The following is a 55,114-nucleotide window of genomic DNA, read 5'->3' as shown; positions in this document are numbered from 1 at the left end:
CAGAATTTTGAAGCCGAGCTGATTCAGGGTTCGATGCAGCAACCCGTTTTGCTGGACATCTGGGCGCCCTGGTGCGGCCCCTGCAAGAGCCTTGGGCCCGTGCTGGAGAAGCTGGAAGTGGCTTATGCCGGCCGCTTCACCCTGGCCAAGCTCAATGCCGACGAGGTGCCCGAGATCGCCTCGCAGCTGAGCAAGATGTTCGGCGTCAAGAGCATTCCGTTCTGCGTGATGTTTATCGGCGGCCAGCCGGTGGACGGCTTTCTAGGTGCCGTGCCCGAAGCCGATATCCGAGAGTTCCTCGACAGACACGTGCCCAGCGGCGAAGCCCTGGAAGCGCAGGAAGACTTGGCGGCTGCTGAAGAACTGCTGGCCGAGGGCGATGTGAGCTCGGCCCTGCAAAAGCTGCAAGCCGCGGTGGAAACCGACCCCAGCAATGAAGTGGCCCGCTTCGACTTGATCAAGGCCCTGCTGGAACAAGGCGAACTGCCCGCCGCCCAACAAGCCTTCGCCCCGGTGGCCGCGCAGGCGGCAGACACCATCATCCGCCACGCCCGCTTTGCCGCCCTGGGCCATTGGCTGGCGGCATGCGAGCGCGCCGCCGCAGGCCTCAACGCGACCGAGTTGCAGGCGGCGATCGCCAGCAATAAGCGCGATTTCGAAGCCCGCTTCGCCCTGGCCCAAGGCCTGCTGGCCGGCCATGACTTCACCGGCGCGATGGACGAGTTGCTGGAAATCATCATGCGCGACAAAGCCTGGAACAACGGCCTGGCCCGCATCACCTATGTGGCGATTCTGGAGTTAATGACCAAGCCCGCCGCCAAGGCTGCGGCAAGCAAACCCGGCGCAGATGCCAAGGGCACGCTGGAGTTGGCCGGCCACACCGTGTTGCCGCCCAGCGACCCAGTGCTGGACCAGTACCGCCGCAAGCTGAGCATGGCCTTGAATTGAGGCTGAAAGCGCCGGCCTGATGTCTGTGCGGCTGGCGCTGCCAGTTACCACCGGACGGCGCGGCAAGCAGCCCTCAGGCCACCTTCACGCCGCATCCGGCCCGACCTCAGCGCGGCTGCATCCCTGCCGCTGCCAGCGCTTGGCCCCAAGCGGCTTGCTGGCTCGCAAACTCCGCCCACTCGGCCGCAGCCGATTTGGCATGGCGTTCGGCATTGGCGGTGTCCCCCAAGGCAGCGTAGATCTGCGCCAGCCGGCTGTAAGTGATGGCGCGATCGTCCACATCGCAATGCGGGTCCAACTCCAGTTCGGCCTCCTGGGCTTGGCGCAAGCCTTGCTCGGCCTGCCCGGTGTTGACCCGGCACCAGGCCAAATCGGCCAGCAAGCTGCTGCCCAAACGCGAGAGGCCAGCGGCCATGGCTTGCGGCAAATGCGCCTCGAAGAGCGAACGCGCCTGCGCAAAATCGCCCTCAACGGTGAGGATCTGTGCGCGCAGCACGGGCGTCAGATCCGGCATCACCGAGCCACCCACAACGGCGTCGAAATGGCTGACCGAATCCGCCCCCAGCAAGAGGCCTGAATTCGCGACAGCGCTGGCGGAGAACTGGCTCAGCAATGAGTCGCGACGGGCCTGCGCGGTACGCATTTCGGCCATGTTGTACATCAGGGCGGAGATCGCGGCATCGTCACCATCGGCCTGCGCATGCACGCGCGCTTTGGCAAACCAGCCGCGTGCGCCGGGCTCTTGACCGGCGTACAAATGCGCCAAACCCATCACCGTGCACAGGCGGTAGCGGGCCGCATGGTCATCCGGCGCGGCTGCCGCATCACAGGCCTGCGCAAACGCCACCATCTCGACTTGCTGATGCTGCACATAGGCGATTTGCGCCAGCCAGGCAGCGCTCAAGGCCTGCAGCTGCGCCAGGTTTGCCGACTTGGCGATGGCATAGGCATGCGCAATCTTTTCATGCGCGGCGACGCTGAAGTCGGTGTAGTAACTCATCAGCCCTTCCGCGAAGTGCAGCCAGGCGCCGACCTCGGGATGGGGGTGCTGAAAGGCCAGCTGATGCAATTCGGTGAGTTGCTCGCGCGCCTCGGCCATATGACCGTGCCGCGCCAGCACCAGCGCCCGCTGGGCCTTCAGGCAAGAGCTGGCTGCAAAATTCTTGGACGCGGCAATTTGCCCCTCCAGACGGAGCAGCAGCCGACTCTTGAGGCGTTTCATGCCTGAGTCAGGCGCTGCAGCGCTTCGCCGTACTTGGCGGCCGTGTTCTCAATCACTTCGGCCGGCAGGGCCGGTGCGGGCGCAACCTTGCCCCAGGGCTTGCCGTCCACCTGAGCTTGTTCCAACCAGTCACGCAAGAACTGCTTGTCGTAGCTGGGCGGGTTGCTGCCCACGGCATAGCTTTCGGCCGGCCAGTAGCGCGAGGAGTCGGGCGTCAGCACCTCGTCCATCAGCGTCAGCGTGCCCTCGGCATCCAGGCCGAATTCGAACTTGGTGTCGGCAATGATGATGCCCTTGCTCAGCGCGAAATCAGCGGCACGCTGGTAGAGCTGGATGGAGATGTCGCGCACGCGCTCGGCCAGGTCCTTGCCGATGATCTCGACGCAGCGCTCGAAATTGATGTTCTCGTCGTGATCACCCATCTCGGCCTTGGTGGCGGGGGTGAAGATGGGCGCGGGCAGCTTGCTGGCGTTTTGCAGGCCGGCCGGCAGCTTGACGCCGCAGACTTCGCCGTTGACCTTGTACTCGGCCCAGCCGCTGCCGGCCAGATAACCGCGCACCACTGCCTCGATGGGCAGGGGCTTGAGGCGCTTGACCAGCATGGAGCGGTCGCGCACTTGGGCCTTGTCGGCCTCGCTCACCACCGACAGTGGGTCATCGCCGGTCAAATGATTGGGCACGATGCCGTCCAGCTTGGCGAACCAGAACAAAGCCATTTGCGTCAGCAGCGCGCCCTTGCCGGGGATGGGCTCGCCCATGATGACGTCGTAGGCCGAGATGCGGTCGCTGGCCACCATCAGGATGCGATCCTCACCGACCGCATAGTTTTCGCGCACCTTGCCGCGGGCGATCAGGGGCAAGGAGGTCAGCGAGGAATTCAACAGTGCAGCGGTCATGGCAAGGAGAGAGGCAGGCAAATGAAGTCACTGATTTTAAGGACAAAAGGCATGAAAAAAGCCCGCCGGCCCCGCGGTCGGCGGGCATCGGCAGGCTTTCAGCGCGAATGAACCGGCTTACTGCACGACTTGGTTCAACTCGCCACGGGCGTAGGCAGCAGCCACATCGATCAGGCTGCGCGCCTTGATCTTGCCGGCCTGGCCTTCGCAGCCGAACTCTTGATAACGCTGCTTGCACACCAGCTTGGCGGCTTCACGAGCGGGCTTGAGCCATTCGCGGGCGTCGAACTTGTCGGGGTTCTCAACCAGGAACTGGCGCACCGCGCCAGTCATGGCCAGGCGGATATCGGTGTCGATATTGATCTTGCGCACGCCGAACTTGATGGCTTCTTGGATCTCTTCCACCGGCACGCCGTAGGTCTCTTTCATCGCGCCGCCGTATTTGCGGATCTGCTCCAGCAACTCTTGCGGCACGCTGGACGAACCGTGCATGACCAAGTGGGTGTTAGGGATGCGAGCGTGGATTTCCTTGACGCGCGAGATCGCCAGGATGTCGCCAGTGGGCTTGCGGGTGAATTTGTAAGCACCGTGGCTGGTGCCGATGGCGATGGCCAGGGCGTCCAGGCCGGTGGCCTTGACGAATTGAGCGGCCTCTTCGGGGTCGGTCAGCATCTGGCTGTGGTCGAGCTTGCCGACGGCGCCGATGCCGTCTTCCTCACCCGCTTCGCCGGTTTCCAGCGAACCCAGGCAGCCCAACTCGCCTTCGACAGTGACGCCAACCTTGTGCGCCAGGGCAACTACTTGGCGGGTCACGTCGATGTTGTAGTCGAAGCTGGCGGGCGTCTTGCCGTCGGCCATCAAGGAGCCGTCCATCATCACCGAGCTGAAGCCCAGATCGATGGCACCCTGGCAGATCGCCGGGGTTTGGCCATGATCTTGGTGCATCACCAGGGGGATGTGCGGGAAGGATTCGACAGCGGCCTGAATCAGGTGCTTGATGAAAGCTTCACCGGCGTACTTGCGCGCGCCAGCCGAGGCTTGCAGGATCACCGGCGCACCGACTTCGTCGGCTGCGGCCATGACGGCCTGCACTTGTTCGAGGTTGTTGACGTTGAAGGCGGGGATGCCGTAGCCATGCTCAGCAGCATGGTCCAGCAGTTGACGCATTGAAACGAGAGCCATGATGAGAAGTTCTCCGGGAGTTTGAAATCTGGTGTTCTTGAATCAAACGCTGCTCAGAACGGACTCGCACATCAACTTCATGCTCCGCCTGTAACCGCGCTGTAACTTCGGGCGATTCTAGCGGTGCGCCATGACGGCTCGGCCGAACTCAGCTCGGCACAGCGTAGTCGCGATCCGTCATCAGGTCGATCCCGCAAGACAGGGTCTCGACCCAGGTGATGAACTCCTGCACCGCCGCGCCGCGCAAAGGCGCGCCATGCTGAGGCACGATCATCTTGATCGGCAGGCCACGCACCATCTGCACCCAGTGGCGCAACACCTTGTTGGAGACCATATAGCGCCGATGGAAGGCCTCCATGCGCGGGATGTGCTCCGCCAGCGAGGTGATGGCTGTTTGCGCCGCACTCGCCCCCACCATCGATGCCCCCAGATCGCCAGAAAACAGGATGCGGCTGACCGGATCAAAAAACTGGAAATTGCCTTCGGAGTGCAGGAAATGCGCCGGCAAGGCAATCAGCTCGCTGCTGCCCAGGGGAATGCGCATGCCCAGGTCGGGAATGCCCACGATGCGTCCGGTGGTCTTGCCGGCCTTGCAAAAGTGCGGGACGAAACGCTCCCAGATCTTCGAGATATAGAGCTTGGCGTCGGTGGTTGCCGTCATCCAGCGGTCCAGCGAGGCGATGATGTCGGGGTCGGCGTGCGAGGCCAAGATGGCCGAGAGCTTGTGCGGCGCGAAATGCCGGGTCATGGACAAGTACAACTCGCCATAGGCCAGATTACCGCCCGGATCGATGATGGCGCCGGTGCCGGCGTCGATGACCAGGAACTGGTTGGACTGCACCGCCTCGCCCCCCTCCACGCAGAGGTCGGTAAACATCAGGCAGATATGCCCGTTCTGATTGAAGAGTTCGATTGGCATGTCGGCGTGACTCGGTGTAACTGGGGGCACAAGAAGGCGCCCAATGTAGCGGCCGCTAGGCCTAGTCGGTTTGACAAAAGGCAAGCCAAAGCCAGGGCGACGATCGCCTAGCGACCCGGCATGCGCCAAGGCTGACGGGCGAATTCAGCGCATCTTTGCCAGCAGGGCTCGGCACATTCATGCACACTGGCGGCGCCAACCACTGGGGCGAACTGCTATGCCGATTCGACTTTCCATCGATCAACTCACGCTGTGGATCACCGCAGCCGCCAACGAGCATTCACTCGACCTGGCCAGTCATATCGAAGACCGTACCGGCGCCAGCCGCCGCGCCAGCTTGGCCGCACTGCGCCGCTTGGTGGATGCCGGCTGGCTCGCCCGCAGCGGCAGTGACCGCCATCCCGTTTATTCGCCAGGCGCCTTGCGCCAAGTGGCGCGCTCCTACACCTTGCACGGCCTGCAGGAAGACCTGCCCTGGCAGCGCGACTTCGCACCGCACTTCGCCCTGCCCCCTAGCGTGGCACGCATGATCCGGCACGGCTTCACCGAACTGGTCAACAACGCCGCCGACCACAGCGGCGGCAGCAGCGTGACGGTGTCGCTGCGCCAAACACCCAGCCATGTGCAACTACTGGTCTCGGATGATGGTTGCGGCGTGTTCGCCAATATCTGCCGCGCCTTCGGCATCGAAGACGCGCAACACGCCATGCTGGAACTGAGCAAAGGCCGCTTGACCAGCCAGCCCGAGCAGCACACCGGCCGCGGCCTGTTCTTCAGCTCACAGCTGGCCGATGTGTTCGACATCCACGCCAACAACACCGCATTTCAGCGCCGCGCCTGGGAGTCAGCCGGTTGGCAGGCCGGCCGCCCCATGCCGCGCCAGGGCAGCTCCATCTATATGGCGATTGCGTTGGACACCCAGCGTACGCTGGATCAGGTGCTGGAAGCCTGGAGCATGGACGGCAGCGGCATTGAGTTCGACCAGACCGTCATCGCCCTGCGCCTGCTGGCCGGGCCGGGTCAGGCCCTGGACTCACGCGCCCAAGCGCGCCGGGTGGCCGCGCGACTGCCGCAATTCAAACGGGCCGAAATCAATTTCGACGGCGTCAGCGATGTGGGCCACGGCTTCACCGACGAGTTGTTCCGCGTCTTCGCACGCGCCCACCCGCAAGTGGAGCTGCTGCCCACCCATATGACGGCGCGCACGGCGGCTTTGATCAAGAGCGCGCAGAGCGCATAAAGCGCCAAAGAGCGCTGAACCCGCCTGAGTCAACTCAGGCAGGCCACCCGCCGGCTCAAGCGACCCGGCAAACCTTGAGCATATTCGTGCCGCCGGGGTAGCCCATGGGCTCGCCGCAGGTGATGGCATAGGTGTCGCCGGGCATCAACACACCCTTGTCGACGAGGATCTTCTCGGCCGCGGCCAGGGCGGTGTCCCGATCCTCAAACTTGGGCATCAGCAGGGGCTGGACATTGCGATACAGCGTCATCTTGCGCTGGCTGATGGCCGTGGTGGTGAGCGCAAAAATCGGCACCTGAATGCGGTGGCGGCTCATCCACAGCGCGGTCGAGCCCGATTCGGTCAAAGCCAGAATGGCCTTGCAACCCAGGTGGTGGGCGGTGAACAGCGCGCCCATGGCGATCGACTGGTCGATGCGGGCAAACTGGCGGCCGGCAAAGTCGGTGTCCAGGGTGACGAATTCGGCGCGCTCGGCTTCCAGGGCGATGGCGGCCATCTGCTCGATGGTCTCGACCGGGAACTTGCCCGCCGCAGTCTCGGCGCTGAGCATCACCGCATCGGTGCCGTCCAGCACCGCATTGGCCACATCGCTGACCTCGGCGCGGGTGGGCACCGGGTTGACGATCATGGACTCCATCATCTGCGTGGCGGTGATGGCCACCTTGTCCAGCTCACGCGCCAGCTTGATCATGCGCTTTTGCAGCGCCGGCACGGCGGCATTGCCCACCTCCACCGCCAAGTCGCCACGAGCCACCATGATGCCGTCGCTGGCGCGCAGGATGGCTTCCAGATGCGGGATGGCTTCGTAGCGCTCGATCTTGGCGATCATGCCCGGCTTGTGGCGATAGGGCTCACCGGCCACATTGGCCAGTTGGCGCGCCATCTCCATATCGGTGGCGTTCTTGGGGAAGCTCACAGCCAGATATTCGCACTGGAAGCTCATCGCGGTCTTGATGTCTTCCATGTCCTTGCCGGTCAGGGCCGGCGCGGTCAGGCCACCGCCCTGCTTGTTGATGCCCTTGTTATTGCTCAGCTCACCGCCTTGTTTGACGATGGTGTGCACGGCCGCGCCGCGCACCGCCTCCACCGTCAGCACCAGCAGGCCGTCGTTGAGCAGCAAGGTGTCGCCGGGCTTCACATCGCGGGGCAGCTCTTTGTAATCGAGGCCCACCACATCGTCATTGCCCAGCTCGGTGCGGTCGGCATCGAGGATGAAGGGGCGGCCGTTGATCAGCTCGATCTTGCCGTTCTCGAATTTGCCGACGCGGATCTTGGGGCCTTGCAGATCGGCCATGATGGCCACCGACTTGCCGGCCGCCGCGGCCACCTCGCGCACCATGCGGGCGCGGTCGATATGGTCTTGCGCCTTGCCGTGCGAGAAGTTCAGCCGCACCACGTCGACGCCGGCGCGGATCATGCGCTCCAAGACCTCGGGCGACGAGGAGGCGGGGCCGAGGGTGGCAACGATCTTGGTGGCACGGGACATGGCAGGCTCTCGCTGAAATAAAGTTACAAGCGAGTGATTATGGAGCGCAAATCGGCGGAAAGTCGATTACAGCGGGTTACCAATGCAGGCCCCGTGCGCGAAGCGCCGCAGGCCCCAAACGACAAAGGCCCGGCAATGCCGGGCCTTTGATTTCATTCCGGATTCAAGCGCTGGCTTCAGCGCTCAATCCCCCTCATTTCGCGCCGCGCAAGGCCAGCACATCGGCCACCGCCAGCGCCGTCATATTGACGATGCGGCGCACCGTGGCCGAAGGCGTCAAGATGTGCACCGGCGCCGCTGCGCCCAGCAGGATGGGTCCCACCGTCACGCCGTGGCTGCTGCTGATCTTCAGCACATTGAACAAGATGTTGGCGGCATCCAGCGAGGGCAGCACCAGCAGATTGGCCGCGCCTTTGAGGCGGCTGTCTGGCAAGAAGGTCGCGCGCACCGAGGCGGACAAGGCCGCGTCGCCATGCATCTCGCCGTCCGCCTCGATCTCGGGGTGGGCGGCGGCGAACAGCTCGTAGGCCTGGCGCATCTTCAGCGCCGAAGGCCGCTTGCTGGAGCCGAACATGGAATGCGAGACAAAAGCCAGCTTGGGCGGCAGGCCGAAGCGCTGCACCTCATCAGCGGCCATGGCGGCGATTTCGGCCAGCTGCTCGGCATCGGGCGCATCGTTGACGAAGGTGTCGGTAATGAACAGGGTGTGCTGCTCCAGCATCAAGGCATTCATGGTGGCGAAGCTCTTGGCACCGGCGCGCAAGCCGATCAGGTCGCGCACATGATCCAGATGCGAGTCATAGCGCCCCACCATGCCGCAAATCATCGCGTCAGCATCGCCCAGCTTGATGGCCAGGGCGCCAATGGTGGTGGCCGAGCGGCGCACCGCCGCCTTTGCCATATCGGGGGTCACGCCTTGCCGGCCCAGGGCCTGGTGATAGGCCTCCCAGTATTGGCGGAAGCGGCTGTCGTTTTCGGGGTCGATGATGGCCACGTCCACGCCCAGCTTGAGGCGCAAGCCCGCACGCGCAATGCGCGCTTGAATCACCTCCGGCCGGCCAATCAGCGTGGGCTTGACGATGCCCTCATCCAGTGCCACCTGCACCGCGCGCAGCACCCGCTCGTCTTCGCCCTCGGCGTAGATCACGCGTGCGGGATTGGCCTTGGCCGCCGTGAACACCGGGCGCATGAACATGCCGGTCTGGTAGACAAAACGCTCCAGCGACTGGCGATAAGCCTCCAGATCCTTGATCGGCCGCGCCGCCACGCCCGACTCTTCCGCCGCCTTGGCCACAGCCGGGGCGATGCGCAGGATCAAGCGCGCATCGAAGGGCTTGGGGATCAGGTAGTCGGGGCCGAAAGCCAGCTCTTCGCCGGCGTAGGCGGCCGCCACTTCATCGCTGGTCTCGGCTTTGGCCAGGGCAGCGATCTCGCGCACGCAGGCCAGCTTCATTTCCTCGGTGATCTTGCTGGCGCCGCAGTCCAGCGCGCCACGGAAGATGTAGGGGAAGCACAGGACGTTGTTGACCTGGTTGGGATAGTCCGAGCGGCCAGTGGCCATGATGCAGTCCGGCCGCACGGCCTTGGCCAGCTCGGGGCGGATCTCGGGCTCGGGATTGGCCAGGGCCAGGATGATGGGCTTGGGCGCCATGGTCACCACCATCTCCTGCGTCAGCACGCCAGCGGCCGAGCAACCCAGGAACACATCGGCGCCATCGACCACATCGGCCAGCGTGCGCTTGGCCGTGACCTGGCAGTAGCGCTGCTTGCTCTCGTCGAGCTTACCGGCCTTGGCGTCCTCACGCTGATCCTGGATCACGCCCTTGGAGTCGCAGACAAAAATGTTCTCGCGCTTGACGCCCAGACCCACCATCAGGTCCAAGCAAGCAGTGGCCGCGGCACCCGCGCCCGACACCGCCAGCTTGACGCTCGCAATGTCCTTGCCCACCAGTTCCAGGCCGTTGAGCAGGGCAGCGCTGGAAATGATGGCCGTGCCGTGTTGGTCGTCGTGGAAGACGGGGATGTTCATGCGCTCTTTGAGCTTCTTCTCGATGTAGAAGCATTCGGGCGCCTTGATGTCTTCCAGATTGATGCCGCCAAGGGTGGGCTCCATGGCGGCAATCATGTCCACCAGCTTGTCGGGGTCGCGCTCGGCCAACTCGATGTCGAACACATCAATGCCAGCAAATTTCTTGAACAAGCAACCCTTGCCTTCCATCACCGGCTTGGACGCCAGCGGGCCGATATCACCCAGGCCCAGCACGGCCGTGCCGTTGGTGATGACGGCCACCAGATTGGCGCGCGAGGTGTAGTCCGCCGCCAGCGAGGGGTCTTCCTCGATGGCCAGGCAGGCATAGGCCACACCGGGCGAATAGGCCAGCGACAGATCGCGCTGATTCGACAAAGCCTTGGTGGGCGTGACCGCGATCTTGCCGCGCGTCGGCGCACGGTGATAGTCCAGCGCGGCCTCGCGCAAGGCCGCTTCGGCCGGGGACAAGGTCTTGGTGTTCTTGCTGGTGATGTCGGTCATCGCGTCTCTTTCGTTGTGTGGCTTGCCGCTCGATGGGCTCAAGCGCCAAAAACAGGTGCCCGAATTTACCTCGGCGCACGGGCCGACTTGATGCGCAGACCACGTAGTCCCATGCAATCAATCTATAACCTTGGCCAGCGCTGAGCTGCCCAGCCAAGCATTCGGTCGCGCGCGCAAGCGATCAATCGGGCGCTGTGCCCCGCTCCGCCGCCTTGAGTTGCACCCGGTTGCGCCCCTGCTGCTTGGACTGATACATGGCCGCGTCAGCCGCTTTCAGCGCGGCCTCCATCGCTTGCGCCCCATCGGCCTGCGCCACGCCGAAGCTGCTGGTCAGCGTCAATCCAGCTGGCCAGCTGGCTTGCTCAATGCATTGGCGCAAGCGCTCAGCCACGGTCATGGCTTCGCCCGCCACGGTCTGCGGCATCAGCAGCAGAAACTCCTCGCCGCCCCAACGCGCCAGCAAGTCCTCGCGCTGCACATTGGCTTGCAAGAGCTGGGCAAACTGCTGGAGCACCGCATCACCCACATCGTGGCCATGCGCATCATTGATTTGCTTGAAATGGTCGATGTCAACAAACACCACGGTCAGAGGGAAGAACAACTCCTCCTGCGCCTGAGTCAGCAGGGCCACATCATGCTGCAGGCCCCGGCGATTGCGCAGGCCGGTCAGGGGGTCGTGATGGGCTTTGGCTTCGAAATCCTGTGAGCGCGCCTTGAGCTTGGCGTTCGCCTGCTGCAACTCATTCTTGCGCCGCAGCAGCTGACCCAGGGTCTTGCGCGAGCGGCGCCAGTCCCACAGCAAATAGGCAGTGATGACCAGCATCCAGGCGCCGATCACGCCCAGGCGGAAGGTGGCAGGTGCCACCCAAACGCCGTGGAACTCGGCCGCCTCTAGCTCAATGGTGTGACTGCCGGGCGGCACCGCGCCGCCGGTGGTCAGGCTCAGCAGCTTGACCTGGTTTAACTCCGGCCCCGAATCCTTCAGCGGCTGCGGATGCGCTTGCACCCACCACGAGGCCACCATGAAGCGGCGCAGTTCCACATCGACCGGCATGCGCTCCTTGCTGGCGTCAAACACCAGCTCATGCGGCTTCAAGTCGGCCAAAGCGCCGCTGCGGGCATAGGCGGCATCGGCATTGCGCAGAAAAACGCGCAACTCATGCCGCTCACCGGGCCCGCTGACGCGCACCCACAAACGCATGCGGTCAAAATCGCTCAGATCAACATTGGATCCGTCGGCGGCCAAGGGCAATTGCAAATCACAAAAGGGCCACTCGTAGCCGGGGCGGATCTCGCAGGCCAGCACCAAGCGGCCCTCGCGTACCTCAAGCCGCGCGCTGCTGCGGCCGCCTACTCCGCGATCGTCCACCGCCTTCGCCAACTGCGCATGGCTGCGCGCATCCACGCGCAGGGTGCGGCTCATCCAATGCTCGTTCGCGTAAAGCGCCAGCAAGGTTAAGGCCAGCAAGAGCAGAAGCAGGCGGCGCAGCAGCAAAAGGCATAACTCCTGAATCAGGTGGGCGGCCGAGCACCCTGCCCGACCACCTAACAGCCTAGCCCACGCGAGCGCGCCGGGCTAGGTAGTCAGATCAAGAACGCGCGCGGGCGCTCAGGATTTCCAGCGCGGGCAAGGTCTTGCCTTCCAGGATTTCCAGGAAAGCGCCGCCGCCGGTGGAGATATAGCCCACGTCCTTTTCGATGCCGTACTTGGCAATCGCCGCCAGGGTGTCGCCACCGCCAGCAATCGAGAACGCGCTGGACGCCGCGATGGCGCGGGCGATCGTTTCGGTGCCGTGGGCAAACGCGTCGAACTCGAACACGCCCACCGGGCCGTTCCAGACGATGGTGCCGGCGGCCTTGAGCTGCTCGGCCAAGATGGCGGCCGTCTTGGGGCCGATGTCGAGAATCAGGTCGTCTTCACCGACGGCATCGGCTGCCTTCACCGTGGCCGGCGCATCGGCCGCGAACTTCTGCGCCACCACCACATCGACCGGAATCGGCACCGCGGCGCCGCGCGCCTTCATGGCTTCGATGACGGCACGGGCCTCTTCCACCAGATCGGGTTCAGCCAGGGACTTGCCGATCTTCAGCCCAGCCGCCAGCATGAAGGTGTTGGCGATGCCGCCGCCGACGATCAGGCCGTCCACCTTCTCGGACAAGGCTTTCAGAATGGTCAGCTTGGTCGAGACCTTGGAGCCGGCCACGATGGCGATCAGCGGGCGCTTGGGCGCGCTCAGTGCCTGGGTGATGGCGTCGATTTCAGCGGCCAGCAGCGGGCCAGCACAGGCGATGGGCGCGAACTGGGCGATGCCATAGGTCGTGCCTTCGGCGCGGTGAGCGGTGCCGAAAGCGTCGTTGACATAGATGTCGCACAGGGCGGCCATTTTCTTGGCCAGGGCTTCGTCGTTCTTCTTCTCGCCCTTGTTGACGCGGCAGTTCTCCAGCAGCACCAGCTGGCCCGGAGCCACGTTCACACCGTCCACCCAATTGGCGATCACCGGCACCCCGTTTTCATAGGGATGGCCCAGCAACTCGCCCAGGCGCTTGGCCACCGGGGCCAGCGAATCGGCGGGCTTGAACTCGCCCTCGGTGGGGCGCCCCAGGTGCGAGGTCACCATCACGGCGGCGCCGGCCTTCAGGGCTTGCTCGATGCAAGGCACCGAGGCGCGGATGCGGGTGTCTTCGGTGATGTTGCCGGCATCGTCTTGCGGCACATTCAGGTCGGCGCGGATGAACACGCGCTTGCCGGCCAGCTGACCGGATGCGAGCAGATCGGAGAAACGAATCACATTCATGGCAAGTCTCTTAGTTTGAGTAAAAAAGGAAAACGAAAACGGGGGGCTACCAGCCCAGGCCAATGCGCAGGGCCAGCATCACCGCGGTGCCGCTGAGGATGGTGCCCAGGATGTCGCGTCGCCAGAAAAAGTAGGCGCTGGCCACGGCGGTGGCATAGAGCCGCGCATCGCGCCAGGTGTCGATCAGCTGGCCCTGGCTCATCACGATCTCGGGCACGATCACGGCCGCCAGCGCGGCCAGCGGCGCGTAGCGCAGGCCTTGCTTGGCCCAGTCGGGCATAGGCAACTCTTCTTTTGGCAGCATGAAAAAGGCGCGGGTCAGCAAGGTGATCACGCCCATGCCGACGATGCCCAAAGCCACTTCCCAGATCGACAGCATCAAGGCACCAGCTTTCTTTGCGGGAAGCTGCGTTCCATCAGCAAGCCCATGGCCACGGCGGCGGCAATCGCCACCAGAATATTGAGACGCAGGGGCAAGCCGTAGGCGGCCACCGCAGCGCAGCTGGCCACGCCCGCCGAGACCCAGGCATTGCGGTCCTTCAACAGCGAATACGCCAGGCCCAGCAAGGCCAAGACCCCGGCAAATCCCAGGCCCCATTGCGTGGGCACCCGGTCGGCCAGCAAGATGCCCAGCACCGAAGGCACTTGCCAGGCGGTCCAGTTCATGCAGACACCGCCCCAGTAATATGGCAGCTGCTCGGGCGCGGGCTTGCCATCGGGCCAGCGCTTCAAAAAAGCCACGTAGTTGAGATCGGCCGCGAAGTAGCCGATGCGCAGCCTTTGCGCCAGCGGCAGATGGCCAAAAAACATGCGCCACTGCGCGCTGAAAATGACGAAGCGCAGATTGACGCAAAACGCCGTGGCCCACAGCACCCAGAGCGGCGCGCCGCTGGCAATCAGCGGCAAGGCGGCCAGCTGCGAGCTGCCGGCAAAGACCACAAAACTCATCAGCAGGGCCAGGCCAACGCCGAGGCCGCTCTTGACCATGGCCACGCCGGTGACCAGGCCCCAGGCTGAAATACCCAGGGTGATCGCAGCCATATCGACTGCGCCGCGCTTGAATTCGGGGTGGCGCCAGAGCGGCGCCGGAGTGTCAACGGAAGAAAAGCCCATAGACGCATTGTCCTATGGGCTTTGGTGGTTTGCGGGCCCGGCGGCCCGCTACAGTTTGGCGCGCTCGAGAAAACTCAGTTCAGCTTCTTGACCTTGCCATTGCCGGCAACCGACAACTTCAGCTCAGGCGCGCCCAGATAGGCCACATCGCCAGAGCCAGCGATCGAGACGTTGAGGGTCTTGCGGGCAAACACCTCGGTGTTGCCGCTGCCGGCGATGCTGACCTTGACCTCTTCGGCCTGCAGGCTGCGGGCCCGAATATCGCCCGAACCGGCCACCGACAAGCGCAGGACCTGCGTCGTGCCGCTGGCCTTGATGTCGCCGCTGCCGGCCACGTTGAAGGCCAGGCTCTCGCTCTCGATGTTCACGAAGCTGATGTCGCCGGAGCCGCCGATGCTGGCGTCCACGCTCGGGGTCTTCATCGCCTCGACCTTGATATTGCCCGAGCCGCCAATCGCGATGGCACGCAGCTGCGCCATGTCGATGATGATTTGCGGCCGCACCGAGCCGTTCAGGCTACTGCCCTTCTTGGGCGCGATCTCCAGCGTGCGGCCCTTGCTGCCATCAACGATGCGGGTTTCCAGCAGCGGCTGCAGGTTTTTGTCGGTACGCACCTCGACCCGCGAATTGGGGTTCTGGCGCACGATAACTTGGAAGCCGCCCGCCAGCGAGATGGCATCAAAGCTCGGCAGCTCGCGCACCTCACTCACGACTTCACCCGAACCATTGACCGTCTCCGAACCCCAACCCCAGCTCCAGGCGTGCGCGCCGGAAGCCATGAGAAAACTGCAAGCAGCGACTGCGAAAAAGCGGCGATTCAGCATGATGGTGGGGCTTTCGAAAGAGATGTCGATCAAGGAATGCCGCCATCTTGCCGGAGCACGGCACCGGCTGGGTAGCGCAAGAAGACAGCCCGTCGGTTTGTGGGCGCCAGATGCAAAAAGGCCGGATTGAAAGGCAAGGTGCTCATTCAATCCGGCGCTTTCAATTCAGCCCGGGTGTGGTGCGATGCGGCTCGACCCCTCAGTGCGCGGCCTTGGGCTTGGCCGCAGCTTTATCGCCGGGTTTCTCAGCCGCCTTGCCGTCTGGTTTGGAGGCGGCTTTGTCTTCGGCTTCCGCCTCATCATCGGCTTTGGGCTTGGGCTTGCCCAACACCGGGCGCGGCACCACGGGAACAATGCCTTCCAGCTTGTTCTCACGCATGTACTCGTCCATCTCGCGCCAGCCCGCAAACATCGAGGCCTTGTGGGCCTTCGGATTGAGGTTGTAGCAGTCCTCGATGGCCCGCATGGCGTGCCGGCAGCCACTGCCCAGCGCCTTGCCCTCGGCCTCTTTGGCCGCCTGAACCTTGGCGGGATCTTCAATCCCAAGCTGCTCGCAGGCCGTCAGGCTCAGCAAAACAGCGGCCGCGGCGGTGAGACGAATAAGAAGCTTCATGCGGCAGATATCGGCAGCAAGACCTGACACTTGAACGGGCTGATTCACACCCAAGCCCCTGGAGGCTGGGCAGCGCTCAGCGGCCGCGGGCCATTTCCAGCAAGCGGGCCACGCGCTCTTCGGTGGGCGGATGGGTGCTGAACATGCCCGCCAAGCCTTTGCCGGAAAGCGGGTTCATGATCATCATCTGCGCCGTTTCCGGGTGGCGCTCGGTGGTCTCCAGCGGCAGACCTTGGGCGATGCGGTGGATTTTGTCCAGCGCCGAGGCCAGCGCGGCTGGGTCGCCGGAGATTTCGGCACCACCACGATCGGCCTCAAATTCGCGCGCACGGCTGATGGACATCTGGATCAAGCTGGCCGCGATCGGCGCCAGGATCGCCACCAGAATGCCGGCGATCGGGTTGCTGCGACCTTCGCTGTCACGCCCGCCAAAGAACATGGCGAAATTGGCCAGCATGGAAATCGCACCGGCCATGGTGGCGCTGATGGTGCTGATCAAAATGTCGCGGTGCTTCACATGGGCCAGCTCATGCGCCATCACGCCGCGCAACTCGCGCTCAGACAGGGTGCGCAAAATGCCCGTGGTGGCGGCCACCGCCGCATGCTCGGGGTTGCGGCCGGTGGCGAAGGCGTTGGGGGCGTCTTCGTCGATCAGATAGACCTTGGGCATGGGCAGCTGGGCCTTTTGCGCCAGCTCGGCCACCATGGCGTAGAACTGCGGTGCCGACGAAGCATCCACCTCGCGCGCCCGATACATCTTCAACACCATGGTGTCAGAGAACCAGTAGCTGAAGAAATTCATGCCCAGCGCGACGAGCAGCGCCAGCATCATGCCGCTGCGCCCGCCCAGCATGGCACCCATGGCCATGAACAGCGCCGTGATGGCAGCCATCAAAATGGCGGTCTTCATCAGATTGAACATATGCATTTCCCTCCGAGGTCGCGGCCAAACAACTAATTAGCTGAAACAAATGAAACCAATTGAATCAGCAAGAAACGCTCGCCTCCTATTTGGAGGCTAAGCCAAGCAATTCAAGTTGCGGCCGCGGCGGGCACTTCAACAGCGGCAAACACGGCGCCCACGGCAATCGGCTTGGCCTGCAAAAACGCTGCGGCGGGCAGGCGTTTACCACCGGCGCGCTGCAACTCGGTCAGGCGCAGAGCCTGCTGGCCGCAAGCGACGGTGATGCCCGTTTCGTCCACCCGCAAGACCTGACCCTGCGGCCCGCTGCCTTCCGCCACCTCGGCGCGCCAGACCTTGATGGCCTCGCCGTCCAGATGCGCCAAGCCGCCCGGGAAGGGGTCGAAGGCGCGCAAGCGGCGCTCCAACTGTGCCGCGTCCTGGCGCCAATCCAGTTGGGCCTCGGCTTTTTCGATCTTGTGCGCGTAAGTCACGCCCTCGGCGGGCTGCGGCACGGGGCGCAAGCCGCCCGCAGCGGCAAGTTCTAGTGCCTCAACAATCATGCGGCCACCCAGCACGGCCAAGCGGTCGTGCAGGCTGGAAGTGGTGTCGGCAGTGGCAATATCCAGGCGCTCGATAGCGAGCATGTCGCCGGTATCCAGGCCGGCGTCCATCTGCATGATGGTGATGCCGGTTTGCGCATCCCCCGCCTCGATGGCTCGGTGGATGGGCGCTGCACCACGCCAGCGGGGCAGCAAGGAGGCATGGATATTGAGGCAGCCGCGGGCGGGCAGATCCAGCACCCATTGCGGCAGGATCAGCCCGTAGGCAGCCACCACCATCACATCAGCCTTGGCCGCCAGCAGCGCCTCGCGAGCTGCGGCGGCTTCCTCAGGAAACTTGCCGTCCAGGCGCAGGCTGCGCGGTTGCGCCACGGCAATGCCATGCTGCAAGGCCACTTGCTTGACGGCTGAGGCCTGCAGCTTCATGCCGCGGCCGGCCGGGCGGTCGGGCTGGGTCAGCACCAGCGGCACCTCGAAGCCGGCCGCCAGCAAGGCCTGCAAGGCGCTGGCGGCAAACTCCGGCGTACCGGCGAAAACAACGCGCATGGCCGGGCTGGAGGCACTCATCAGCGGCGCACCGCCTGCTCTTCGCGCGTCTTCTTGATCATCTTGGTCTTGATGCGCTCGCGCTTGAGCGGGCTGAGGTATTCGACGAAAACCTTGCCCATCAGATGATCCATCTCGTGCTGCACGCACACGGCCAGCAGGCCCTCGGCCTCGAACTCGTAGGTCTCGCCTTCGCGATTGAGTGCCCGCACGGTGACGCGCGAATACCGCGGCACTTTGTCGTAGACCTGAGGCACCGACAGGCAGCCTTCCTCGCCTTCGGTGAACTCGGCGCTGGTCTTGATCAGCTCGGGGTTGATCAGCACGCGCGGCGTGTCGCGCTCATTCGAGGTGTCTATCACCAGCACCCGCTCGTGCACATCCACCTGGGTGGCGGCCAGACCCACGCCTTCGGCGTCGTACATGGTCTCCAGCATGTCGTCGACCAGGGCACGGATGCGCTCGTCGACTTGAGCCACAGGTTTGGCCACCGTGTGCAGACGGGGATCGGGGTAACGCAGAATATTCAGTATTGCCATGAAGCGAGCCAGAGGGTTTGAGCGGTCAAGATAGAGGGGGAAAGCCCTTTGCTTGACTCTTTGCGACGAGCCATATTTGGGGGCAGAATCGCCGCGCAAGACCGAGATTTTCGCTGAAATACGATCAGTACATGATCACGCCCGCGATCAGCCACAATTTGCTCACGCATTTACCCGCGCAGACCGCCCCGGCGAGTTGCGCCAAGATCATCCCAATCAACTCGCCGCGACGGCTGCGAAAGAGAAATTGATGCCCCAGTTCCTGCCCCAGTGCGATATGTTTCCCGGGTCTGCCAGCTCACGCCGCCACCCTCTGGCCCTGGCCTTGCTGGCCCTGTCGCTGACTTGCGCCGGCGCAAATGCACAGGCTCAAGCAGCCAAACTGCCGATCAGCGATGCCCAGCGCGCTACCGCCGAACGCGTGGCGCAAAGCGGCGTGCCGCTGTCGGAGCTGACCCCCGACGCACCCGACACCTACACGGTCAAGACCGGCGACACTTTGTGGGGTATTTCCCAGCTCTTCCTCAAGAGCCCCTGGCGCTGGCCCGAGCTGTGGGGCATGAACCGCGAGCAAATCAATAACCCGCACCTGATCTACCCCGGTCAGACGCTGATGCTGGTCAAGCAAGACGGCATGGCGCGCCTGCAGATGGCGCAAGAGCGCGGCGGCTACGGCAGCGGCGTGGCCGGCGACACCGTCAAGTTCTCACCGCGTATTCGCAGCGCTGCCAACGATGGCTCCGACATTGCCGCCATTCCGCTCAATCTGCTTGAGCCCTTCCTCAACGACGCGGTGGTCTTTGACACCGACGCCTTGGCCGCCGCGCCGCGCATCGTGGCCGCACCCGAAGGGCATGTGAACCTCGCCAAGGGCCATACCGCCTATGCGCGCGGCGATCTGAGCAAGGCCAATGACTACCGGGTGTTCCGCAACACCCGCCCCTTGAAGGACCCCGTGACCGGTGAAATCCTCGGTTACGAAGCTCGCTATCTGGGCACGGCCGACCTGATCCGCGAGGGCTCGGAGCAGACCAATAGCGATGGCAAAACCGAAATCGTGCCGTCCACGCTCTTGATCAAGACCGCCCGTCTGGAGATCGGCGTGGGCGATCGCCTGGCCCCGGTTTTGCAACGCAACTTCCAGCGCTATGTGCCGCATGCCCCGACCCAAGAGATGCACGGCCGCATCGTGTCGATCTACGGTGACGGCGTCAACGCCGGCCAGAACCAGATCGTGGCCCTGAATCGCGGCAGCCAGGACGGCATGGAACGCGGCCATGTGCTGGCCCTGTGGCAAAAGGGCCGCGCGGCGGTCGACACCACACAGGAAAGGCGCCAGGACATTCAACTGCCGGACGAGCGCCACGGCGTGCTGTTCGTGTTCCAGGTCTATTCGCGTGTGTCCTACGCCCTGATCATCTCGGTGAAGGAACCCGTCAAGCCTGGCGACCGCTTCAGCCAGCCTTGAGCGACTAATCCGCGGCCCAGCCACACACTGGCGCACCCAGGCTCAGCATGGACCGCAGCGAACTAAGCGCTTGGCTGCGGCTGCTGGAAACCCCGGGCCTGGGGCTGGAGGCCGCGCGGCGCCTGCTGGCTGCCGCCGGCTCGCCACAAGCCGCGCTTGAACTGCCGGCACCAGCACAGCGGGAGCTATTGACTCCCAAACAGCGCCAGGCCTTGAGCGAGTTGCCACCGCTGTGGCCGGACTTGCTGGACAAGACCTGGGCCTGGCTAGAAGACAACCCCGCTCACAGCCTGCTGACGCTGGGCGACCCCGACTATCCCGCTGCCCTTCTGGCCACGGCCGACCCGCCCTTGCTGCTGTATCTGGCCGGGCGCCGCGAGCTTTTGGCTTGTCCGGGCCTGGCCATCGTCGGCAGCCGCAGCCCCACCCCGCAGGGGCGCGACAACGCCGAGCAATTCGCCCGAGCACTCAGCCAAGCCGGCCTGACCATCATCTCGGGCTTGGCCCTGGGCATTGATGCGGCCGCCCATCGCGGCGGCTTGGGCGGCGCGGCCAGCAGCATCGGCGTGCTGGGTACCGGGCTGGATCAGATTTACCCCAGCCGGCACCGCGAGCTGGCCGCTGAGATGCTGCAGCAAGGCCTCTTGATCAGCGAATACTCACTGGGCACACCCGCCCTGCCGCCCAATTTCCCGCGCCGCAACCGCATCATCGCGGGACTGAGCCAGGGCTGCCTGGTGGTGGAGGCGGCCCTGCGTTCAGGCTCGCTGATCACGGCCCGACTGGCCAGCGAGGCCGGGCGCGAAGTCTTCGCCATTCCCGGCTCCATCCATTCGCCACTCAGCAAGGGTTGCCACGCGCTGATCCGCCAGGGCGCCAAGCTGGTGGAAACGGCGCAGGATGTGCTGGAGGAGTTGCCGCCGCTGGCCACCACGACCGCAGCCTGCTCTCATTTGCCAACGTCAGGCGATGCCGGGGCCCTTCCAGCCGGCGCGCCAGCCAAGGTGCTGGCCGAGATGGGTTTCGACCCAGTCTCGCTGGACAGCCTAATGGCGCGCGGCGGCTGGCCGGCCCATGAGCTGAGCGCCTATTTGCTGGACTTGGAGCTCGACGGCCATGTCGAGCGCCTGCCCGGCCAGCTATTTCAAAGGCGCGCCAAGGCCTGAGCGCGGTGGGGCGAAAGCCTGGCCTGCGCCCCACTCAGTTATAGTGCTGCCCATGCTCGACGTGCTAGTCTATCTCTACGAAACCTATTGGCGCCCCGATGCATGCCCGGATCATGCACAGCTGACGCGCAAGCTGTCGGCCGTAGGTTTCGAGCGCGATGAGATTCAAGAAGCGCTGACTTGGCTGGACGGATTGGCCGCCGGCGCTGCGTCTTACCAGGGCACACAAGGCCCGCTAAGCCTGCGCGTCTACTCGGTCGCCGAGCAAGACCATCTGGGCGAGCCGTCCATCGGCTTCATCAGTTTTCTTGAAGCGGCCGGCGTGCTGCCACCGCCCATGCGCGAAATGGTCATCGACCGCGCCATGGCCATCTCCGGCGGCCCCATGGACCTGGAAGACCTCAAGATCATCGTGTTGATGGTGTTCTGGAGCCTGGGCGAAGAACCCGATGCGCTGATTCTGGACGAGTTGTTCGTGGCGCCCGAGGACCGGCTGATCCACTGAGAACGAGCCGTCGCAGCGGATGATCCGTTGCACATGGCCCTCCTCCTGCGGCCCCGCCGAAAACTTCGGCAGGCTTGCCGCCTAAAACCCTAATTCAACAAACGGCCTGGATCCCCATCCAGCTTGGCCAAGGCATTGCGCGTAGCCTTGACCGTCAGGGCTTCATCCTGCGCCGGCAGCAAGAGGCCAGCCTGCAAGAAAGCCGCCATGCGGCTGATCGAGAACAGCACGCAACGGCCATGGGTGGTCACGAACAAGGCCATCTGGCGACGGTTGCCGCGCCAGGCCAGCTGCACCGCTTCGTTGCGGTTGCGGTAGTCCAGCATGTACCAGCCGCCCACTTGCAACTCGCGCGCCCAGGCCAGCATGGTGGCGGTTGGGGCACTGCCGCCCTCGGCCACCACTTCCAGGCCTTCTGATTCATGGCCAGACAAATCGCGCACCAGCGACTGGTTGATTTGTTCCTCGTCCATGCCCTCTTCGCCCGCCTCGGGCAGCAGAGCTTCCAGCGTTTCCAGCTGGTCCATCAACTCATCCAGGCGCTCACGCGGAATCGCGGCGGTCTTGGCGGTGAAGGCCGCGGCCAGGGCGTTATTGAGGTGGCGGATCTGTTCGTCTTGCTTGTCCACCGGCAGGCCGACATCCAGCATGCCGTCGCGCAGGGTTTTGAGCAGCGGCGGCAGGCGGCGGATCACTTCGGCCCGCTCCTCGCGCGTGACCTTGGCGCTGGCGGACCAAATCAGGTCGGCTGCGGCACGCTTCATCTGCTTGATGCCATCGGACTGAGCGCCGCTGCGCACCGCGGTGACGGCCAGCACATCGGCCCAGATCTGAAACAAGAACTCGCGCACACCGTCTTGCACCGGCACTTCGGCCAGCATCTTGCGCAGCTCGATGGTGTACTGGATGGCCAACGTCTCGCGCTGCTCCACCTGCTGGGCCAGCGAAACGCCGCGGCGGGTGTTCTGGTTTTCGTTCTCGAAATAGTTATCGAGGAACTTCTCGAACTCGGTCAGCACCGTCTGGAAGACGCGGCGGCCGGTATCCGGATAAGCCTCCACCACCTGCACCACCCGCTTGATCTCGCGCTCCAGCGGGTCGCCGCCCGCATTGGCGAAGGCGCCGCTACCGGCGGCATGGTTGGCGCTGGTGTTGAAACCCATCACGCAAGCGCCCATGCGGTCAATCAACTGGCGCGCGGGGTGATCGGTGGTGGCGAAAAAGTCGGGCTCGCTGACGGCCACACGCAGCACCGGCATTTGCAGGCGCGCGAACCACACCCGTACCGTCGCCGGGATATGGTCTTCCATCAGGATGCTCTGAAACATCATGGCCACCAGCTCGATGGTGGCGCGCTCGGCCGGCGTGTCCGCCGCCTGCTTGAGCACCGTCTTGACGTTTTGATGGCGCTGCTGCCATTGCTCCAGGCGCTGCGGCGCTTCGTCGGAGAGGCTCAGCACATCGCTGGAGAGATTCAAGTCCAGGCTGGGGTCTTCCTGCCGCATCGCCTCTTGGGCTTGCTGGATGGCAGCGCTCAGACGTTGCGGCGCCTGGGCAGAACGGGACTGCGGCGCCGGGCTTACCGATGCAGGGCCTGCACCTTGCTTGGCCGTGGCGGCAAAGGCCGGCACCTGGCTGCCGACAATGCGCTGCAAAAGGCGCAGAACTTCCTCGGCCTGACTGCTGGCGGGGCTTTGCACCGTGATCGGCCCCGGCACCGTGCCGGCCTCAGGCAAGCCCGAGCCAGCGCGGATCGCCCCACCACGCGGACCAGCAGCGCCGCCCCAATCAGCTGACGCGGTAGGCCCGGTGTTCAGGCTGCGGCGAATAAAGGGCCGCAAATCCACCTCGGGCATCACGGCCTGATTGACCAACCAATGGTTGACCTCGTGGTAGGCCTCGGCCAGCAGGATCGCGAATTCCTCGTGCAATTGCAGGCGCAGCATCTGCCATTCCGACACGCCCATGCCGCTGCGGCCCCAGGCGTCCAGCACCAGCTTGGCCAGTACATTGGCGCGCAGCAGGTCTTGCGGAGCCAGGTCTTCGTGCTGCTCCAGCATCTGGATGCGGGTACGCAGATCGGTGAACTCCCAGCTGGCGCGGTCCATCATGGCCAGCGCCAGGCGCGAGGCGGTGATCTCGCGCTCGATGGTGTCATCGTCCACCAGGGCCAGCTTGGACGGGGTGATGCCCGCCAGCGCCGGCTCGGGCGGCCTGCCATCTTCCTGAACGCCGTAAACGGCGGCGTGGCGCAGGCCGCTGAGCACGCTGCTCAGCCACGCCGGGCTACAGCGCTGCCAAGCCTCGACGCCTTCACGGCGCGCATGCATCAGTACCGGAACGCCGCTCTGCGTCAACAACTGGGTGGCCGCATCGCTGATGGCCTGGCCCAGCGTAGCCATGCCGCGCACCAGCGCTTCGACATAGATGCGCCGCGCCTGAATTGCCATAGCCTTGTTGCGGGCGGCGACAGTCATGGATGGTTGATTACGCGATCAAATGCGGGGGTCCGACTGACTCTACTACACCACCGCGCCGGCGTTTGGGTCGTCCGGATCTTCACGGTTCACCGGGGCCTGGATCAGGTCTTCGCGCTTGACGCCCAGCCACATGGCGATGGCCGCGGCCACAAACACCGACGAGTAAATACCGAACAAGATGCCGATGGTCAGAGCGACGGCGAAGTAATGCAGGGTCGGGCCGCCGAAGATCAGCATCGACAACACCATCAGCTGCGTGCTGCCATGGGTGATGATGGTTCGGCTCATGGTGCTGGTGATGGCGTGGTCAATCACCTCATGAGTGCTGAACTTGCGGAACTTGCGGAAGCCCTCGCGCACCCGGTCAAAAATCACCACCGACTCGTTCACCGAGTAGCCCAGCACGGCCAACACCGCCGCCAGCACGGAGAGCGAAAACTCCCACTGGAAGAAGGCGAAGAAGCCCAGGATGATGACCACGTCGTGCAAGTTGGCGATGATGCCGGCCACCGCGAACTTCCATTCGAAGCGGATGGCCAAGTAGATCATGATGCCGATGACGGTGACGCCCAGCGCCTTGGCCGCGTCGCGCGCCAGTTCTTCACCAACGGCCGGGCCTACCACCTCGCTGCGCATCAGCTTGATGGGTTCGGCATTGGCCGCCGTGGTGCAGACCTGCTTGCTGATGGCCTCACCCTTGTCGCTGACCATCTGGCGCTGGCTGATGCTGCCGGACTCGGCCTTGCACAGCTCGCTGAACACCAGGCCGACCTGCTCGGTCTGCTTGATGTCGGCGCGCAGAGGCAGACGCATCATCACGTCATGCGAGCTGCCGAAGTTGGTGACTTGCACCTCGCCAAAGCCCAGGCCTTCGACCACATGGCGGGTCTTTTCAAGATCGGCCGCTTGCGCGTACTCGACCTCGATGACCGAACCGCCCTTGAATTCGATGGAGAAGTTCAGGCCTTTGGTGACCAGAAAGAAAACGGCGGCCGCGAAGGTGACGAAGGAAATGACGTTGAAGATCAACGCATGCTTCATCAAGGGCAGGTCGCGCTTGATACGGAAGAGTTCCATGATTCGCTACTCGATTCGTTCAGGTCAGACTTTGGCGGCGGGTTGCTGCGGATCCACCTCGACAGGCGGCTTCCAGATCTGCCCGATCGACAGGGACTTGAGCTTCTTCTGGCGGCCATACCAGAGGTTGGCCAGGGCACGCGAGAACACCACGGCCGAGAACATCGAGGTCAAGATCCCCAGGCAGTGCACGATGGCAAAGCCACGCACCGGGCCGGAGCCGAAGGCCAGCAAGGCCAGACCGGCGATCAGCGTGGTGACGTTGGAGTCCAGAATGGTGGCAAAGGCGCGCTCGTAACCGAGGTTGATAGCGGCCTGCGGCGAGGCGCCGTTGCGCAGCTCTTCGCGGATGCGCTCATTGATCAGCACGTTGGAGTCAATTGCCATGCCCAGCACCAGGGCGATAGCCGCGATACCCGGCAGCGACATGGTCGCGCCCAGCATCGACAAGACCGCCACCAGCAGCAGCAGGTTGAAGCCCAGCGCCAGCGACGAGAACACGCCGAAGAGCATGTAGTAGACGCACATGAACACGGCCACGGCGGCAAAGCCCCAGGTCACGCTCAAGATGCCACGCTCAATGTTTTCCTTACCCAGGCTGGGGCCAACGGTGCGCTCTTCGATGATTTCCATCGGCGCGGCCAGCGAACCGGCGCGCAGCAGCAGCGAGGTATCGGCCGCTTCTTGCAGCGTCATCGCGCCGGAAATCTTGACCCGGCCGCCGCTGAGTTCGCTGCGGATCACCGGGGCCGTCACGACCTCGCCCTTGCCCTTTTCGAACAAGATGATGGCCATGCGCTTGCCGATGTTCTCGCGCGACATGTCCTTCATGATGCGGGCGCCCTTGGCGTCCAGCGTCAGATCCACGGCGGGCTGTTGGTTTTCGTCTGTGCCGGCTTGCGCGTCGCTGAGGTTGTCACCGGTCAGCACCACTTGGCGCTTGACGATGATGGGGCCAAAGCCGCGGTCGATGAAGCGCTCGGTACCAAAAGGCACCGGGCCGCTGCCGGCCAGAGCCGCCTGCGCCTCGGCGCTGTCGTCCACCATACGCAATTCCAGCGTGGCGGTGCGGCCGATGATGTCCTTGGCCTTGGCCGTGTCTTGCACACCGGGCAGTTGCACGATGATGCGGTCCAAGCCCTGCTGTTGAATCACCGGCTCGGACGTGCCCAGTTCGTTGACCCGGTTGTGCAGGGTGGTGATGTTTTGCTTCAGCGCGGCTTCTTGCACAGCCGCCATCGAGGCAGGCTTGAGCGCACCGGTCAGGCGCGACTCGGCCGCATCGCTGCTGGGCGTCCACAGCACTTCAGGGATCTTGTCAGCCAGCAGAGCCATGGCCTGCTGCTGGGTGGCGGCGTCGCGGAAGGCGATCACCACATTATTGCCATCGCGGCTGATGCCGGCGTGGCGCAGATTCTTTTCGCGCAGCAAGCTGCGCACATCGCCGGTCAGCGACTCGGCCTTCTTGGTCAGCGCGGACTTCATGTCCACCTGCATCAAGAAGTGCACACCACCGCGCAAGTCCAGACCCAGATACATGGGGAAGGCATGCAGCGAGGACAACCACTTGGGCGACCGCGACAAGAGGTTCAGCGCCACGATGTAGGTGGGCTCGGCCTCGTTGGGGTTGAGCACCTTGCTGATCGCTTCCTTGGCCTTGATCTGGGTGTCCAGATCCTTGAACCGGGCTTTGATCGAGTTTCCTTCCAGCAGCACGAAGTCGGGCTGGATCTGGGCGGCGCTCAAGGCCTGCTCGACGCGACCGCGCACGTCATCGTCAACCTTGATGGTGACCTTCGCGCTGGATACCTGCACCGCCGGCGCTTCACCGTAGAAGTTGGGCAGCGTGTAGATCAAGCCCAGCAATAGCGCAACGATCAGCAGCGCGTATTTCCAAAGCGGGTAACGATTCATGGTGGTGCATCCTCTGCGGCCCGGATCGCCGCGAGACAAGCCGCCCTTTTTGCAAAGAGCGGCGGCGGGCAGACGTCAGGCTGCGCCCGGTGGCGGGCGCTGGCTTGGCTAGGTCAATGAAAGTTCGGCGGCAGCGGCCCCCAGCAAAGCTGGGACGCCTGACCAGACTTGGGTTTACTTGATCGTGCCCTTGGGCAGCACTTGCACGACGGCGGAGCGTTGCACCTGCAACTCCACGCCGCTGGAGACTTCCAGGGTCAGGAAGCTCTCGCCGACCTTGCTGATCTTGCCCAGCAGGCCGCCAGAGGTGACGACTTCGTCGCCCTTGACGATGGCCTCGATCATGGCCTTGTGCTCTTTTTGACGCTTCATCTGCGGACGAATCATCACGAAATACAGCACCACAAACATCAGCACCAGCGGCAGCATGCTCAGCAGGCTGGACTCAGCACCACCGGCGGCGGGTGCGGCTTGAGCGAAAGCATTGGAAATAAACACGTCGAATCCCTTTGGAATGATGGCGCCGCGCCCTCAGCGCATGAATTGGCCGGACGCGGGCGAGTGAACGGCGGATTGTATGCGCGCGGCAGACCAGCCACGCCGGCCCAGCCTGCCCTGCGCACGCAAGACTTGAGTCGGGCTTGGATATGGCGTTGACAAGCCCACAAGGCAAGGCTACTCTTTAAATATATTTAACATATATAAATACAGATCTTGCTCACCTGCCTTCTGCCAATTGGCCTCTGCGCCAAGGCTGCCGGACGCCATCAAGCCAGCGGGCGGGATATTCAGGCGCGCCCGGCTCGGCCGCTTTTGAGCATGCGAAGATGCCACCATGCCCCAAGTTGACGACCACCTCGGCCCCGCCGACCCGGAAAAGCGCCGCCAAGCCGACCAAGCCTACGACGCGCTGGAATCCATGATTGCCACCCTGCAGCTCAAGCCCGGGGCTGCCATTGTTGAAGCCGAACTGATCAGCCAGACCGGCCTGGGCCGCACACCGGTGCGCGAGGCCTTGATGCGCTTAGTCAGCTGCGGCCTGATCGTGCAGCAAGCCCGGCGCGGCCTGCAGGTCAGCGAAATCCGCCTGGCCGAGCACCTGGACTTGATCGAAGCCCGGCGCGTGCTGGAACGCCTGATCGCCAGCATGGCCGCGCGCCGCGCCACCCCGCCCCAGCGCCAAGACCTGCTGGCCTGCGCCCAAACCATGCTCAGCTCGGCCGAGGCCGGTGATCTGCACGGTTATATGCATGCCGATCAAGCCCTGGACCGCATCATTCACGCCGCTTGCCGCAACCCGGCCGCCGCAGCAGCGGTGGTGCCCATGGCCATTCAATGCCGGCGCTTCTGGTATGCCTACCAGCACCAGGGCGATCTGCTGCGTGGCGCGCAACTGCATCTGGACCTCGCGCAAGCCATTGCCGCAGCGCAGGCCGAAGCCGCTCAGAGCGCCGCCGACGCGCTGATGGACTATTTGCGCGGCTTCGCTCAGGCCGTGATTGACTAAGCGGCTGAGCGACCAAACGATTCATTGATTGAGATTGAGTAACTCCCTGGCCCGGCAACGGGCGGACTGAGCCACACATGCGACTGATTGACTCCCACACCGGCGGCGAACCCACCCGCTTGATCATCGATGGCGGCCCCGATCTGGGCCAAGGCAGCATGGCCGAGCGCCTGCAGATTCTGCGTGAGCAGCACGATCACTGGCGCCGCGCCCTGATGCTGGAGCCGCGCGGCTCCGAGGTGCTGGTGGGCGCTCTGCTCTGCGCCCCGCAAGACCCCGCCAATTGCTGCGGTGTGATCTTCTTCAACAACGTCGGCTATCTGGGCATGTGCGGCCACGGCAGCATCGGCCTGATCGCCAGCCTGGCCTATCTGAGCCGCATCCAGCCGGGCCTGCACCGCATCGAAACACCGGTGGGCCTGATTGAAGCAAGGCTGGCCGAGGACGGCGCCGTCAGCATCGCCAATGTGGCCAGCTACCGCGAGGCCACAGCCGTGGCCGTCGATGTGGCCGGCCATGGCCGCGTGCACGGCGATATCGCCTGGGGCGGCAACTGGTTCTTCCTCTGCGACGACCATGGTCTGGAGATCGAGGCACGCAATGTCGAAGCCTTGACCGATCTGGCTTGGCGCATCCGCCAGAGCTTGGCGGCGGCGGGGCATGACAAGGTTGACCACATCGAGCTGATCGGCGCCTCCCGCAATCCGAACCACGACCAGGCCAAGAGCGCCCGCAACTTTGTGCTCTGCCCCGGCAAGGCCTACGACCGCTCCCCCTGCGGCACCGGCACCAGCGCCAAGGTCGCCTGCCTGGCTGCCAACGGCAAGCTGCAGCCCGGCGAGTTATGGCAGCAGGAAAGCGTGATCGGCAGCAGCTTCGAAGCCAGCTATCAGCTGGGCGCCGAGGGTCAGGTCTTGCCCACCATCACCGGCCGTGCCTTTGTGACGCTGGACGCCACGGTGGTGCAGCAGGCGGGCGATCCCTTCGGCTGGGGTATCCCCGTTTGACCCAAGGCCTGAAGGCCAGGCGCAGCGCCGATGTGCTGATCGTCGGCGGCGGCATCGTCGGCGCGGCTTGCGCGCGGGCCTTTGCGCGCCAGGGCTTGAGCGTGGCCGTGATCGAGCCCGGCCCAGTGGGCGGCGGCGCCACGGCTGCGGCCATGGGCCATCTGTTGCTGGCCGACGCCTTGGACGGCAGCGCCACGGCGCAGGCCGAGCATGCGCTGACCCGCCGCAGCCTGCAGCTCTGGGACGAATGGCTGGGCGAGTCAGGCGCCCACAAAGGCAACGCCGAGGCAGCAGAACTGGCGCGCTGCGGCACGCTGTGGATTGCCGCGGACAAGGCCGAACTTGGCCTGGCCCTGCGCAAATGCGCCTGGTTGAATGAGCGCGGCATCGGCGCAGAAGTCCTTGGCGCTGATGCCTTGGCCCGCGCCGAGCCGCTGCTGCGGCCCGGCCTTGCCGGCGCCTTGTTGGTGCCGGGTGATGCGCGCATCTATCCACCCAAGGTGGCGGCACGCTGGTTAAGCCAAGCGCGTGCCGAAATCATTCCTGGCCGCGCGGTCGGCTTCGACGGCCACAGCGTGCACCTCGCCGACGGCCGCCAACTCTGGGGCGCCATGATCGTGCTGTGCGCCGGCCTGGCCAGCCAGCGTTGGTTGCCGCCCGGCAGCCTGGTGGCCAAAAAGGGCCACTTGGCCATCACCCAGCAATACCCAAACACCATCACGCATCAGCTGGTGGAGCTGGGCTATCAAAGCAAGGCCCATGCGGTGGACAGCGACTCGGTGTCCTTCAATGTGCAGCCCCGGCCCGGTGGGCAGATCTTGATCGGCTCTTCGCGCCAGTTCCCCAAACCCGACCAGGCGGAGGATGAGCAAATAGACATGGCCACATTGCAATCCATGCTGGCCCACGCCTGCAGCTATCTGCCCGCCCTGGCCGGCATGAATCTGCTGCGCTGCTGGACTGGTCAGCGGCCCGCCAGCAGCGACGGCCGCCCGCTGATCGGCGCCCACCCCGAATACCCCCGCGTCTGGCTGGCCACCGGCCATGAAGGCCTGGGCGTGAGCACGGCGCTTGCCAGCGCTGAATTGCTGGCCGAGCTGAGCCTGCAAGCCACGCCCACCTTGTCACCTGAACCCTGGGCGCCACAACGCTTTTTCGCCGCATGAACAGCACTCACGCCAGCCCAATCCTGCTGCACATCAACGGCCAGCCCCATCAGGTGCAAGGGCCATGCACGGTTGCCGCCGCTTTGGCGCAAGCGGGCGTGCAGGCCACGCGGCGCTCCGCCACCGGGCAGCCGCGCGCGGCCTTTTGCGGCATGGGTGTGTGCCAGGAATGCCGCGTCAACATCGACGGCATCGCGCAGCGCCTGGCCTGCCTGACGCCGGCAAGCGAAGGCATGGCCATTGAGGTGACGACATGACCCGGCTGCACGCCGATGTGTTGGTTGTGGGCGCTGGGCCAGCCGGCATCGCGGCTGTTTGCCAGCTGGCCGAAGCCGGCAAGTCCGTCATTTGGATCGACTCGGGCTCGAACGCCGGCGGGCAGATTTGGCGCACTCAACTACCGGCACGCTGGCAAGCACGACTGGAGGCAGTCGCGGCAAAGGTCCAACATCTGGCTGGCCATGCCGTGGTCAGCCCACTGCCCGCAGCGGCCGGCCAGCACGCCCTGCTGCTGCAAAGCCAGCAAGAGCCCAGCGCGGCGGCATTCGCCGTGCAAGCGCCGAATGTGCTGCTGGCGACGGGTGCGCGTGAACGCTTCATCCCCTTCCCGGGCTGGACCCTGCCCGGTGTCACCGGCGCTGGCGGCCTGCAGGCTTTGGTCAAGCAAGGCTGGCCACTGAAGGGCAAACGGGTTGTGGTGGCAGGCAGCGGGCCGCTGCTGCTGGCCACCGCACGCACGCTGCAAAGCCATGGCTGCGAGCCCAGTTTGATTGCCGAGCAAACCAGCAAAACGCGGTTGAGCCAGTTCGCGCTGCACCTGGATGCGCGCTTCTGGGCGCAAGCGGCATCAATGGCCTGGCAGCTGCGCCGCGTGCCCTTTCAAAGCGGGACCTGGGTGCTACGTGCCCTGGGCGAAGAAAAGCTGGAAGCCGTGGTGCTGAGCGACGGCCGGCGCGAATGGACCCAAGCCTGCGATGCGCTGGCCCTGGGCTACGGCCTGCTGCCCAACACCGAACTGGCCGCGCTGCTGGGTTGCGCCCTGCAGGCCGGCGCCATACAGGTCGATCAGCAACTGCAAACCAATGTGCCCGGCCTTTATGCCGCGGGCGAATGCACGGGCATTGCCGGCGTCGACAAAGCCTTGGCGGAAGGCGGCTTGGCCGCGCAGAGCATCTTGGGCCAGCAGCGCCAGCGCGCACCCGCTGCCCTGCGGCGGGCGCGCCGCCATGGCCAGTTGCTGGCACAGTCTTTTGCTTTGCGCCCGGAGTTACTGCAATTGGCCGAGGCCAAAACCATCATCTGCCGCTGCGAGGATGTGAGCCTGGGCGAACTCAAAGCGCAACGCAGCTGGCGCGACGCCAAGCTGCAAACCCGCTGCGGCATGGGGGCCTGTCAGGGCCGCATCTGCGGGCCCATCTGTCAAGATTTGCTGGGCTGGCCCGCAGGCGCCGGTGAGCGCGCAGTGCGCGCGCCCTTGCAGCCGACGCCCATCTCGGCCTTTCTAAGCCCCGGCGTCAGCATGCCTGCCGACACCTCTCAGAAAGATCAGGGCGATCCTTCGATCTTGTAACCCGCTGCCCGCCATTCCGGGAAGCCACCACGGAACCAGTAGACCTTGCTGTAACCGGCCTTAACGGCGACGTGGCTGGCCTTGAAGCTCTTCCAGCATTCCGCACCGTTGCAGGCGAACACCAAGGCAGCAGCCTTGTTGGCAGGCAACTGGGTCAGATCGAACTTGTCATCCTCGACCTTGAAGTCAGCCTCTTTGGCGCTCTTCTCGTGATACGGCACCGACTTGGCGCCCGCCGCATGGCCAGCCTTGAACTCGGCCTCGCTGCGGGTATCGATGAAAAGTGCACCGCCCTGCATCAACTTCGCCACGGCCGCTGCGTCCACCTGCGTCGCGCCAGGCAAAGTGCGCGGGGTGAAATAGCCCAGGGTCGACACGTACTCGAAGGCTTCGCCACCGACCGCCTGCAGCTTCAGGCTGCCCGCTTGCGCGCCTTGCAGCGAGGCCCGCAGGCCTTCAGCAGTCAGCGTGCCACCGGGTTTCAGCGCCACACTCAAACCCGGCACGGCCTTGCTTTGCATCACCACCTTGAGTGACTCACCGGCTGCCTGCCATCGCTCAAACACGGCCCGCTCCACCGCCACCACATCGCAGCGACGGATCTGCAAGCAGACCAGCAAGGCATCTTGATAACGGCTTTCCAGCACGGCGCCGAAATGTTGCTTGATGGTGCTGTTGCTGGCATTGATTTCGCCGCGCAACAAATAGGTGACGACGCTGTCCTGCATCGGCAGGCCTAGGCGCTTACCGGCGGAGTCAGACAGCTTGTTGATGCTGCTGTTCTGCGGCGCCACCAACACGGCCTGCACCGTCTTGTCCATGGTTGCCACGGGCTGATAGCCGTAGCGCAAGGCGCTGCCCACCACATGGGCGGGGCCCACCACCAGATCATTCAGCCGCGAGCGAGTGGCACTCAAATCGGCCGTCGCATCATTGGATTGAGTCAGCTGCAGTCCGCCAGCGGCACGCTCGCGCCGCAACGACTGCTCCAGCACCTGGCGCCATTCACTGAACACCGCGAAGCGCGACTGCTCACCCTGGTCACCCGGATTGACCACCACACTCAGTGGCGCCGCAACGCTGCAAAGCGGCAAAGCCAAAAGGGCAAGCGAGGCCAGCACGCCGCGCGAACGCGACGCTAGCGCTTGCTGTGCGGATGAACGGCCGGCAACACGCAAAAAGCGCGACGCCAGTGAATTGCGTGAGCGATGGAGTTGGGTTGTGAGTGCCATCTCGCCAGTCTAGGTCACCCAAACCGCCCTACCGAAGTCAGCCCGCGCAATGCGCGCTAGATCAAGGCAAAAAACTGCCCAGTCGTGAGCTTCTCACGCCTGCGCTCAAACGCTGTCTTTTGGCTTGGCGCAGCCCGGCTTGCAAACCACCTCGGTGCGGCCGAGGACACGCTTGGACTGCAAGTTACTCGGCGTGCGGTGCTTGCCGCATTTGAAGCAAGAACGCGTATGCCCGCTGCCCAAAAAGGGTGAGCCCCCCAGCTTGGACTCATAACGCAGGCCGTTATCGCTCACGGCGGTGTAGGTATCTTTGGTCATTGTTGTCGCTGGTTCGAAAGTACAGACCATCGTCGCTGGTGGCGTTGATGGCACTTTTGGCACTTGCAGCACTTTTGGCCCAGACTGGATTGACAGCCTGACCTAGATGCGTGCCCCCCTCTTCTCAATAGTAGGTGTAGCTTCTTGGGTTTGACTACCTCGCTTGCCCCATGTTTTGTCACAATTCGCGTCCCCGCGACCATCGAAGTAGGGGGTAGCACCGTTCAGGTGCTATTCCAGGCCCGGCTTGGTGGTTTTGCTATCGTCGCCTTCACAACTTTTTCACTCATCCATGGCCAAACTGTTCTTTCGCTATGCCGCCATGAACGCCGGGAAATCAACGGCCTTGCTGCAAGTTGCACACAATTACGAGGAGCGTGGCCATAGCGTTCGGCTCTTCACCGCTCAGCTGGACGACCGCTATGGCCGCGGTCAAATCACTTCGCGCTTGGGGCCGCAGAGGGAGGCGGAGTTGTTCAACGCCGACACCGACTTTTTGCGCGCGCACGAGCAAACACAAAGCAAGATCGCCTGCATCCTGATCGATGAGGCTCAGTTCCTGCTGAAAAGCCAAGTCTGGGCCCTGCATGAGCTGGCCCATTTGCACAATGTGCCGGTGATTTGCTACGGCCTGCGCACCGACTTTCGCGGGGAGCTGTTCAGCGGTTCAGCCAGCCTTTTGGCGCTGGCCGACGAAATGGACGAGATGAAGACCATCTGCGACTGCGGCCGTAAAGCCACCATGAATATGCGCGTGGATGCCCAGCAGCGCAAAGTCACCGAAGGCCAGCAGTTGGAGATCGGCGGCAACAGCCGTTACCGCTCGGTCTGCGGGCGTTGCTTCCGGCAGTCTTGAGTCTTGTGTGGCAGACCGCTCGAGCGCAAGCGAGTAGTTCTGTTGCCCACTGATTCAGCGGGCTATGTACGCGGCAAAGCGGCCACGGCGCAAACCGCGTGCACAGCACCTTCGCACCGCGCAAAAAGAAAAACAGGCCAGTGCGCGAAGCATCTGGCCTGTTCTTTTGCTCAATTCACAAGGGAATCAAGGCTTGGCAAGTTGCTCGTCGAGCTCCTTGCAGGAAGGCGCGCAAACGGGTTGAGATTTGCCCAAGAGCTTCCTGGACTTGAGCATCGCGCGCGGACGATGTTTGCCGCACATAAAGCACGACATGGTTGCTGCACCAAAGGATGAGGTCGCCGCGAAAGGCGAACCTGGTGCTTTAGAGCGGTAGCGCAGACCATCGGCTTCGATGGTCGTTTTAGTACTGTCCTTGGCCACGTCGGTCCTGATAGTGAGTTGATGAGGATGAAAATGCCCATGCGCCCTGATCCGAACTTATGCAGTTCAGCCGGACGCATGTGCCAACTCCTCTATTTTCCCACGTTCTGAGCCGACTTCAGCGCCAGCTTTGCCCGACTTCGTGCCCAAGTTGACGGGGATATCCCTTATTTGAAGGCAATTCGAACCTGGATTGAAGCTAGCGGCCGAGAAAAACCGGCGTCCGCCGCTCGCCCCAGGCCGCCACGCCTTCGGCCAAATCGGCGGAGGCCACCGAGCACGCCAGGTCTTGCTGCAGCGCCGCCACATCCAGTTGACCGCGCGCGATGGCATTGAGGTGCTTCTTCATGCCCAAGAGCGCCAAGGGCGCCATGGCCAGCAACTGATCCAGCAGGGTTTGTGTGGCCGCTTCCAGCGCGGCCGCATCGGGCAGCAGACGATCCAGAAAGCCGCTGCTCAACATGGCCTGGGCGTCCAGGGTCTCGCACAACAGCAGCACCCGTTTGGCCCAGGGCAGGCCCAGGCGGGTGACATAGCGCTCCAGCCCGCCGCGATAGAAATGCAGCCCTAAGCGGGCGGCGGGTACAAACATCTCGCAACTCTGCGTGCCGAGGCGGAAGTCGCTGGCCAGAGCCAGATCCGTGGCGCCACCGTAAATACCGCCTTGAATCATGGCCACCGTGACCGGCCGGGCGGCTTCCCAGTCATCGGCCAAGGCTTCGAACAGGGCGCCGGCATCCACGCCAGGCACCGCGCCAATATTGAAGCCGCTGCAGAAATGCTTGCCCTCGGAGGCCAGCAGCAGCACTCGCACCGCTTCCGCTTCGTTGACTTGGGCGAGCTGCGCCCGCAGCAATTGCAAATCAGCAATTTCCAGACGGTTGGCGACCCGGGGACGGCGCAGGGTGATACGGGCCAAAGGGCCGTCGATGGTGAGTGAGGGGGCATGTCCAGTCATAGCCACGAAAGCTTAGCACCCTAGGCTAGGCGCAGACTGACTGGACTGTGGCCTCGCCGTGCCTGCATTTCTCGCTGTTTTGAGCGGCGCAGGCCTTTGCACATAGCCCCACGGCAACACTCGACTGTCAGTCAAAAAACATCAAAGCAAATTCGACCGACCAGTCGGACGAAACATTTGCGCTTTGTCAATGCGGCACAGCACCGAGAGCCATTCCGGGCTTTTTCAGTAGAGTGCACCGCAAGCCTTCCGGAGACCTACGCCCTTATGGATTTCTCAATCGCCAGCATCCTGATGCTAGACGGCCTGACCAACGGGGCGATTTACGCCTTGCTGGCCCTGGCCACCGTGCTTGTGTTCGCCGTCACTCGCATCATCTTCATTCCGCAAGGTGAGTTTGTGGCCTTTGGCGCCCTCACCCTGGCGGGCCTGCAAATGGGCAAGACCCCCGGCACCATCGCCTTCTTGCTGGTCTTGGCCGTCCTGGTGGCTGTGCTGGATCTGGTGGCCGGGCTGCGCGCCGGCAAAGCCGTCGGTCTGGTCGTGAAACAGGTACTGCGCGCGCTATTGCCGCCCGCGGCCATCGGCCTGCTGGCCTTGTGGGCGGCGCCGCAGCAGTTGTCGCTGCTGCTGCAAGTCTTGCTGACGCTGGCCGTTGTCACGGCCATGGGGCCGCTGCTGTATCGGCTGGCTTACGAGTCCTTGGCCGAGGCCTCGGTGCTGGTGCTGCTGATCGTGTCAGTTGGTGTGCACTTCGCTTTGACCGGCCTTGGCCTGGTGTTTTTCGGCGCCGAGGGTTCACGCAACCCGAGCTTTTGGGATGCATCTTTCACGGCCGGGCCGCTGCTGATATCGGGGCAGACGCTGATCATCATCCTGGCCTCGGCCGCGCTGATCATCTCGCTGTGGTTGTTCTTTGAGCGCAGCCTGTACGGCAAGGCTTTGCGGGCCACGGCGGTGAACCAGTTGGGCGCCCGCCTGATGGGTATTTCAAGCAGTTCAGCCGGACGCTTGTCCTTCACGATGGCCGCCTTCATCGGCGCCTTGTCGGGCGTCTTGATCAGCCCGACCACCACGATCTTCTACGACAGCGGCTTCCTGATTGGCTTGAAAGGCTTTGTCGCCGCCGTCTTCGCCGGCCTGGCCAGCTACCCCGGTGCGGCGCTGGGCGCCGTGCTGGTGGGCTTGCTGGAGTCCTTCAGCTCCTTCTGGGCCAGCTCCTTCAAGGAGGTGATTGTGTTCACCTCCATCTTGCCGGTGCTGCTGTGGCGTTCGCTGCGCAACCCGCATCACGAAGAATCCTAAAACCTTGTGGGGCAGGCGAGCCTGGCCAATGCCGGCACGCACTGCCCCCAACTGGCGAAGAAAATGAACTTGCGAAAAATCTTTTCCCTGGCCGCCCTGGCCCTGCTGTTCGCCCTGCCCTTGCTGCCGGTGCCTGAGTTCTGGATCACCCAGCTCAACTACATCGGCCTGTTCGCGCTGGTCAGCGCCGGCCTGGTGCTGCTGACCGGCGTGGGCGGCCTGACCTCCTTCGGCCAAGCCGCTTTTGTGGGTCTGGGCGCCTACACCACGGCCTTGCTGAGCACCCAGTTTGGCGCCTCGCCCTGGCTGGGTCTGTTGGCCGGTTTGCTTGTCACGGCCGGTGTGGCGCTGGTGCTGGGCCTGCTGACCCTGCGCATGTCGGGCCACTACTTGCCGCTGGCCACCATCGCCTGGGCTTTGAGCCTGAACTACACCATGGCGAATATGGAGTTCCTGGGCAAGTACGACGGCATCCAGGGCATGCCGCCCATCCACTTCCTCAACATCAGCCTGCAAGACGGCCGCGCCATCTACTACCTGATCTGGGTGATCGCCCTGCTGGCGGCCTGGGGCTTGCTGAACCTGCTGGACTCACGCTCGGGCCGGGCCATCCGCGCCCTGAACGGCGCCACCACCATGGCCGAAGCCATGGGCGTGTCGACCTTCCGCTACAAGGTCATCATCTTCGTGTTGGCGGCCTTGCTGGCCTCGATCTCGGGCTGGCTGTTTGCCCACCTGCAGCGCAGCGTCAACCCCAGCCCCTTCGCGCTGAAGATGGGCATCGAATACCTCTTCATGGCCGTGGTGGGCGGCGTGGGCACGGTGTGGGGCGCTTTCATCGGCGCGGGCGTGTTCAAGATCATCGAAGACCAGCTGAAGGAGCTGCTGCCCGCCCTGCTGGGCAGCAGCGGCAATTTCGAAATCATCGTGCTGGGCATCGTGCTGGTGCTGATCATTAAGTACGCGCCCAAAGGCATCTGGCCTTACACGACCGCAGCCTTGTCACGCTGGTTCCCGGCCGAGCCGCGCAAGCGCGATTGGCAAGGCGCAGCACCCCTGCAGGCACGCGACAAGCCGGCGCCGCAGGAATTACTGCTGGACGTTGACAAGGTGCGCAAGCAGTTCGGCGGCTTGGTGGCAGTAAACGATGTGTCCTTCCAGATCCATGCCGGCGAGATCATCGGCCTGATCGGCCCCAATGGCGCGGGCAAGAGCACCACCTTCAATCTGATCTCGGGCGTCTTGCCTTTGAGCAGCGGCGGCGTGCGTTTCCGCGGCCAGGCGGTGGGCGGCAAAACTTCGCGCGAGATTGCCCGCATCGGCATGTCGCGCACCTTCCAACACGTCAAGATGATTGCCGACATGACGGTGCTGGAGAACGTCGCGCTGGGCGGTTATTTGCGCAGCAACAAGGGCGTGGCGGCAGGCGTTCTTGGCCTCGACAAAGAGGAAGAAAAGCGCCTCTTCGCTGAGGCCGAAAAGCAGCTCCAGCGCATAGGCATGGCCGGGCAGATGTTTGAGCTGGCCGGCAACCTGGCCCTGGGGCCGCAACGCCTGATGGAGATCGCCCGCGCCCTGTGCACGGACCCAGCCTTGCTGCTGCTCGACGAGCCCGCCGCGGGGCTGCGCCACAAGGAAAAGCAAGCCCTGGGCGAAGTGCTGCGCCAGCTCAAGCGCGAAGGCATGAGCGTGCTGCTGGTGGAACACGACATGGAATTCGTGATGGGCCTGACCGACCGCATCGTGGTGATGGAGTTCGGCACCAAATTGATTGAGGGCACGCCGGACGAAATCCAGGCCAGCCCCATCGTGCGCGCCGCCTACCTCGGCACCGACCATTGAGAGACACCGTCAGATGAGCAAATTACTTCTTGATGTGAAGGGCCTGCACGCCGGCTACGGCCGCGCGGAGGTGCTGAGCAATCTCAGCCTGAACCTGCCCGAAGGCGCGGTGGTGACCGTGATCGGCCCCAATGGCGCGGGCAAGAGCACCACGCTGAACGCCTTGATGGGCGTGCTGCCCGCCAAGGGTCAGGTCTTGCTGGACGGCGAGGACATCAGCACCCTGGGCTTGGAAGAGCGGGTGATGAAGGGCCTGGCCTTGGTGCCCGAAAAGCGCGAGCTCTTCACCACCATGAGCGTGGTGGACAACCTGATCCTCGGCGGCTACCGGCCCATGCGCCTGGGCCAGCAGGACTGGCGCGAGGGCCTGGACAAGGTCTACGCCCTGTTCCCTCGCCTGAAAGAGCGGCGTGAGCAATTGGCCGGCACCTTGTCGGGCGGCGAGCGGCAAATGCTGGCCGTGGGCCGCGCCCTGATGGCGCAGCCCCGCGTGCTGATGCTGGACGAGCCCAGCCTCGGCCTGGCGCCACTGGTGGTGAAGGAGATTTTCCGCATCGTCGCGCGCCTGCGCGATACGGGCGTGTCCATCCTGCTGATCGAGCAAAACGCCCGCGCCGCGCTGGAAGTGGCCGACTACGGCTATGTGCTGGAGACCGGCGAAATCGGTTTGCAAGGCCCGGCCAATGAGTTGGCGCGCGACCCCCGTGTGATCGAAACCTATCTGGGTGCGGCCAAAAAGTCCGCCTGATCCGGGCGCCGCAGCTGGCGGGCAAGAAGAGCAAACAAGCCCTCGAACGCCAGCGCCAGCAGCGCAGCGGGCAAAGCGCCAGCCAGCAGCAAGCCGCGGTCGTTGAGCGCCAAGCCGGTGACGATGCGTTCGCCATAGCCACCCGCGCCGATGAAGGCGGCGATGGTGGCCGTGCCCACGGCAATGCTGGTGGCGGTGCGCAGGCCGGCCAAGATCACCGGCGCGGCCAGCGGCAAGTCAATCAAGCGCAGGCGCTGCCAGGTCGTGAAACCCATCGCCATGCCGGCCAAGCGCAGGCCCGCCGGCACTTCGGCCAAGCCGGTGCAGGTATTGCGCATGATGGGCAGCAAGGCATAGAGCGTCAGCGCCAGCAAGGCGGGCAATGTGCCGATCTGATTGAAGGCCGAGATCAACACGGCCAACAGCGCCAGCGCCGGCACGGTTTGCGCCAGACCCGTGGCGCCCAGCACAAGACCGCGCAGCCGCGAATGCGGCGCCACCCAGGTGGCCAAGGGAATGCCCAGCAATGCCGCCAGGCCCACGGAGCCCAAAACCAGGCTCAGATGCTGCCAAGTCAATCGGGCCAGATCCGGGCCGGTGAGCTTGACCCAATAGCTATTGGTGGAAACAGTTGACGCAGGCAAGGCGGACGGCGCCGGCCCGGCCGCCAGGAATTCCTTGGCAATCGCCGCAAAGCCCTGCCCCTGCAATTCCGCTTGGGCATTCATGCGGATCATCGCCGCCTCGTCGATGCGGCCACGCAGGCTGTGCAGCTTCGCCCAGGCTTCGGGGTGGCGCTGCGGCAGGTCTAGCCGGTACAGCAGCATCGCGTCATAACGCGCAAAGTAAGCGCCATCATCTTGCAGCAGGCGCAGGCCTTGCTGCGCGATTTTGGCGTCGGTGGTGTAGATGTCGATCACATCCACCTGGCCAGCCGCGATGGCTTCGAAGGCCAGGCCGTGGTCCAGGCCTTGCGGCTTGTGCTTCAAGCCGTAGCGCTGCGCCAAGCCCGGCCAACCGTCGGCGCGGCCGATGAACTCATTGCTGAGGCCCAGGCGCAACCCCGGCTGATGGGCCAGATCGGAGAGCTTGGTTAAACCCAGGCGCTGCGCCAGATCCGCTTGCACCGCCAGGGCATAGCCGTTGTTGAAGCCCAGGGCAATGTCCAGGCCCAAACCCAGGGGCTTGAGTTGGGCGCGCAGGGTAGCGAGATCGGTGGGCCCGCTGTTCTTCAGAATCTCGCGATTCACCGTGCCCAAATACTCGGGATAGAGATCGATGCTGCCGGCCTGCAAGGCCGCGTAGACGATGGCCGTATTGCCCAGGCCTTGCTTGATTTCAACCCGACTGCCCACACTGCCAGCCTGCACGGTCTGCGCCAGCACCTCGGCCAGGATGTAGCTCTCGGTGAAGCGCTTGGAGCCAATGCGCAGAGGCTCGGGCTCGGCGAGCGCCGCTGTCGCCCAAAAAAGCGTCAAGAGCGAGACACCCAAGACGCCCAAAACGCCCAACAGCGCCCAGCCTCGCAGGGGCGCGCGCAGCACAGCATGCGACAGGTGGCTCATGGCTTGCAGCATAAAGGCTGAGAACAATAACCACCGCTCGGAGATACTGCCCCCACTCATCGCGACCGGATTTCCCTGCCCATGAAACACGCATTCCCCTCCTTGCTTGCCCTGACCGCCGCCCTGCTGCTGACGGCCGCCCCCAATCTGCGTGCCGACCCAGTGGGCGAAGTCGACACCGTGTTCAAGCTGATTGGCCCGGATCACAAAATCGTGGTCACCGCCTACGACGACCCCAAGGTGCCAGGCGTCACCTGCTATGTGTCGCGCGCCAAGACCGGCGGCGTTTCGGGGGCACTCGGGTTGGCGGAAGACAAGTCCGAAGCCTCGATCGCCTGCCGCCAGACTGGCACGATCAGCTTCGCCAAGCCCTTGCCCAAGCAAGAAGAGGTGTTCAGCGAGCGCGCCTCGCTGGTGTTCAAGCGCCTGCGCGTGGTGCGCATGGTGGACGCCAAACGCAATACCCTGGTCTACCTAACTTACTCCGACCGCGTCATCGAAGGCTCACCGCAAAACAGCGTGACGGCCGTGCCGGTGGACAAAGCCAGCCCCATCCCGCTCAAGTAGACGGCACACCGGGCCGATTGCCGACGTTCGCCGGCAGCATGTTGGCCGCAAGTGGGCGGAAGCGAAGGCACATCGCCGCAGCCGGGAGGCCGGGGCTGAATGGGTGAGCGCGTCGATCCGTGAGCGAACAGCGACTTGCGAAATGGGGCTTGAAAGCCCGCAAGGCTTCACTTACGCTGGGGCGTTCGACCGCAACACCGTGATGCCAGCAAAAAGGAGCCGCCCATGCCCAGCCCTCTTTCCATTGCAGCGCAGGCGCCCTCGCCTGCTGATGTGAGCGGCATTCGCAGCCTGGCCCTGCTCGGGGCGGCGGCCTCGGGCAAGACCACGCTGTTGGAGGCCTTGCTGCAACACAGCGGCGTGACCGCGCAGGCAGGCACGGTTGAGCGCGGCAACACGGTCAGCGACTTCGATGGGCTGGAGCGGCGCTTGCAGCACTCGCTGTATGCCAGCCTCGTTCACATGGATCATGCCGGCCTGCGCATCCACGCCATCGACACCCCCGGTGCGCCGGACTTCATCGGCCAATCCCTGCCCGCGCTGGAAGCGGTGGACTCGGCCGTGATCGTGATCAACGCGCAGAACGGCCTGGAGTTGATGGCCTCGCGCATGCTGGAGGCAGCCGGCCAGCGCGGCCTATGCCGGCTGATTGTGATCAACAAGATCGATGCGGCCGAGCTGAACCTGCCGGCCCTGCTGGCGCAATTGCAAGAAGTGTTCGGGCGCGAATGCCTGCCACTCAATCTGCCGGCCGATGGCGGGCGCCGCGTGCAGGACTGCTTTTTCGCCAGCAGCGGCGCGGCCGATTTCTCCAGCGTTGCCGAGGCCCACCGCGCGCTGGTGGAGCAAGTGGTGGAGGTGGACGCCGCCTTTGTTGACCGCTACCTCAACGATGGCGATGTGGATCCGCGCGAACTGCACGAGCCGCTGGAGCAGGCCTTGCGTGAGGGCCATCTGATTCCGGTTTGCTTCACCTCCGCGCGCAGCGGCGCGGGCGTGGCGGAGTTGCTGGCCATCATCGGCCACCTGCTACCCAACCCGGCCGAGGGCAACCCGGCCCGCTTTGTGCGCGGTGAAGGCGCGGACGCTGAAGCGCTGGTGCTGCGCCCCGAGCCCAGTGCCCATGTGCTGGCCCATGTGTTCAAGGTCAACTCAGACCCTTATCTGGGCAAGCTCGGCATGTTGCGCGTGCACCAGGGCACGCTGAGCCGCAACAGCCAGCTCTTCGTCGGCCATGCGCGCAAGCCGGTGCGCATCGGCCACCTCTTCCTTTTGCAAGGCGCCAAGCACATCGAGGTGGACCGCGTGCTGCCGGGGGAGCTGTGCGCGGTGGCCAAGATCGATGAATTGGTTTACGACGCCGTGCTGCATGACGCGCCCGAGGACGAGCACATCCACCTCGCCCCGCTGGAGTTTCCGCAACCCGTGCATGGCCTGGCCATCGCGCCGGCCCGCCATGGCGACGAGCAGCGCCTGTGGGAGACCCTGCATCGCCTGGCCGAGGAAGACCCCTGCCTGAAGATTGATCGCGACGGCCAGACCGGCGAGACCGTCATCTTTGGCCTGGGCGACTTGCATCTGCGCATGCTGCTGGAGCGCTTGCGTGAGAGCTACCGCTTCGAAGTCATCACCCATCCGCCCCGGGTGGCCTACCGCGAGACCATCGCGGCAGCCGCCGAAGGCCATTACCGCCACAAGAAGCAAAGCGGCGGGGCCGGCCAGTTTGGCGAGGTCTATCTGCGCATCGAGCCCTTGCCGCGCGGCGGCGGCTTTGAGTTCGTGGATGCGGTCAAAGGCGGCACGATACCCGGCCAGTTCATGCCGGCGGTTGAGAAAGGCGTGCGCGCCGGCCTGGCGGCAGGCGTGGTGGCGGGCTACCCGCTGGTGGACTTGCGCGTCACCGTGTTCGACGGCAAACACCATTCGGTGGACAGCAAGGAGATCGCCTTCGTCACCGCGGGAAAACGCGCCCTGATGGTGGCCGTGCGCGAAGCCCGCCCGCTGGTGCTGGAGCCGATGGTGACGCTAGAGATCACCACCCCGGCCGCCGCCATTGGCGACATCACCGGCGACCTCGCGGCGCGGCGCGGCCAGGTCAACGGCACGCGCAACCCGGTGCCGGATCGCATCATCGTGCAAGGCCTGGCACCGCTGGCCGAGTTGTCCAGCTACCAGACCCGGCTCAATGCCATGACCAGCGGCCAGGGCCGCTACACCGTCGAGTTATCGCATTACGAGCCCGTGCCGCCAAACACGCAGGCGGCCCTAATGGCGGCGCACAAGGTCAGCGAGGAAGAATAGGCCGAGGGTGCCCGCGCTGCACGAGCCTGCACAGCGCCGCAACGGCGCGGCGGCACGGCGAGTTACAGCCAGGCCTCGCGCTTGCGGTACTTCATCAGGCCTTGGCTCTGCCTTGACCGGATCCCGGAAAGCACCTGCCGCAGCGCCGCAGCATGTCCTCGCTTTATCATTGGGGCATGACCTCCTCCCCCGTGGACGTCGCGCAGGTCCGTTTGGACAACGCGATGCGCCTATTCGAAGAATTCGTTGCCCTCTCCGTCAAGCACCCCGACCCGGCCACTCTGCGCGGGCTGGAGCGGCGCTTCGCCGAACGTTTGCAGATCCAACCCAGCTACTGGAGCCAGATCAAGAGCCGCTCACGCCAGATCGGCGAACGCCTGGCGCGCCAGTTCGAGCAGCTGTTTCACAAGCCGCCTTACTGGATGGACCAGCCCCAGGCGGCCCCGCAAGCGGGAAAAAGCGCAGCCCAGGACGAGATGCCCAGCCTGCCCCAGGATGATGATGAACGCTTTATCGTCGGCCTGGTCTTGACCTATTACCGCCGCCACCCGCAGCGCGCCCGCACCCGTTTGCTGGACCTGCTGGGTGAGGTGCTGACGCTGCCTGCGGCCACACCAGCTGCACCGACGCCGCCCAAGCCAACGCCTGTGAAGGCCCTGGCCAAGGGCATCGCCGCGCCCGGCAACTCTGCGCCCGCAGGCGGTGCCGCCGAACTGGACGAGTGGCGACGCTTGCAGCAAGGCATCGCGCCACTCAAACCAAAGAAGCGCTAGGTCAAAACCAGCGCCAGCACTTTGTGATAAATACAACTTGCGCAAGATAAACAAACGTTTATCATTTGCGCAAGTTGTGATGACGCACATCGCAACGAAGTCGCGCCATCCCAGCAACACCCGCTGCGCTCTGTTCTGAGCGCCGCATTGACCGCACGCCATCTCGCCGACACCCCCGGTTCAGCCGCGGCATGGCCTGCGCTTTTCGCTCTCTCGTCCTGATCTCTTGAAACACGCTGCCGCGCTGCAGTTGCGCCGCTGCATTGCCTGAAAAGGAATTTGTCATGCCTCAGTTCACCTCTCCACGCCCCTTGGGCGGCCCTGCCTTGCTCAAGCTGCGCAAGCCGCGAAATCCCTTGGTGGCCCCGGCGCTGATGCGCCAGGCCGGCCGCCACGGTGGCAGCCAGGCCGCCAAACGCCAGCAGGCGCAAACCGAATTGCGCCAACAAATTCAAGCCCTGGGCCGGCCCGACCGCTGTCCCTGACGCCAATCACGCGGTGCTGCCAGCGCTCACCGCCTCAGGAGAAGAATCATGTTGAGATTGAGAGACTTGCACGGCGCTCACGACAGCCGCGAGAGCTGCCTCATCACCCACCAAGCTTGGCGCCTGCGCCTGGTCACTACCTTGCTGTGGGCCAGCGCCTTGCTGACCCGCATGGCCTGTCGGCTGCAGCGCCTGCACCGCCGCGGCGGCCGGGGCAAGCCCGAGCTGGAGTTCTACAGCGAAGCCGCCGCACCCGAGGGCGCGCTGTATGTGGATGGCCACTTGCTGGGAACCTTGCCTGGCGTGACGCGGCTGTGAAGCAAAACCCAAACCGTCCTATCAAGAAGGCGATGCAAAACTCCTATGCCGAAGAACTCGATCAATGCCGCCAGGCCTTGATCGAGGAACAAAACCACTCACTGGCCAGCACCGCGCAGTGGTCCCATGTCGACAAGCGCCAGGCGCATGCCGACTGGGACGCGCTGTACCAGCGGCTGGCCCAGCTGGTGGACCGCAGCCCCGCGCAAGCGGATGAGGTTCAGGCGCTGATGGCCCAGCACTACGCCATTGCCAGCCGCTTCTTCCGCCCCAGCAAACTGGCTTACATCGGCATGGCTTTGTTCTATGCCGAGAACACCGAGATGCGCAACTTCCACAACAGCTACCACCCGAATATGGTGAGGTTCTTGCGTGAAGCCATGGCAGCCCACGCGCATCAAATGCTCTAACTGGAGGTCGTGCGCAGGCGCAGGTGAGGCCGCGATAGGATGACGCATTCAAATGCGCAGCATCGCCTCCCGGGACATCACCGCCATGTCAGATCCTCTTCCCTTGCCGCCCTTGCGCCAGGCCCTGCCGGACCTGGCCAGTTGGGTGGCATTTTTCAGTGCCGCTGAAATTCCGGTGCTGGCCGAAACCGCCGATCACCTCGAGCTGATGCGCGCCAACGAGGACGCGGCCGATGCCAACAACCTCGGCGAGATGATGGGCAGCGACCCGCTGATGAGCCTGAAGGTGCTGGCCCATGTGGCCCAGCAACGTGCCGGCCAGGCGTCGAGCCATGTGCAGACCGATGCCGAGACCGTCATCGCAGCGCTGGTGCTGATGGGCATCACGCCCTTCTTCCGCGCCTTCGGCCCGCAAGCGGTGGTGGAGGAACGCCTGGCCCTGCAGCCCTGGGCGCTGGAAGGCTTGCAGCGTGTGCTGCGCCGCGCCGATCGTGCCGCCCACATGGCCTTGAGCTTTGCGGTGCACCGGCTCGACCCGGATGCGCCGGTCATCCACAGCGCCGCGCTTTTGCACGACTTCGCCGAAATGCTGATGTGGGTGCATGCGCCAGAGCTGGCGCAAGAAATGCGCCGCCGCCAATTGGCCGACCCGCAGCTGCGCAGCGCCGAGGTGCAGCGCCAGGTGCTCAATATCGAGCTGGCTGATCTGGAGCGCGCCTTGCTGCGCGAGTGGCATCTGCCGGAGCTGCTGCAGAACATCATCGACGACACGCGCGAGCACGACCCGCAGGTGCAATGCGTCAAGCTCGCCATCCGCGTGGCGCGCCACACGGCGGACGGTTGGGACAACGAGGCCGTGCCCGATGACGTCTGCGAGATTGCCGACCTGCTCAAACTCGGCAACCAAGCCACCCTGAATCTCTTGCATGAATTTGACTGAAAGACCCACCATGGCCGGCCCCAGCCCCGAATTTTGGAAAGAACGTTTCGCCAGCGGCCAGACCGCCTGGGACCGCGGCGCGCCGCACCCGCAATTGCTGCAGTGGCTGACAGCCGGCGTGATTCGCCCCGGCATGAACATCCTGGTGCCGGGCTGCGGCCGCGGCCATGAACTGGTGGCGCTGGGCGAGGCCGGCGTGGCCGCCATCGGGCTGGACTACACCCCCGCCGCCGTGGAGATTGCGCGCGCCAAGCTGGGCCAACTGCCGGGCCGGGTGGATCTGGCCGATGTGCTGCAGTGGCAGGCGCCGGAGCTGCTCGACCGGGTCTACGAACAGACCTGCTTGTGTGCCCTGCACCCGGATCATTGGCAGACCTATGCCGCGCAGATTCACCGCTGGCTCAAGCCCGGCGGCTACCTACTGGCCTTGTTCATGCAAGCGCGGCGCGACAACGCCAGCGAGGGCGCGGTGGAAGGCCCGCCCTATCACTGCGACATCAATGCGATGCGGGCCCTGTTCCCGGCCACGCTCTGGGATTGGCCCGCGCCGCCCTATGCCTCACAAGCCCACAACCAAGGCTGGTTTGAGCTGGCGGTGCAGCTGCGCAAGCGTTAAGCCAATCTAAGCCCAGCAATGCCCAGCTAAGCCTCGCCCAGGGCAGCATCCTCACACCGGCACGGCGGTGGTGTTCTTCAGGTGGTCCAGCACAAAGCTGGTTTTGCAGTCCTGCACGCTAGGGTGCTTGAGCAAGGTGTCGGTGATGAAGCGGGCGTAATGCGCCATGTCCTGCACCACCACGCGCAGCAGATAGTCCATCTCGCCGGTCAGCGCCGCGCATTCCACCACCTCCGGCCAGGTCTGCACCGCCGCGCGGAACAAATCCATCGGGTTGCGCTTATGGCTCTCGGTGTGTTTTTCCAGGCGCACATTGATATAGGCCGTCAGCCCCAAGCCGACCTTGGCGGGCGCCACCAGGGCCACATAGGCGGAGATGGCGCCGCTTTCTTCCAGGCGCCGCACGCGGCGCAGCACCGCCGAAGCGGAAAGGCTGACTTGCTCGGCCAAGGCGTCGTAAGTGACGCGGCCGTCAAGCTGCAACGCTCTCAGAATGCGCCGATCAATCGCATCAAGCTGAATTTCATTTCCCATTCTGCAAAGTGTCGCAGGATTCCTGCGCGGCAGCGCTCGCGCACGCCTGAGTTCGCATGAATCCTGCGCAGCTCCGACCCTACAGTCACAAGTCTTTCGCAGGGCCGCCGCCGGGATTGATTGACGCCGCATTCAAGGCGGGCACGGGGCGAGTTCTGCTGGCGCAAAACATCTAGGAGCAAAACATGGCATTCACCCCCTGGGACAACCCGATGGGCACCAACGGCTTTGAGTTCATTGAATTCGCCGCCCCCGAACCCGCCCAACTGGGCAAGCTGTTTGAAACCATGGGCTTCACCGCCGTGGCCAAGCACCGCCACAAGAACGTCACGCTGTACCGCCAAGGCGGCGTGAACTTCATCATCAACGCCGAGGCCGACTCCTTCGCTCAGCGCTTCGCGCGCTTGCACGGCCCCTCGATCTGCGCCATTGCCTTCCGCGTCAATGATGCGGCTCAGGCCTACAAGCGCGCGCTGGAATTGGGCGCCTGGGGCTTTGACAACAAGGCCGGACCGATGGAGCTGAACATCCCGGCCATCAAGGGCATTGGCGATTCGCTGATCTATTTCGTTGACCGCTGGCAAGGCAAGGATGACGCCCCGCAAGGCGCCATCGGCAATATCAGCATCTACGACGTCGACTTCGTGCCGCTGCTCGACGCCGAGGGCAAAGCCGTGCCCGCCAACCCCGTGGGCCATGGCCTGACCTATATCGACCACCTGACGCACAACGTCTTCCGTGGCCGCATGAAGGAATGGGCCGAGTTCTACGAGCGCTTCTTCAACTTCCGCGAAGTGCGCTACTTCGATATCGAAGGCAAGCTGACCGGCCTGAAGAGCAAGGCCATGACCAGCCCCTGCGGCAAGATCCGTATCCCGATCAACGAGAGCAGCGACGACAAGAGCCAGATCGCCGAGTACCTGGACCTCTACAGCGGCGAAGGCATCCAGCACGTGGCCATGGGTACGGACAATATCTACAGCACGGTGGAAGGCATGAAGGCCACCGGCGTCGAGTTCCAAGACACCATCGAGACCTATTTCGACCTGATCGACAAGCGCCTGCCCGGCCATGGCGAGAATGTGGATGAGCTGCGCCGCCTGCGCATCCTGATCGACGGCGCCGCCCACCTGGACGCCCCGAACGAGCTGCTGCTGCAAATCTTCTCCAAGGAAGTGATCGGCCCAATCTTCTTCGAGCTGATTCAGCGCAAGGGCAATGAAGGCTTCGGCGAAGGCAACTTCAAAGCCCTGTTCGAAAGCATCGAGCTGGATCAAATCCGCCGCGGCGTTTTGAAGGTGGACGAAGCCGTCAAGTAAACAAGGCCAGGCCGGCGCGGCAGCGCGCCGTCAATGCCAAGCCCTGATGCGCGCCACTCTGGTGGCCGTGCCTCAGGGCTTTTTTGTGGGCGCTGTATGCGCGGCGGGCGTTGTGGCGGCGCCGGCAGGGGCTTGGCCGAGCAATTGCAACAAATCGGCCAACACGCGCGGCGCGAACACCAGGCCCAGATGCCCAACGGCGGTCATTTCGATGGCGTGCGAGCCGGGCAACACGGCCGAGCTGGAGGGAAATACGATCTGATCGCAGTGGCTGAAATAGCAGTCGAACTGCGCGCCCAGGTCCGCCGGCTCCTGCGCTGCCAATTGCGCCAGCCAGGGGCTGCCATAGCGCATCTCGTGGGCATTGCGCGCTGCAGCCATATAGGCCGACCAGGTGCCGGCATGCGGCGTTCCCAAGGTCAGCACCCGGCGCACCCGCGTCGCCCCAGGCACAGCCCCCGAGCCATGTCGCCGCCACCAAGCCCGCACCGCCAAGCCGCCCATGCTGTGCGCCACGATCACCGGTGGCGCGCCTCCGCTAGCCTGCGTCAGCTCACGCAATGCTGTCTCGATGGCATCGGCATAGGCGTCGATCGAGCCAAAGGCGGGCTCAAGCGTCAGCGCGAGATACGGATGGCCGTCGGCCTGCAAGCGCTGCATCCAGCCATTCCACAAACCGCGATTGCAGCAAAAGCCATGCACCAGCAAAACGCCGGTGCGGCGAGGCGGCGGCTGATCAGACGAGGCGGCAAGGGGCAAATTCTGCGCAAAGGCTTGGGCCGCAAAGGGCTGGCGCCAGGAGAAAACCCGCTCCAGCGCGGGCAACTCCCGCCACCAGGCTTGCAACAAGGCCCAGGCGCCAGGGCCATGGCCATGCGGCTGGCGATTGACCCAGGCCAGCGCGGCAAACAAGGGCAGCGACGCCCATGCGTGAGCAAACACTGCCAGCAGCGCCAAAGCAACGCCTAGACCGGGCCGCCCTTGCTGGCCGAAGTAAGCCACGAGCCCCAGGCCCACGCTGAGGCGCAAGAGAAATTGCAGCCGCTGTATCCATGCATTCATGCCTGCAGTGTAAAAGCCGGCACAGGCACAATGAGGCGCAAACCACTGCCCCGGGCGCACATGGATTCAGAAACCTCCGTCACCAGCATCCTGGCCCATTTGCAAGACGTTGAGCGCCATCGCAGCCTGCGCAGCGGCGACCCGGCCTTGTCGCGCCAGGTGGAGGCACTCAAGCATTACCAGCAGCAACGCTTTGCGCGCACTTACACCGATCTGCTGAACTCCAGCCGCTACGCCCAGCCCGCCCGCTTTTTCCTGGAAGATCTCTACGGCCCGGCCGACTTCTCCCGGCGGGACGCCCAGTTCGCCCGCGTGGTGCCGGCGATGGTGAAGCTGTTCCCCAATGAAGTGGTGGCCACCGTGGCCCGGCTTGCCCAGCTGCATGCCTTGTCGGAGAGCTTTGACTCCCGCATGGCCACCTTGCTGGGCAAAGATGCCCTGACGGCGCCCCGCTACGCCCGCGCCTGGTTCAACTGCGGCGACGAAGCGAACCGGCGCCTGCAGATCGAGTTGACGCTGGAGGTGGGCCGCTCACTTGATGAGCTGACCCGCAAGCCCTTGCTGCGCCAGGCCTTGCGCCTGATGCGCGGGCCGGCTGCAGCTGCCGGCTTGGCCGAGCTGCAGAGCTTTTTGGAACAAGGCTTCGACACCTTCAAAGCCATGCGCGGCGCCAGCGACTTTCTGGCCATCGTCCGCCAGCGCGAACTCAACTTGCTCTCGCTGCTGTTCAGCGAGGCCGCCGTCCATCGGCTAGAGACCAATCGCTGTCTCCCAGGTGACGAGCCCCTAGGGCAATTACCCTAGCCGGGAGCGGGCAGCTGCCCGCACCATGGGCGCCAACCACTTTGGAGCTTTGCCCGTGCCTACAGCGACCGCCGACATCCATCGCCTAATGCCTGAATCAAACGGCACTAGCTCAACCGCCAAGCCCTGGCTGAAAAGCTACCCGCCCGGCGTGCAGGCGGAGATCGACTGCGGGGTCTACCGCTCGCTGGTGGATTTGCTGGATGAGGCATTTCGCAAATACGCCAAGCGCGATGCCGCCGAGTGCATGGGCCAGCGGCTGAGCTACGGCGAGCTGGACGCGCATGCCACCGCCTTGGCAGCATGGCTGCAGAGCAAAGGCCTGGCCAAAGGGGCACGGGTGGCCATCATGATGCCCAATGTGCTGCCCTATATGGTGGCCATCGCGGCGGTGCTGCGCGCCGGCTGCATCGTGGTCAACGTCAACCCGCTTTACACGCCGCGCGAGTTGGCGCATCAACTCAAGGACTCCGGCGCGCAAGCCATCATCGTGCTGGAGAACTTCGCCGCCACGCTTGAAGAAGTCATTGACCAGACAGACGTGCGCCAAGTCTTGATCGCCTCCATGGGCGATCTGCAGAACTGGTGGCGCGGCCCGCTGCTGAACTTTGCCGTGCGCCATGTGAAGAAAATGGTGCCCGAGTTCCGACTGCCGACCGACAAGGGTCGCAACGTCACCCGCTTTCACAAAGCCCTGGAAGCCGGCCGCCAACTGAACCTGAAGCGCCCTGAGCTTGGGCCCGACGACGTGGCCTTTTTGCAGTACACCGGCGGCACCACCGGTTTGTCCAAGGGCGCCACGCTGCTGCACCGCAATGTGCTGGCCAATATCTTGCAAAGCGAAGCCTGGTTCATGCCCGCCCTGCAGCAGCGCGGCGATCAGCAACAAGCCCTGACCATTGTTTGTGCGCTGCCGCTGTATCACATCTTCGCCTTGACGGCCTGCTACATGCTGGGCACCCGCATGGGCATGATGAATCTCTTGATTCCCAACCCGCGCGACATCCCCGGCTTCATCGACACCTTGCAAAGCCACAAGGTGCACATTTTTCCGGCGGTCAATACGCTCTTCAACGCCCTGGCGAATGAGCCCCGATTTGCCCGCCTGGACTTTAGCGAATTGCTGATCTCCAATGGCGGCGGCATGGCGGTTCAACAAGCCACCGCGGAGAAGTGGCTCAAGATCACCGGCTGCCCCGTCGTGGAGGGCTACGGCCTGTCAGAGACCGCGCCGGTCGCCACCATCAATCGCCTGGACATCAGCGCCTTCAACGGCAGCATCGGCCTGCCCGTGCCCTCGACCGAGATCGCCATCCGCGATGACGATGGCAAGGATCAACCGATCGGCGTGCGCGGTGAAATCTGCATCCGCGGCCCCCAGGTCATGGCCGGCTACTGGAACCGCCCCGAAGACACGGCCCAAGCCATGTATGCCGACGGCTTCTTCAAGAGCGGCGATATCGGCGTGATGGATGAGACCGGCCATGTCCGCATCGTGGACCGCAAGAAGGACATGATCTTGGTCTCTGGCTTCAACGTCTACCCGACCGAGATCGAACAAGTCGTCAGCATGCATCCAGGCGTGCTCGAATGCGCCGCCGTGGGCGTTAACGACAGCCGCTCAGGCGAGGCCGTCAAACTCTTCGTGGTGAAGCGCGATCAGGCCCTGGCCGAAGAGGACTTGGCCCGCTACTGCCAAGAGCAAATGACTGCCTACAAGCGCCCCAAATACATCGAGTTCCGCGATGAGCTGCCCAAGAGCAATGTCGGCAAGATCCTGCGCCGCGAGCTGCGCAGCAGTTGATGAGCAGCAGCGCCTTGCTGCCCGCCGATGTGCGCATGCTGGAGCGCGGCTGGCTCTCGTCTAACTCTCTGCTGCTGCAGGATGATGAGCAAGGCGCGGTACTGATCGACAGCGGTTACTGCACTCACGGCGATCAAACTTTGGCCTTGGTGCAGCACGCGCTGGCCGATGAGGCCCAGCCAAGCCTTCGCTTGATCGCCAACACCCATTTGCACTCCGACCACTGCGGCGGCAATGCCTTGCTGAGCCAGCACTTCGGCTGCCCGATCGCGATTCCGCCCGGTGATTTCGATGCGGCATTACGTTGGGATGAGGCTGGACTGAGCTATGGCAGCACCGGTCAAACTTGCCCTCGCTTTGTGCCAAGCCAAGTCCTGAGCCCGGGCAGCGAACTGATCCAGGGTCGGCGCCGTTGGCAGATTCATGCAGCCCCTGGTCATGACCCGCATTCCGTCGTTTTGTTCGAACCCGAGGCCGCCATCCTCATCTCTGCCGATGCGCTCTGGCAGCACGGCTTTGGCATCGTCTTTCCGGCGCTAGGCCCAGCAGACAAGGCCTGTGAGCAGGCCTTTGCCGAAGTCGAGGCCACACTGGATCTGATTGAATCACTGCCAGCGTACGTCGTCGTTCCAGGCCACGGCCCTGCATTCAATGATGCCAAGACCGCACTAGCAACTGCCCGAAAGCGCTTGGCCTTTTTCCGGGCGAATCCCCATCGGCACGCCCGCCACGCCGCCAAAGCCTTGATCAAGTTTCGGCTGCTCGAAATCGAACGGCAAAGCCGCCAAGGCCTTCTCAACTGGTTATTGAGCAATACCGTTCACGTCAGCATTTGGCAGAATTACTTCGACGATCAGTCAGTTACAGATTGGAGCTTGGCACTTCTGCAAGAATTGGCCGAAGCGGGTGCCCTCAAACTCCATGATGAGGCGGTCATCAATCTCTGAATTCTTTTTAGCCCGGCATGACAGAACAACTGAAACTACCTGGCTTTGACGCCAGCCTGCCAGGTCTGAGCGCGCAAGCATCACACACGCATTCCGGCCACAACTATGGGCACAAACTCCTGTTCGCGCTTTTTCCATCTGCGGAACAGGCTCAGCACATCCATGAGCGAGCCCAAGCCCTCCTGGCGCAACAGCGCTGGACGGACACGCCGATTGCCGCAGCAGATCTCCACCTCACACTGCAAGTGATTGGCGACTATCTAGACGGTGTGCCAAAAAGCGTTGTGTCGGCAGCCGCGCGAGCGGCCGAGCAGGTCCGCGCAAATGCGATTCAGATTGTGTTCGACCAAGTGCAAAGCCTGACCGGACACGGCGCCCTCGTCTTTCAGCAGGAACATAGGAATCCGGGACTTCAGTCCTTGATCCAACAACTCTCCCAGGCGCTTGCCGAGCATGGCTTCGCACGCCATCCACTGGGAACTCCGCACATGACGCTGCTATTCAGCCATGGGCGAATATCCAAGCAGCCGATTCGACCAATCTCCTGGAGCGCCACTCAATTTGTGCTGATCCACAGTCATGGTGGCAAACACCACCTTGAACGACTGGAGAAATGGCCGTTGGCCAGCTCATACTGAATCCATCACATACAGGGAGCGGCCGCGCGAATATCTACCGCCTAATCTAAAGCGAAGCCCCAAAGCAAAAAACCCCCAACTCTTGCGAGCTGGGGGTTTTGCTTAATATTAGCCTGACGATGACCTACTTTCACACGGGAATCCGCACTATCATCGGCGCTGAGGCATTTCA

General features: G+C 64.0%; 53 protein-coding genes (1 of these 53 cut by a window edge). 27 read left to right on the top strand and 26 right to left on the bottom strand.

Annotated elements, in window-relative coordinates:
- Window positions 1–948 carry the 3' portion of a tetratricopeptide repeat protein gene (locus tag AABB87_RS17925; RefSeq protein WP_341972631.1) on the top strand. The gene continues 18 nt to the left of window position 1, outside the view, so 948 of the gene's 966 nt are visible here — the last part of the coding sequence; its start codon lies off the left edge, out of view; it ends in the stop codon at window positions 946–948.
- A gap of 106 nt (window positions 949–1,054) precedes the next feature.
- Here AABB87_RS17925 and AABB87_RS17920 read toward each other — a convergent pair whose 3' ends face one another.
- From AABB87_RS17920 to AABB87_RS17905, 4 genes are all read right to left on the bottom strand, one after another.
- A complete protein-coding gene (locus tag AABB87_RS17920; protein ID WP_341972630.1) occupies window positions 1,055–2,170 on the bottom strand; it encodes a hypothetical protein in 1,116 nt (371 codons plus the stop codon).
- Window positions 2,167–3,066: a phosphoribosylaminoimidazolesuccinocarboxamide synthase gene (locus AABB87_RS17915; RefSeq protein ID WP_341972629.1), complete on the bottom strand. Its 900-nt coding sequence runs from the start codon at window positions 3,064–3,066 to the stop codon at window positions 2,167–2,169. Before AABB87_RS17915 ends, AABB87_RS17920 begins: the two co-directional genes overlap by 4 nt.
- Window positions 3,067–3,183: 117 nt before the next feature.
- Complete coding sequence (gene fba, locus AABB87_RS17910) at window positions 3,184–4,248, bottom strand: class II fructose-bisphosphate aldolase (protein ID WP_058718401.1); 1,065 nt, start codon at window positions 4,246–4,248, stop codon at window positions 3,184–3,186.
- A gap of 148 nt (window positions 4,249–4,396) precedes the next feature.
- Window positions 4,397–5,167 (bottom strand): MBL fold metallo-hydrolase, encoded by a 771-nt coding sequence (locus tag AABB87_RS17905; RefSeq protein WP_058718400.1) that lies wholly within the window; start codon window positions 5,165–5,167, stop codon window positions 4,397–4,399.
- A 217-nt stretch (window positions 5,168–5,384) separates the two neighbouring features.
- On the opposite strand from AABB87_RS17905, the gene AABB87_RS17900 reads away from it, so the two are divergent.
- Window positions 5,385–6,407 (top strand): ATP-binding protein, encoded by a 1,023-nt coding sequence (locus AABB87_RS17900; protein WP_341972627.1) that lies wholly within the window; start codon window positions 5,385–5,387, stop codon window positions 6,405–6,407.
- Between the two features lie 55 nt (window positions 6,408–6,462).
- On the opposite strand, the gene pyk is transcribed toward AABB87_RS17900, so the two are convergent.
- The 11 genes from pyk to def form a co-directional block, all read right to left on the bottom strand.
- Window positions 6,463–7,893, bottom strand: a complete 1,431-nt coding sequence (gene pyk, locus AABB87_RS17895) for a pyruvate kinase (protein ID WP_058718398.1) — start codon at window positions 7,891–7,893, stop codon at window positions 6,463–6,465.
- Window positions 7,894–8,086: 193 nt separating this feature from the next.
- A complete protein-coding gene (locus AABB87_RS17890) occupies window positions 8,087–10,423 on the bottom strand; it encodes an NADP-dependent malic enzyme (protein ID WP_341972626.1) in 2,337 nt (778 codons plus the stop codon).
- 181 nt (window positions 10,424–10,604) lie between these two features.
- The gene (locus AABB87_RS17885; RefSeq protein WP_341972625.1) at window positions 10,605–11,918 is read right to left on the bottom strand and encodes a GGDEF domain-containing protein; all 1,314 of its coding nucleotides are present in this window, start codon (window positions 11,916–11,918) and stop codon (window positions 10,605–10,607) included.
- 94 nt (window positions 11,919–12,012) lie between these two features.
- Entirely contained in the window at window positions 12,013–13,218 is a 1,206-nt protein-coding gene (locus AABB87_RS17880) for a phosphoglycerate kinase (protein WP_341972624.1), read from the bottom strand.
- A gap of 46 nt (window positions 13,219–13,264) precedes the next feature.
- Window positions 13,265–13,597: an AzlD domain-containing protein gene (locus AABB87_RS17875; RefSeq protein ID WP_341972623.1), complete on the bottom strand. Its 333-nt coding sequence runs from the start codon at window positions 13,595–13,597 to the stop codon at window positions 13,265–13,267.
- Window positions 13,597–14,331, bottom strand: a complete 735-nt coding sequence (locus tag AABB87_RS17870; protein ID WP_341972622.1) for an AzlC family ABC transporter permease — start codon at window positions 14,329–14,331, stop codon at window positions 13,597–13,599. Before AABB87_RS17870 ends, AABB87_RS17875 begins: the two co-directional genes overlap by 1 nt.
- A 74-nt stretch (window positions 14,332–14,405) precedes the next feature.
- Window positions 14,406–15,110, bottom strand: coding sequence for a head GIN domain-containing protein (locus AABB87_RS17865; protein ID WP_341972621.1), 705 nt, complete (start codon window positions 15,108–15,110; stop codon window positions 14,406–14,408).
- 244 nt (window positions 15,111–15,354) lie between these two features.
- Entirely contained in the window at window positions 15,355–15,768 is a 414-nt protein-coding gene (locus tag AABB87_RS17860; protein ID WP_341972620.1) for a hypothetical protein, read from the bottom strand.
- Between the two features lie 76 nt (window positions 15,769–15,844).
- A complete protein-coding gene (gene htpX, locus AABB87_RS17855) occupies window positions 15,845–16,690 on the bottom strand; it encodes a zinc metalloprotease HtpX (RefSeq protein ID WP_058721962.1) in 846 nt (281 codons plus the stop codon).
- A gap of 110 nt (window positions 16,691–16,800) precedes the next feature.
- Window positions 16,801–17,778, bottom strand: a complete 978-nt coding sequence (fmt, locus tag AABB87_RS17850; RefSeq protein ID WP_341972742.1) for a methionyl-tRNA formyltransferase — start codon at window positions 17,776–17,778, stop codon at window positions 16,801–16,803.
- A 20-nt stretch (window positions 17,779–17,798) separates the two neighbouring features.
- Entirely contained in the window at window positions 17,799–18,317 is a 519-nt protein-coding gene (gene def, locus AABB87_RS17845; protein ID WP_341972619.1) for a peptide deformylase, read from the bottom strand.
- Between the two features lie 277 nt (window positions 18,318–18,594).
- Here def and AABB87_RS17840 point away from each other — a divergent pair, with 277 nt between their 5' ends.
- From AABB87_RS17840 to AABB87_RS17830, 3 genes are read left to right on the top strand one after another with little or no spacing between them, the layout of a single operon-like run.
- On the top strand, window positions 18,595–19,785 hold the full coding sequence (locus AABB87_RS17840; RefSeq protein WP_445944885.1) for a LysM peptidoglycan-binding domain-containing protein: 1,191 nt from the start codon (window positions 18,595–18,597) through the stop codon (window positions 19,783–19,785).
- A 47-nt stretch (window positions 19,786–19,832) separates the two neighbouring features.
- On the top strand, window positions 19,833–20,951 hold the full coding sequence (gene dprA / locus AABB87_RS17835) for a DNA-processing protein DprA (RefSeq protein WP_341972617.1): 1,119 nt from the start codon (window positions 19,833–19,835) through the stop codon (window positions 20,949–20,951).
- A gap of 52 nt (window positions 20,952–21,003) precedes the next feature.
- Complete coding sequence (locus AABB87_RS17830) at window positions 21,004–21,456, top strand: DUF494 family protein (RefSeq protein WP_341972616.1); 453 nt, start codon at window positions 21,004–21,006, stop codon at window positions 21,454–21,456.
- Window positions 21,457–21,545: 89 nt separating this feature from the next.
- Here the strand turns inward: AABB87_RS17830 and AABB87_RS17825 are convergent, their stop codons facing one another.
- The 4 genes from AABB87_RS17825 to yajC form a co-directional block, all read right to left on the bottom strand.
- Entirely contained in the window at window positions 21,546–23,933 is a 2,388-nt protein-coding gene (locus tag AABB87_RS17825; protein WP_341972615.1) for a DUF1631 family protein, read from the bottom strand.
- A 45-nt stretch (window positions 23,934–23,978) separates the two neighbouring features.
- Window positions 23,979–25,013 (bottom strand): protein translocase subunit SecF, encoded by a 1,035-nt coding sequence (gene secF / locus AABB87_RS17820; RefSeq protein WP_341972614.1) that lies wholly within the window; start codon window positions 25,011–25,013, stop codon window positions 23,979–23,981.
- A gap of 24 nt (window positions 25,014–25,037) precedes the next feature.
- A complete protein-coding gene (gene secD, locus AABB87_RS17815) occupies window positions 25,038–26,927 on the bottom strand; it encodes a protein translocase subunit SecD (protein ID WP_341972613.1) in 1,890 nt (629 codons plus the stop codon).
- Window positions 26,928–27,101: 174 nt separating this feature from the next.
- Window positions 27,102–27,425 (bottom strand): preprotein translocase subunit YajC, encoded by a 324-nt coding sequence (gene yajC, locus AABB87_RS17810; protein ID WP_058718382.1) that lies wholly within the window; start codon window positions 27,423–27,425, stop codon window positions 27,102–27,104.
- Between the two features lie 337 nt (window positions 27,426–27,762).
- Here yajC and AABB87_RS17805 point away from each other — a divergent pair, with 337 nt between their 5' ends.
- The 5 genes from AABB87_RS17805 to AABB87_RS17785 all read left to right on the top strand — a co-directional run bounded on the left by AABB87_RS17805 (window position 27,763) and on the right by AABB87_RS17785 (window position 32,177).
- Entirely contained in the window at window positions 27,763–28,434 is a 672-nt protein-coding gene (locus AABB87_RS17805; RefSeq protein ID WP_341972612.1) for a GntR family transcriptional regulator, read from the top strand.
- A gap of 77 nt (window positions 28,435–28,511) precedes the next feature.
- Window positions 28,512–29,441 (top strand): proline racemase family protein, encoded by a 930-nt coding sequence (locus tag AABB87_RS17800; protein ID WP_341972611.1) that lies wholly within the window; start codon window positions 28,512–28,514, stop codon window positions 29,439–29,441.
- On the top strand, window positions 29,438–30,607 hold the full coding sequence (locus tag AABB87_RS17795; protein ID WP_341972610.1) for an NAD(P)/FAD-dependent oxidoreductase: 1,170 nt from the start codon (window positions 29,438–29,440) through the stop codon (window positions 30,605–30,607). The genes AABB87_RS17800 and AABB87_RS17795 overlap by 4 nt, the downstream gene beginning before the upstream one ends.
- The gene (locus tag AABB87_RS17790; protein ID WP_341972609.1) at window positions 30,604–30,864 is read left to right on the top strand and encodes a (2Fe-2S)-binding protein; all 261 of its coding nucleotides are present in this window, start codon (window positions 30,604–30,606) and stop codon (window positions 30,862–30,864) included. Before AABB87_RS17795 ends, AABB87_RS17790 begins: the two co-directional genes overlap by 4 nt.
- Entirely contained in the window at window positions 30,861–32,177 is a 1,317-nt protein-coding gene (locus AABB87_RS17785) for an FAD-dependent oxidoreductase (protein WP_341972608.1), read from the top strand. The genes AABB87_RS17790 and AABB87_RS17785 overlap by 4 nt, the downstream gene beginning before the upstream one ends.
- Here AABB87_RS17785 and AABB87_RS17780 read toward each other — a convergent pair.
- Window positions 32,153–33,409 (bottom strand): rhodanese-like domain-containing protein, encoded by a 1,257-nt coding sequence (locus tag AABB87_RS17780; protein WP_341972607.1) that lies wholly within the window; start codon window positions 33,407–33,409, stop codon window positions 32,153–32,155. The genes AABB87_RS17785 and AABB87_RS17780 overlap by 25 nt on opposite strands.
- A 105-nt stretch (window positions 33,410–33,514) precedes the next feature.
- Entirely contained in the window at window positions 33,515–33,727 is a 213-nt protein-coding gene (locus AABB87_RS17775) for a hypothetical protein (protein ID WP_058718376.1), read from the bottom strand.
- 292 nt (window positions 33,728–34,019) lie between these two features.
- On the opposite strand from AABB87_RS17775, the gene AABB87_RS17770 reads away from it, so the two are divergent.
- On the top strand, window positions 34,020–34,583 hold the full coding sequence (locus tag AABB87_RS17770) for a thymidine kinase (RefSeq protein ID WP_341972606.1): 564 nt from the start codon (window positions 34,020–34,022) through the stop codon (window positions 34,581–34,583).
- A gap of 186 nt (window positions 34,584–34,769) precedes the next feature.
- Here AABB87_RS17770 and AABB87_RS17765 read toward each other — a convergent pair whose 3' ends face one another.
- Together AABB87_RS17765 and AABB87_RS17760 are read right to left on the bottom strand one after the other, a co-directional pair.
- Window positions 34,770–35,006, bottom strand: a complete 237-nt coding sequence (locus tag AABB87_RS17765; RefSeq protein WP_082679664.1) for a hypothetical protein — start codon at window positions 35,004–35,006, stop codon at window positions 34,770–34,772.
- Window positions 35,007–35,205: 199 nt separating this feature from the next.
- Entirely contained in the window at window positions 35,206–35,964 is a 759-nt protein-coding gene (locus AABB87_RS17760; protein ID WP_058718374.1) for an enoyl-CoA hydratase/isomerase family protein, read from the bottom strand.
- 267 nt (window positions 35,965–36,231) lie between these two features.
- Between AABB87_RS17760 and AABB87_RS17755 the strand changes: the two genes are divergently transcribed.
- The 3 genes from AABB87_RS17755 (at window position 36,232) to AABB87_RS17745 (ending at window position 39,859) form a co-directional block, all read left to right on the top strand.
- Window positions 36,232–37,269: a branched-chain amino acid ABC transporter permease gene (locus AABB87_RS17755; protein WP_341972605.1), complete on the top strand. Its 1,038-nt coding sequence runs from the start codon at window positions 36,232–36,234 to the stop codon at window positions 37,267–37,269.
- A gap of 63 nt (window positions 37,270–37,332) precedes the next feature.
- Window positions 37,333–39,111 (top strand): branched-chain amino acid ABC transporter ATP-binding protein/permease, encoded by a 1,779-nt coding sequence (locus AABB87_RS17750; protein ID WP_341972604.1) that lies wholly within the window; start codon window positions 37,333–37,335, stop codon window positions 39,109–39,111.
- A 13-nt stretch (window positions 39,112–39,124) separates the two neighbouring features.
- Window positions 39,125–39,859 carry an ABC transporter ATP-binding protein gene (locus AABB87_RS17745; protein ID WP_341972603.1) on the top strand — a complete coding sequence of 245 codons (735 nt, stop codon included), beginning with the start codon at window positions 39,125–39,127 and terminating at the stop codon, window positions 39,857–39,859.
- On the opposite strand, the gene AABB87_RS17740 is transcribed toward AABB87_RS17745, so the two are convergent.
- Window positions 39,829–41,424: a glycine betaine ABC transporter substrate-binding protein gene (locus tag AABB87_RS17740; protein WP_341972602.1), complete on the bottom strand. Its 1,596-nt coding sequence runs from the start codon at window positions 41,422–41,424 to the stop codon at window positions 39,829–39,831. The two genes, AABB87_RS17745 and AABB87_RS17740, sit on opposite strands and share 31 nt — an antisense overlap.
- Before the next feature lie 81 nt (window positions 41,425–41,505).
- On the opposite strand from AABB87_RS17740, the gene AABB87_RS17735 reads away from it, so the two are divergent.
- The 8 genes from AABB87_RS17735 to AABB87_RS17700 all read left to right on the top strand — a co-directional run bounded on the left by AABB87_RS17735 (window position 41,506) and on the right by AABB87_RS17700 (window position 47,834).
- Complete coding sequence (locus tag AABB87_RS17735; RefSeq protein WP_341972601.1) at window positions 41,506–41,991, top strand: CreA family protein; 486 nt, start codon at window positions 41,506–41,508, stop codon at window positions 41,989–41,991.
- Window positions 41,992–42,216: 225 nt separating this feature from the next.
- Entirely contained in the window at window positions 42,217–44,292 is a 2,076-nt protein-coding gene (fusA, locus tag AABB87_RS17730; protein ID WP_341972600.1) for an elongation factor G, read from the top strand.
- A 176-nt stretch (window positions 44,293–44,468) separates the two neighbouring features.
- Entirely contained in the window at window positions 44,469–45,065 is a 597-nt protein-coding gene (locus AABB87_RS17725; protein ID WP_341972599.1) for a hypothetical protein, read from the top strand.
- A 284-nt stretch (window positions 45,066–45,349) separates the two neighbouring features.
- A complete protein-coding gene (locus tag AABB87_RS17720) occupies window positions 45,350–45,550 on the top strand; it encodes a hypothetical protein (RefSeq protein ID WP_341972598.1) in 201 nt (66 codons plus the stop codon).
- A 48-nt stretch (window positions 45,551–45,598) separates the two neighbouring features.
- Window positions 45,599–45,868: a hypothetical protein gene (locus AABB87_RS17715; protein WP_341972597.1), complete on the top strand. Its 270-nt coding sequence runs from the start codon at window positions 45,599–45,601 to the stop codon at window positions 45,866–45,868.
- A 32-nt stretch (window positions 45,869–45,900) separates the two neighbouring features.
- Window positions 45,901–46,278, top strand: coding sequence for a TipAS antibiotic-recognition domain-containing protein (locus AABB87_RS17710; protein ID WP_341972596.1), 378 nt, complete (start codon window positions 45,901–45,903; stop codon window positions 46,276–46,278).
- 85 nt (window positions 46,279–46,363) lie between these two features.
- On the top strand, window positions 46,364–47,218 hold the full coding sequence (locus AABB87_RS17705; protein ID WP_341972595.1) for an HDOD domain-containing protein: 855 nt from the start codon (window positions 46,364–46,366) through the stop codon (window positions 47,216–47,218).
- Window positions 47,219–47,228: 10 nt separating this feature from the next.
- Entirely contained in the window at window positions 47,229–47,834 is a 606-nt protein-coding gene (locus AABB87_RS17700; RefSeq protein ID WP_341972594.1) for a methyltransferase domain-containing protein, read from the top strand.
- A 51-nt stretch (window positions 47,835–47,885) separates the two neighbouring features.
- Here AABB87_RS17700 and AABB87_RS17695 read toward each other — a convergent pair whose 3' ends face one another.
- Window positions 47,886–48,368 (bottom strand): Lrp/AsnC family transcriptional regulator, encoded by a 483-nt coding sequence (locus tag AABB87_RS17695; RefSeq protein ID WP_058718363.1) that lies wholly within the window; start codon window positions 48,366–48,368, stop codon window positions 47,886–47,888.
- Window positions 48,369–48,553: 185 nt separating this feature from the next.
- On the opposite strand from AABB87_RS17695, the gene hppD reads away from it, so the two are divergent.
- Window positions 48,554–49,687 (top strand): 4-hydroxyphenylpyruvate dioxygenase, encoded by a 1,134-nt coding sequence (gene hppD, locus AABB87_RS17690; protein WP_058718362.1) that lies wholly within the window; start codon window positions 48,554–48,556, stop codon window positions 49,685–49,687.
- Window positions 49,688–49,759: 72 nt separating this feature from the next.
- Here the strand turns inward: hppD and AABB87_RS17685 are convergent, their stop codons facing one another.
- A complete protein-coding gene (locus AABB87_RS17685) occupies window positions 49,760–50,749 on the bottom strand; it encodes an esterase/lipase family protein (RefSeq protein WP_341972593.1) in 990 nt (329 codons plus the stop codon).
- Between the two features lie 60 nt (window positions 50,750–50,809).
- Between AABB87_RS17685 and AABB87_RS17680 the strand changes: the two genes are divergently transcribed.
- The 4 genes from AABB87_RS17680 to AABB87_RS17665 all read left to right on the top strand — a co-directional run bounded on the left by AABB87_RS17680 (window position 50,810) and on the right by AABB87_RS17665 (window position 54,942).
- Entirely contained in the window at window positions 50,810–51,553 is a 744-nt protein-coding gene (locus AABB87_RS17680) for an FFLEELY motif protein (protein ID WP_341972592.1), read from the top strand.
- Window positions 51,554–51,641: 88 nt separating this feature from the next.
- Window positions 51,642–53,357 carry a long-chain-fatty-acid--CoA ligase gene (locus AABB87_RS17675; protein WP_341972741.1) on the top strand — a complete coding sequence of 572 codons (1,716 nt, stop codon included), beginning with the start codon at window positions 51,642–51,644 and terminating at the stop codon, window positions 53,355–53,357.
- The gene (locus AABB87_RS17670) at window positions 53,357–54,304 is read left to right on the top strand and encodes an MBL fold metallo-hydrolase (RefSeq protein ID WP_341972591.1); all 948 of its coding nucleotides are present in this window, start codon (window positions 53,357–53,359) and stop codon (window positions 54,302–54,304) included. Before AABB87_RS17675 ends, AABB87_RS17670 begins: the two co-directional genes overlap by 1 nt.
- 17 nt (window positions 54,305–54,321) lie before the next feature.
- A complete protein-coding gene (locus tag AABB87_RS17665; RefSeq protein ID WP_341972590.1) occupies window positions 54,322–54,942 on the top strand; it encodes a 2'-5' RNA ligase family protein in 621 nt (206 codons plus the stop codon).
- Window positions 54,943–55,114 lie beyond the last annotated feature (172 nt).

The organism is Roseateles sp. PN1 (assembly GCF_038419725.1).
In the GTDB taxonomy this organism is placed as follows: Bacteria; Pseudomonadota; Gammaproteobacteria; order Burkholderiales; family Burkholderiaceae_C; genus Paucibacter_A.
This window is presented reverse-complemented; position numbering and strand designations above follow the sequence as displayed.

What these genes read in the sequence shown, in the direction of transcription:
- AABB87_RS17735 (WP_341972601.1), top strand. Translation starts at nt 41,506, where the DNA reads ATGAAACACGCATTCCCCTCCTTGCTTGCCCTGACCGCCGCCCTGCTG.
- fba (WP_058718401.1), bottom strand. Translation starts at nt 4,248, where the DNA reads ATGGCTCTCGTTTCAATGCGTCAACTGCTGGACCATGCTGCTGAGCAT.
- fusA (WP_341972600.1), top strand. Translation starts at nt 42,217, where the DNA reads ATGCCCAGCCCTCTTTCCATTGCAGCGCAGGCGCCCTCGCCTGCTGAT.
- AABB87_RS17880 (WP_341972624.1), bottom strand. Translation starts at nt 13,218, where the DNA reads ATGAATGTGATTCGTTTCTCCGATCTGCTCGCATCCGGTCAGCTGGCC.
- AABB87_RS17720 (WP_341972598.1), top strand. Translation starts at nt 45,350, where the DNA reads ATGCCTCAGTTCACCTCTCCACGCCCCTTGGGCGGCCCTGCCTTGCTC.
- AABB87_RS17860 (WP_341972620.1), bottom strand. Translation starts at nt 15,768, where the DNA reads ATGAAGCTTCTTATTCGTCTCACCGCCGCGGCCGCTGTTTTGCTGAGC.
- AABB87_RS17700 (WP_341972594.1), top strand. Translation starts at nt 47,229, where the DNA reads ATGGCCGGCCCCAGCCCCGAATTTTGGAAAGAACGTTTCGCCAGCGGC.
- AABB87_RS17800 (WP_341972611.1), top strand. Translation starts at nt 28,512, where the DNA reads ATGCGACTGATTGACTCCCACACCGGCGGCGAACCCACCCGCTTGATC.
- AABB87_RS17705 (WP_341972595.1), top strand. Translation starts at nt 46,364, where the DNA reads ATGTCAGATCCTCTTCCCTTGCCGCCCTTGCGCCAGGCCCTGCCGGAC.
- AABB87_RS17920 (WP_341972630.1), bottom strand. Translation starts at nt 2,170, where the DNA reads ATGAAACGCCTCAAGAGTCGGCTGCTGCTCCGTCTGGAGGGGCAAATT.
- AABB87_RS17745 (WP_341972603.1), top strand. Translation starts at nt 39,125, where the DNA reads ATGAGCAAATTACTTCTTGATGTGAAGGGCCTGCACGCCGGCTACGGC.
- AABB87_RS17805 (WP_341972612.1), top strand. Translation starts at nt 27,763, where the DNA reads ATGCCCCAAGTTGACGACCACCTCGGCCCCGCCGACCCGGAAAAGCGC.
- AABB87_RS17740 (WP_341972602.1), bottom strand. Translation starts at nt 41,424, where the DNA reads ATGAGCCACCTGTCGCATGCTGTGCTGCGCGCGCCCCTGCGAGGCTGG.
- AABB87_RS17715 (WP_341972597.1), top strand. Translation starts at nt 45,599, where the DNA reads ATGTTGAGATTGAGAGACTTGCACGGCGCTCACGACAGCCGCGAGAGC.
- secD (WP_341972613.1), bottom strand. Translation starts at nt 26,927, where the DNA reads ATGAATCGTTACCCGCTTTGGAAATACGCGCTGCTGATCGTTGCGCTA.
- hppD (WP_058718362.1), top strand. Translation starts at nt 48,554, where the DNA reads ATGGCATTCACCCCCTGGGACAACCCGATGGGCACCAACGGCTTTGAG.
- def (WP_341972619.1), bottom strand. Translation starts at nt 18,317, where the DNA reads ATGGCAATACTGAATATTCTGCGTTACCCCGATCCCCGTCTGCACACG.
- AABB87_RS17875 (WP_341972623.1), bottom strand. Translation starts at nt 13,597, where the DNA reads ATGCTGTCGATCTGGGAAGTGGCTTTGGGCATCGTCGGCATGGGCGTG.
- AABB87_RS17695 (WP_058718363.1), bottom strand. Translation starts at nt 48,368, where the DNA reads ATGGGAAATGAAATTCAGCTTGATGCGATTGATCGGCGCATTCTGAGA.
- AABB87_RS17770 (WP_341972606.1), top strand. Translation starts at nt 34,020, where the DNA reads ATGGCCAAACTGTTCTTTCGCTATGCCGCCATGAACGCCGGGAAATCA.
- AABB87_RS17905 (WP_058718400.1), bottom strand. Translation starts at nt 5,167, where the DNA reads ATGCCAATCGAACTCTTCAATCAGAACGGGCATATCTGCCTGATGTTT.
- AABB87_RS17685 (WP_341972593.1), bottom strand. Translation starts at nt 50,749, where the DNA reads ATGAATGCATGGATACAGCGGCTGCAATTTCTCTTGCGCCTCAGCGTG.
- AABB87_RS17775 (WP_058718376.1), bottom strand. Translation starts at nt 33,727, where the DNA reads ATGACCAAAGATACCTACACCGCCGTGAGCGATAACGGCCTGCGTTAT.
- AABB87_RS17710 (WP_341972596.1), top strand. Translation starts at nt 45,901, where the DNA reads ATGCAAAACTCCTATGCCGAAGAACTCGATCAATGCCGCCAGGCCTTG.
- AABB87_RS17680 (WP_341972592.1), top strand. Translation starts at nt 50,810, where the DNA reads ATGGATTCAGAAACCTCCGTCACCAGCATCCTGGCCCATTTGCAAGAC.
- AABB87_RS17830 (WP_341972616.1), top strand. Translation starts at nt 21,004, where the DNA reads ATGCTCGACGTGCTAGTCTATCTCTACGAAACCTATTGGCGCCCCGAT.
- secF (WP_341972614.1), bottom strand. Translation starts at nt 25,013, where the DNA reads ATGGAACTCTTCCGTATCAAGCGCGACCTGCCCTTGATGAAGCATGCG.
- AABB87_RS17760 (WP_058718374.1), bottom strand. Translation starts at nt 35,964, where the DNA reads ATGACTGGACATGCCCCCTCACTCACCATCGACGGCCCTTTGGCCCGT.
- htpX (WP_058721962.1), bottom strand. Translation starts at nt 16,690, where the DNA reads ATGTTCAATCTGATGAAGACCGCCATTTTGATGGCTGCCATCACGGCG.
- AABB87_RS17665 (WP_341972590.1), top strand. Translation starts at nt 54,322, where the DNA reads ATGACAGAACAACTGAAACTACCTGGCTTTGACGCCAGCCTGCCAGGT.
- AABB87_RS17840 (WP_445944885.1), top strand. Translation starts at nt 18,595, where the DNA reads ATGTTTCCCGGGTCTGCCAGCTCACGCCGCCACCCTCTGGCCCTGGCC.
- AABB87_RS17780 (WP_341972607.1), bottom strand. Translation starts at nt 33,409, where the DNA reads ATGGCACTCACAACCCAACTCCATCGCTCACGCAATTCACTGGCGTCG.
- AABB87_RS17825 (WP_341972615.1), bottom strand. Translation starts at nt 23,933, where the DNA reads ATGACTGTCGCCGCCCGCAACAAGGCTATGGCAATTCAGGCGCGGCGC.
- AABB87_RS17725 (WP_341972599.1), top strand. Translation starts at nt 44,469, where the DNA reads ATGACCTCCTCCCCCGTGGACGTCGCGCAGGTCCGTTTGGACAACGCG.
- AABB87_RS17790 (WP_341972609.1), top strand. Translation starts at nt 30,604, where the DNA reads ATGAACAGCACTCACGCCAGCCCAATCCTGCTGCACATCAACGGCCAG.
- AABB87_RS17915 (WP_341972629.1), bottom strand. Translation starts at nt 3,066, where the DNA reads ATGACCGCTGCACTGTTGAATTCCTCGCTGACCTCCTTGCCCCTGATC.
- fmt (WP_341972742.1), bottom strand. Translation starts at nt 17,778, where the DNA reads ATGCGCGTTGTTTTCGCCGGTACGCCGGAGTTTGCCGCCAGCGCCTTG.
- AABB87_RS17670 (WP_341972591.1), top strand. Translation starts at nt 53,357, where the DNA reads ATGAGCAGCAGCGCCTTGCTGCCCGCCGATGTGCGCATGCTGGAGCGC.
- AABB87_RS17785 (WP_341972608.1), top strand. Translation starts at nt 30,861, where the DNA reads ATGACCCGGCTGCACGCCGATGTGTTGGTTGTGGGCGCTGGGCCAGCC.
- AABB87_RS17750 (WP_341972604.1), top strand. Translation starts at nt 37,333, where the DNA reads ATGAACTTGCGAAAAATCTTTTCCCTGGCCGCCCTGGCCCTGCTGTTC.
- AABB87_RS17870 (WP_341972622.1), bottom strand. Translation starts at nt 14,331, where the DNA reads ATGGGCTTTTCTTCCGTTGACACTCCGGCGCCGCTCTGGCGCCACCCC.
- AABB87_RS17755 (WP_341972605.1), top strand. Translation starts at nt 36,232, where the DNA reads ATGGATTTCTCAATCGCCAGCATCCTGATGCTAGACGGCCTGACCAAC.
- pyk (WP_058718398.1), bottom strand. Translation starts at nt 7,893, where the DNA reads ATGTCCCGTGCCACCAAGATCGTTGCCACCCTCGGCCCCGCCTCCTCG.
- AABB87_RS17890 (WP_341972626.1), bottom strand. Translation starts at nt 10,423, where the DNA reads ATGACCGACATCACCAGCAAGAACACCAAGACCTTGTCCCCGGCCGAA.
- AABB87_RS17865 (WP_341972621.1), bottom strand. Translation starts at nt 15,110, where the DNA reads ATGGCTTCCGGCGCGCACGCCTGGAGCTGGGGTTGGGGTTCGGAGACG.
- AABB87_RS17900 (WP_341972627.1), top strand. Translation starts at nt 5,385, where the DNA reads ATGCCGATTCGACTTTCCATCGATCAACTCACGCTGTGGATCACCGCA.
- AABB87_RS17675 (WP_341972741.1), top strand. Translation starts at nt 51,642, where the DNA reads ATGCCTGAATCAAACGGCACTAGCTCAACCGCCAAGCCCTGGCTGAAA.
- dprA (WP_341972617.1), top strand. Translation starts at nt 19,833, where the DNA reads ATGGACCGCAGCGAACTAAGCGCTTGGCTGCGGCTGCTGGAAACCCCG.